This is a genomic window from Arthrobacter sp. 05T423 (genome assembly GCF_056396245.1).
Map to the genome: position 1 here is coordinate 1 of NZ_JBFTLC010000036.1, position 53071 is coordinate 53071.

Below are 53071 nucleotides of genomic sequence, written 5' to 3' on the forward strand. Positions count from 1 at the left end.
GAAGGAACCCGCCCAGGAAGCCATGGAAAACGTCAAGGCCACCGCCACCGACGCCGCCCAACACGTCAAGGAAGAAGGCCAAACCGCCGCCTCCGACGTCAAAGCAACCGCCACCGACGCCAAAGACCACGTCCAAAACACCTAACGGCGACAACACCTAAAAACTCGAAGCACCACGACGGCCGGCCCGCCCCAGCGCGGGCCGGCCCTCTGTTTCAGCCCAATTTTGGCCCGGCCTTGCTCTGGCCCGGCCGTCACCTGAAGCGTATTCTGGAGACACGCTTTTTTGGGGTGTGAACCGCAGTGATGGTACGCAAAGGCTTGGTATCCCGATCTCACACGGCCCTGGCAAGGTTGCTCGGGTTCGTAGTCCTCAGTTGCGTCTGCGGCGCGCTTGTTGCCGCCTACTTCGTCCCCCAGCTTGCCGCCGCAGGCGCTGCCGTGAACGGATCGCTCAACTTCTATAACGGCCTGCCGTCCGATCTCGCCGTGCGGCCGCCGGCGCAAACCACCAGGATCCTGACGTCGGACGGGAAACTGATCGCCTCGTTCTACGAGGAAAACCGCGTTCGGGTTCCGTTGAAAGAGATGTCGCCGTACATCAAGGACGCTGTGGTTGCGATCGAGGACAGCCGCTTCTACGAACACAGCGGCGTCGACCCCGTGGGTGTCCTGCGGGCACTGGTCAGCAACGTCTCTGGCGGGGACCGGCAGGGGGCATCCACGCTGACCCAGCAGTACGTCACCAACGTGGCGAACGAAGCAAAAGTTACCTCCGGCCGCGAGGACGAGGTGGTCCTCAGCGGGGAGAAGACCCTTGGCGACAAGGTGCGGGAAATGAAGCTCGCCATCGAGCTGGAGAAGAAATTCACCAAGGACCAGATCCTCGAGGGCTATCTCAACATCGTCTTCTTCAACCGCAGCGCCTACGGCATTGAAGCGGCGGCGCAGCACTTCTACAGCGTTCCGGCCAGCAAGCTCACCCTCCCCCAGGCCGCGCTGCTGGCGGGGCTCGTCAACAGCCCCACCCTCTACGACCCCGTGACGAACCCCGAGAACTCCCTGAAGCGTCGCAACCTGGTCCTGGACGCCATGCTGGCGCAAGGCAAAATCACCCAGAAGCAGCATGACACCGCCGCCGCCACCGGCGTGGGCCTGAAAATCCGTAGCTCGAGGCAAGGCTGCGCCGCAGCCACCCTCGCCCCCTATTTCTGCGACTACGTGTCCCACCTGATCCTCAACAACCGGGCCTACGGCGCCGACACGGATGCCCGCGAGCGGAAGCTGTTCCGGGGCGGGCTCACCATCGCCACCACCCTGGACAGCAGGCTTCAGGCGGCGGCCCAGGCCCAAGTGAATTCCACTGCCGGAGCCAACCCGGGCAGGTGGGGAGCTTCGCTGCTGACGGTCCAGCCCGGCACCGGCAAGATCCTCTCGATGGCGCAGAACACGGTGTTCCTCCCGGAGGGCGGCAGGTTCGACACCCAGCTGAACTTCAACGTGGACGCGAAGGACGCCAACGGCAACGACCTCAACGGCGCGGGCGGATTCCAGCCCGGATCTACCATGAAGCCGTTTACGTTCGCCGAGTGGCTGCACCAGGGACGAAAGATCACCGACGAGGTGGACGCCTCACGGCGCGAGTACCCGCTGGGATTCCGCTGGCGGGACTCTTGCGCCAAGGTGGTTGGCGCCTACAGCACCAAGCAGCGCGCTGCCGGCCTTGAAGCTGCTGACGACCTGCAGAACGCGTCGGAGGGCTACTACCGCAGGATGCCCGCAAACTACGGGCTGTACAACTCCATCAACACGGCCACCTTCGCCGAGGTTGCCCAACTGGACATCTGCGGGATCCAAAAAATGGTTGACACCATGGGCCTGCACAGCGGCCTGGACGGGTCCGAGATCAACATGCACCAGCTGGGCAACGTCCTCGGCGGAACGGCCGTGTCGCCGCTCAGCATGGCCACAGCCTTCGCCACCTTCGCTGCCGACGGCAGGTACTGCGCGCCGATTGCCATCCAGCGCGTTACCGACTTCACCGGGCGGGCCCTGTCCAGCCAGCAGCCTGCGTGCCGCACGGCCGTGGAGCCGGAGATTGCCCGCGGGGTGAACTCGGTCCTGCAGGACGTGCTGAAGAAGGGGTCAGGCGTCTACATCAACCCCAAAGTCCAGAGCAAGGTCCCCGTGGCGGCCAAGACCGGCACCAACAACAGCAACGGCGCCACGTGGGTGCTGGGCTACACCAGCGGCATTGCCACCGCATCGTTCTTCGGCGACGCCCTGGACGGCCAGAAACGGCCGGGCAGGAATATCACCATCAACGGCAAGCACTACGACCGGATCGACGGTTACATGATCGCCGGGCCGCAATGGGCCGACTACATGCTCAAGGTGGCCAAGCTATACGCGGCCAAGCCGTTCCCCAAGCCCCCGGCGTCCATGATCGGCAAAGGGGCCAAGTAAGGACCTAGTCGAAGTGTGTCTCCACGCCGGATCCCGAGAGCCTGCCCAGGAGTTCCAGGGCCACCTCCCGCAACTTCTGGTTCCGGTTGCTCGAGACTTTGGCCAGGATGTCCATCGCCTCTTTCTGCGAGCACCTGTTCTGCGCCATGATCACGCCGCAGGCAACGTCAATCGCGGTACGGCTCTGCATGGCGGCCTCCAGGTTCTGCGCCCGCGCCTGCGCCGCTCCGATGCGGACCGACAGCTGCATGGTACGGCTTGCCAGATCGCCAAACTCGACGGCCCTCTCGAACAGCTCCGCGCTGAACAGGCCCGGCGCGGGGCCGAAGAAGTTCAGCGCCGCGCTGGCGCCTTCCCCGATATCCAAGGGGACGCCCAGCGTGGAGTACACACCGTGGTCAGCGAGCTGCTTCTGGTATTCCGGCCAGCGTTCGTCCTTGTTGACGTCGTTGAGCAGTTCGGGGGCCATGGTGAACAGCGCCCGGATGCAAGGACCGTCGCCGACGCGCTGCTCAATGTGGTCCAGCTCGATGGCCCGGGCACTGCTGCCGGCAACAGTGGCGGTATGCCGGTGCCGCTTCAATGTCACGGCGCATTCAATGCCGGTACCTGCCAGACCTGTGAGGGTGGATGCGGCAAACCCAGCCAACCCGTCGAGGAAGCCGTCCACGCTTTCGGCCCCAATAAGGATGTCCTGCAGCTGCAGAACTGCCGAATCTTCGCTCGCTTCAGTCATTCCCTAATGCTAAACGGGAAACGGCCAGGTTGTTCGGGGAAATGAAAAAACGGAGGGTCACCGGCCGCTGTTCCCCTTAGGCCGACGCCTGTTGCTCGGCCTGGACCAGCTGCACCTGCACACCGGCCTCCCGGAACAGCGCAACCTGGCCCGGATCGGCGCCGGAGTCCGTCACCAGCGTCCACGGCAGGGCGAGCTTTGCCCAGGCGTGGAACGGGCGCTTCCCGAGCTTGCTGGAGTCGGCCAGGACGTAGACCGCATCACCCCGCCGGGCCATGAGCTCCTTGAGCCGGGTCTGTGCGTGGTCCGCCTCGCAGAGCCCGTCGTCGGAGGTGACGGCGTCCGCGCCCAGGAACACCCGGTCAAAGCTCATCCGCTCCAGGGCGGCCTCGGCGAGGGGACCCACGAAAGTCTGGCTCACCCCGCGCAGCCGGCCGCCGAGGCAGTCCACCTGGATGCCCGGCGAGTCGGCGAGCTCCTGCAGCGTATTGATGCCGGGCGTGGTGACGGCGAGGTTTTCCCGTCCGCGCAGGGCGTTCGCCAGCGCGCCCGCGGTGGAGCCGCCGTCGAGCAGGATGTTCTCGCCTTCCTTCACCACGGCAGCCGCCCAGGCCGCGATGGCGTGCTTTTGCTCGTACGCCTCGCCGGTGCGCTGCCGCAGGGACGGCTCGGGGTGGGCGCCCAGCGCCACCGCCCCGCCGTAGGTCCGGGCCAGCTTCCCCTGCTCGTTGAGGTGTGCAAGGTCGCGCCGGATGGTGGAGGCGGTGACCCGGAAATGCCGCGACAGTTCCTCCACAGACGCCAGCCCCGTGGTGACGGCGAGGTGGTAGATCTCTTCGCGCCTGGCTTTGGCGGTGGTCATCTGTGGCTCTCCTTTGCTGTCACCATCGTATGGGGCCGGCGGCTGCTCGCCCCACAGGTGATCGCCTCACAGCGAGGCGCCGCCGCAGATCACATAGTTCTGTCCGGTGATGGACTTGCCGTGCGGCCCGAGCAGGAAGCCGGCGAGCGCCGCAACGTCCTCCGGATCCACCAGCCGGCCGAGCGCCGGCAGCTTGGGCGGTGTGGCCGCCCGCCCGGGGTCCGCCAGCATGGGTGTGTCAGTAGGCCCCGGCGAGAGAACGTTCACCGTGATGCCGCGCGGGGCAAGCTCCTGCGCCCACGTCCTGCCCATCCCCATGAGCGCCGCTTTGGTGGCCGCGTACTGGCTCTTGCCCGCTGCACCGGTGGAGGTGCGGCTGCCGATCAGCAGCACCCGGCCGCCGTCGGGCATCCGCGGCACCACCTCATTGGCCAGCGCGCTGGCCGCCCCCACGTGGACCGCGAACATCCCGGCGAGCGCCTCCGGGTCCAGCTCACCCAGCCGTGCGGTGCGCTGGTACCCGGCAGCGTGGACCAAGGCGTCCGCGGGATCAATCCCTGCCGCTGTTTCCGCGAGCGACGCCGGGCTGGACAGGTCCGCGTGCAGCAACCGGAACCCCTTACCCAGCGAGGTCTCGCTGCGGCTCAGCCCGGTGACGTTCCAGCCGTCGGCCAGAAGCCGCTCCGCAATCGCCTTGCCAATGCCGGAGCTGCACCCCGTGACTATCGCGTGGAGAGGGCCGGTCACTGCTGGTCGCCGGCTTCGTTGTCCCCTCCGGGAGTGGTGCCGCCCTCGTACGCCCACTGCGGGTCCACGCGGACGTACTTGATGGCCTGCCGGAAGTACGTGTACGCGATGTTCAGCGCGCCGTCCGGGCCCTGGTGGATGGACGGGTAGGAGTACTCCCTGTTCAGGCCGTCGCGGGAGTTGTTGGAGAGGCAGTAGCCGTCCCCCACGTCGAGGTTCCGCCGGATGGGCCAGCTACGGCCCGAGTCCTCGGAGACGGCCAGCGTCATGGGCGAGCGCGGTGTCCCCCAGAAGGCGCGCCGCCCGCCGTCGTCCGTTCCGGCGCCGGCAGCCGGACCCGGTTCGGTGAGCTGGCCCTGTTCGGCGGCCAGACCGTCGTCGTCGATTTCGTCGTAGAGCGAGAGCCGCCGCTCGGTGTTCTCCTCCGCGCGGCTGTGGTTGTAGACCAGCGCCAGGCGGCCGTCGGCGAGCGCCGTGAACTGGATCGACGAGTTGTTGTTGGGCAGCTCGGTGGGGACCGGCTCGCTCCACGTGGTGCCGTCGTCGGTGGAGCGGGATTCGTAGATCGAGTCGGCCCAGCGGCTGCGGAACAGCGCCAGCAGCGATCCGTCGGCCATGGGCTGGATGTTCATGTGGACGCAGCCCAGGCTGCCGGGGAGGATGTGCTCGCTCCAGGTGGCTCCGCCGTCGTCGGAAATCATCACCGCACTGTCATCGCTGTTGCCCACCCACTTCTCCCCCGGCGTGGTGATGCAGCGGAAAATCGGGATGATGAGGCGGCCGGACGGCAGCAGCACCGGCAGTTGGCGGACGAACACGCCGCCTGTTTCGTTCGCGGGGAACAGCGTTTCCACCGGTCCCCACGTCCGTCCGCTGTCCGTGGAAGTACGACGGCGGACCTCGGCCGTGTCCTGGTTGCCCGCGGTCTGCGCGGTGTACAGGAGCCAAAGATCGCCGTGCTGGCCGGCAGAGCCGGGTGCGGTGAACAGGATCGGGTTCTGCTCGGAGCGGGTGGAGTCGTCCGACAGCTGCTCCGCCGGCGACCACTGACTGCTGCCCGGCTCCAGGGCGGAGAACCAGATGGAGATGTCCGGCACGCCCTCTTGGGTCCCGCCGAACCAGACGCAGCCGAGGCGGCCGTCCGGCAGGGTCAGGAGGTTGGCGGCGTGGCTCTGCACGGTGGGCGCGGGCAGGTAGGCGAAGTCTGCGCCGTCCGCGCGCTTCACGGCGCCGTCGGGCGTGATGGTGCTGTAGCCGGCATTGGTGGTCTGCATGCGTCAGCCCTCCGCCCTGGCCGCGGCCAGGTGCGCCTTGGCTGCCAGCTCCAGGTGGGTCAGGTCCGAGGCGACGGTGGTGAACGTGTAGCCCTGGCGCAGCCGCTGGGCCGCAATCTCCCCGGCGGCGGTGTGGATGCCGGCGGCGATCCCTGCCGAGGCGGCCGCGTCAGCGATGGTTTCCAGCGCAGCATTGAACTCGGCCTCGATGGCGGGGTCACCCGGGAAGGCGCCGCCGACGGCGATGGCCAGGTCCGAGGGCCCCACGTAGATGCCGTCCAGGCCGGGAGTCGCGCAGATCTCCTTGACGTTGGCCAGTCCGTCGGGCGTCTCGATCATGGCGAAGACAAGGGTGGCAGCGTTCGCGTCAGCCGGGACGGGCCCGATGCGCAGCGCCGAGCGCATCGGACCGTAGGACCGGCCGCCCATCGGCGGGTACTTGGCAGCAGCGACTGCGGCCGCTGCGTCCGCGGCCGTGTTGACGAGCGGAACGATGACCCCGACGGCACCTGCATCCAGGGCCTTGCCGATCGCCGTGAGGTTGTTGTCTTCTACGCGCACCATGCCGACGGCGGTGTGCCCGGCGTCGATGGCCATGAGGCCGTTCAGCACGCCCGAGTACCCGAGCAGCCCGTGCTGTGCGTCCAGGGCAACGTAGTCATACCCGAGCCGGCCGATGCGTTCCGTTGCCACGGGCGCGTCCAGCACCGCCCAGTAGCCGACCGCCTGCTCACGGGCGCGGATCTTGCGGGCGAATTCAATGGCCAGGTCCGATGTCATCTGTATCCTCTACCTTCAGTTCGTGGGGTGGTCTTGGCGTTGTGCGCCGGCCTTGTCCGGGGGCGGACGTCAGCGGTTGTAGGCCGGCATGGGCCCGCGGAGCCCGGAGCCGACGGCGTCGCACGCGGCGGTGACGTCCTCGGGCAGCGGCCCGTTGGCCACGGCGGCGATGTTGGCGCGCAGCTGCTCCACCTTGGAGCCGCCCAGGAGCATGGAGCCGACGCCGTTCCGGTAGGCGAGCCAGCGCAGCGACAGCTCGGCAAGGGTGATGCCTGCCCCGCCGGCGATGCCGGCCAGGGCGTTGACGGCGTCAAACAGCTGCTTGTCCCAGTAGCGCTGGGTGTACATGGCGGCAAGCTTGGAATCACCGAAGCGGCCCTCCGAAGGCTTGGCCTCGAAGCTGTGCTTGCCGGTGAGCAGGCCGCCCCCCAGCGGGTTGTAGACCATCGTGTGGACGTTGTGGGTGGCGGCGAATTCGAGGTACTCCTCCTCCACCCGCCGGGCCACCAGGTTGTAGAGCTGCTGCGCCACCACAGGCGTGGGCGCACCCACTTCGCGGGCAACGTGGATCACGTCGGCAATCTGCCAGGCCGCGAAGTTGGAGACACCCAGCGCCCCGATCTTCCCTTCGGCCGCCAGGTCGGCCACGGTGCGAAGGGTGTCCTGCAGCGGGGTGGCACGGTCCGGCTGGTGCAGGTAGAAGAGGTCGATGCTGTCCACACCGAGCCGGCGCAGGCTGCCCTCCACGCTGTTGCGCAGCCCTTCCGGGGACAGCGGCGTGTGCTGGCCGTGGTCCGCGTGCGGCATGCCGGCCTTGGAGGCGAGGATGACCTCATCCCGTCGCCCCTTGAGGAGGCGGGCCAGCATTTCCTCCGTCACGCCGCCCACGTAGGCGTTGGCGGTGTCGATGGTGGTGATCCCGGCGTCGAGCGCCTCTTCCACCATGCGTCCGGCGGTGGCCTCATCGGCGGTGTCGCCGAACGTCATGGTGCCCAGGACCAGCCGCGAGATGGGAAGCTTCAGTCCTTCCACCGGGGTGCCTTCTGGCTGCTTGCTCATGCGTTGATTCTCCGTGGTTGAGTATCGGTTGGATTCGGGCGGTTCAGGGGCGGCTAAAGGGCCTGGTCAGCCTTTCAGCGCCAGGGACCGGACGATGTGCCGCGGCTTAAGGCCGCGCATGGTGGACGGGTCGAGGGCGGCGCGGCGGAGCTTGCGGGTGTAGTCCTCCTGGGGCGCGGTCAGCACGGATGCAGTGCTGCCGGACTCGACGAGCTTGCCGCGCTGCATGACCATGACGTTATCGCTGATCTCCTGCACCACCCCGAGGTTGTGCGAGATGAACACGTAGGTGATGCCGGTTTCGTCCTGGATGGACTTCAGCAATCGCAGCACCTGGGCCTGGACGGACACGTCGAGTGCGCTTGTGGCTTCGTCACAGACCAGCAGTTCCGGCTTGGAGGCCAGCGCCCGGGCAATGCCGATGCGCTGCCGCTGGCCGCCGGAAAATTCCGCAGGGTGCCGGTCCAGGGACTTGGCCGGCAGGCCCACCTGGTCGATCAGTTTCGCGGCTTCCTTGTGCCGTTCGGCCTTGGACCGGACGCCCTGCAGCTTCAGTGGTTCGGCCACGATCTCCTGGGCGGTGAGGTGCGGATCAAGGGAGCCGTACGGATCCTGGAAGACCATCTGGAACTTGGAGCGCAGCGGCCGAAGCTTCGCTTCGCTGAGCGCGGCCAGGTCCGTGCCGTCCAGTTCGATCCGGCCGCTGGCAGGCGTCACCAGGCGCATCAGCGCCTTGGCGATGGTGGACTTTCCGCAGCCGGATTCACCGACGACGGCGATCGTCTTGCCCTTGTCCACCGAGAAAGAGACGTCGTCCACGGCGCGGAACGTTCCGCCCGGCACGTGATAGTCCACCACGAGGTTCTCGACGGAGAGGAACGGCTTACTCATGGCTGGCTCCGGTGTTGGTCAGGGCGGCCGCTGCCGCTGTGTCAGTTGGGGTGTTGCCGCCGGGAGTTTCGTCCCACGGCCCCAGGACCGGCACGGCGGCCAGCAGGTTGCGGGTGTACTCGGTAGCCGGCTGCTCCACGACCTGCTGGACGTCGCCGGACTCCACGAAGTAGCCGTCCTTCATCACGTGGATGCGGTCCGAGATCAGCCGGGCCACGCCGAGATCGTGCGTGATCATCAGGATGCCGATGCCGCGCTGCTCCTGGAGCTCCAGCAGGAGGTCCAGAATGCCGGCCTGCACCGTGACGTCCAGCGCCGAGGTGGGTTCGTCGGCCACCAGGAGCTGCGGTTCGCTGGCCAGGGCGATCGCGATCAGCACGCGCTGGAGCATGCCGCCGGAGAGCTGGTGCGGGTACTTCTTCAGCTGCACCTCCGGTGTGGGAATGTGCACCTGTTCCAGCAACCGGATGGCACGGGCCCGGACGGCGTCCTTCTCCTTGGAGGCGGCGCCGGCGATCCGGATGGCCTCGGACAGCTGGCTGCCGATGGAGTGCACGGGGCTCAGCGCGGTCATCGGGTCCTGCGGGATGAGCGCGACGGTCCGGCCACGGACCTTGTCGATGGACTTGGGAACGGCCACCACGTCCACTCCGTCGATGAGCACGGTACCGGAAAGCACCGCCAGGTCGTCCGGGAGCAGGCGCAGGATGCCCATCGCCGTCGTCGATTTGCCCGACCCGGACTCACCGATAATGGTGACCGTCTCACCGCGGTGGATGCTGAAGTTCACTGAATCCACGGCCCGGATGATGCCGGCGTCGGTGATCAGCTCCACCTGGAAGTCGCGGACCTCAAGCAGGGCCTGCCCGGTGTGGCCGGAGTCGGTGTGACCTGTGTTGGTTCGGCCAGGGCCGGGTTGTGCGTTCATGTCAGGCACCCTTCTTCTTGCGGCGGGGACGGTCGCGGAGGCCGTCGCCCAGCAGGTTCACGCCCACCACCATCAGCACGATCACCAGGCCGGGCAGGGTGACCATCCACCAGGAGGTGGTGATGTAGTCCTGGCCGTCGGAGATGATGCGCCCCCAGGTGGCGAACGGCCGCTGGGGGCCGGCGCCAAGGAAGCTGAGGGCACTCTCGAGCAGGACGGCCTGGGCCAGGAGCAGCAGCACCACGAGTGTTGCCTGCTTGATGACGTTCGGGATGATGTGCTGGATGAGGATCTGGATGCGGTGCAGGCCCAGGATGCGCGCCGCGGAGACGTAAGGTTTTTCCCGTTCCACGAGCACCATGGACCTGGTTAGCCTGGCCACTTCTGGCCATTGGGCAATGGCAATGACGAAGGTGATCACCGGGATGGACGGGCCGAAGAGGGCCACCACCAGGAGCAGCATCATGAGGAGCGGCAGGGACATCTGCGCTTCGAGGAGACGGGAGACCACCGTGTCCACCCAGCCGCCGAAGTAGCCGGCGGCGGCACCGAGAATGATGCCGATGGCGCCGGACACCACCACGGCCAGGACGCCGATGGTCAGGGAGACCTGGCCGCCGTGCAGGACGCGGGAGAGCAGGTCACGGCCCAGCTGGTCGGTGCCGAACAGGTGGCCGTCCACCAGCGGGGCGAGGCGGCGCGCCGAGAGGTCCTGGTGGTTGGCGTCCGGAAGCGGAAGCACCTGGGCCAGCAGGATGGGGATGATGACGAGCAGCGTGCAGACGGCGCCGATGCGCAGCTTCCACTTAGATGCGATGCGGCGGCGCGTGGCGCCGGCCTTCGCGACGAGTTCCTTGGAGACGGCGCTGGGTGAGGGCGTCCGGGACGGTTGTGCGGCAGATGCCGCCGGTGTTGCGGTGTCGCTGAGGCTCATGCTGCTGCCGCCTTTCCAAGACGAACGCGGGGATCAAGAAGCGGGTAGGCGAGGTCGATGACGAGCTGAACGGCTACTGCCAGCAGCGACGTCAGCAGGACGGTCGCCTGGATGAGCGGGTAGTCGCGGGTCTCGAGGGCCCGGACAATGAGGGAGCCGACGCCGGGCCAGGCGAACACCACTTCCACCACCACCACGCCGTTGAGCATGGCCGCGAAGCGGGTGCCCAGGGCTGTGAAGACCGGAATGGCTGAGTTTCCCATCGCGTAGCGCCAGGTCAGCGCAGGGTTCCCCACTCCCCGGGACCGCGCCACTGTCAGGTACGGGGCGGCGAAGTTGGACGTCATCTCCCGCCGCACCATCCGCGAGATGAGCGCGATCTGCAGGATGGCGATGGTGACAGTGGGGAGGACCAGTCCGCCCCAGGTGGCGAAGCCGGAGGCCGGGAACAGCGGAATCAGGACGGCGAAGCCGGTGAGGAGCATGATGCCGGTCCAGAAGTCCGGCATCGACTGCCCGGCGATGGTGAGGACGTTGACGCCTAGTTCCCGGTTGGTGTCCGGGCGGCGGGCCATCCACACACCCAGCGGGATGGCGATCACGGCGGTGAGGAGGATGGCGGCGGTGGCGAGGGTCAGCGTGTACGGCATCCGCTCCGCCACCACCTGCATGGCCGGCGCCTGGAACGAGTAGGAGGTGCCGAGGTTGCCGGTGAACAGCTGCTGCAGGAAGATCCAGTACTGCTCCAGCAAGGGACGGTCCAGGCCGAACTGTTCGCGGACCTTGGCCAGCTGCTCGGTGGTGGCCAGCGGACCCGCGTAGGACACCGCCGGATCGCCAGGGGCCAGGCGGATCAGGACAAAGACCGTGGAGACCGTCAGGAACACGGTCAGCAGGCCTTGGCCCAGCCGCTTGAGGATGTACGTGGTCATGGCTCAGGCCTCCAGCCGGACGTCAACAAGGGGGTAGGAGTTGGTGGGCGCCAGGGCCAGGCCCGCCACGCGCTTCTGGTGGGCCAGCACCGACTTGGGAACGAAGGCCCAGGCACACGGCCAGGTGTCCCAGATGGCCTTCTGTGCGGTGGCGAGCAGCTGCTCCCGGCGCGCCGGATCCACCTCGGAGGACGCGGCCTGGATCTTGGCCTGGACGTCCGGGACCACATAGCCCTGGTAGGTGTCGCGGGTCTTTTCCTTTTCCGCGGTGCCGGCGTACATGCCCTGCATCATGGTGATGGCCAGGCCGGTGGGGCTGCTGAAGCCGTTGCCCAGCAGGTCCCAGTCGCCCTGCTTGCCCTGGCGCCAGGCCAGGATGTTGCCGCCGGGCTCGAACTGCTGCAGCTGGGTTTTCACGCCGATGTTGCCGAACATCTCCACGAGCGCCTCCATCACGGAGGTGTCGGAGGCGAATTCGCCGGTTTCCCAGATGATCTTCAGGTTCAGGTTGGTGACGCCGAGGCTCTTCAGGGTGGCCTTGGCCTTCTCCGGGTCGAAGGTGTAGTTGCCGGTCTTGGCGAAGCCGGTGAGGCTGGACGGGACCACGCCCTCGGCTTCGCTGACCGAATCGACCAGCACGTCCTTGACCAGGGCCTCGCCGTCGACCGCCCAGCTGAGGGCCTGGCGGACGCGGACGTCGGACAGCGGGTGGCTGGATGGCTTGCGGAAGTTGTAGAAGATCTGGTTCAGGCGGAGGCTGGAGGCCTCTGCCAGCACGACGCCGGGAAGTCCGGCCAGCTGCTCGCGCGAGTCGGGCGTGATGGAATCGATGACGTCCACCTCGCCGCTGCGCAGCGCGATGACGCGGCTGGATTCCTCCGGCAGGAACCGGACCTCCACGTTGTCCACCTTGGGCGCGGGGCCCCAGTAGTTCTCGTTGCGCTTGAGGCTGTAGGTGCCGGCGCCGCGGTTGAACTTGGTGACGACGTACGGGCCGGTGCCCACGCCTTCCTGCAGTTCCTCCGGCTTGTTCTTGGCGGCCGGGCTGATCAGGATCATGCTCATGAGGGAGTCGAGGATGGGGATGGGGTTCTTTGATTCCATCCGGAACGTCCGATCGTCCACCGGAACCACGGTGGGGAATTCAGGGAAGAACCCGGCGACGAAGGAACCCTGCACCTGCTGGTACATCTTCAGTGCCGTGGCGATGTCCTCGATGGCCACCGGAGTGCCGTCCGAGTAGCGGACGCCCTCGCGCAGCCGCACGGTCCACGCGGTGGGTGAGGTCATTTCAAAACGGTCCGCGAGTACGAGGATCGGTTTGGTTTCCGGGCCGATGGCCGTCAGTCCCTGCCGCACTGCGCGCTGGACGGTGACGGCGGCGTCGAACTGGTTGAGCTTGTTGTCCAGGCTGACGAGGGACCTGTTGAGGGCCAGCGTCAGAGTGCTGGGTCCCGGCAGGCCCGTGGGGCCGGCACACCCGGCCAGGGAGCCTGTGCCCAGGAGAAATCCGGCGGCTGCGCCAAACTGCAGGAGGCGGCGCCGTGAGATCTCACTTCCTTGAGGAAGAACGGTCATCGTTGACCTCTCGGTTGAATGGGACGGCTGGCGGCCGGATGGCCTGCGCCGTGTTACATGCATCACTGTGCCACCTCTGCGCGAAATGCGCAACAGATATAGCGCAATTCGCGCAGTCATGCCATGATGGTGCTACCGACGACCCAACGAAAGGAGGAGACGTGGCTGCAATCCTCATCCAGGCCGATGACTTTTCCGGCGCAGCAGAAGTGGGGCAATGCTTTGCAACCCAGGGGCTGGACACGCGCCTCCTGCTGTCCGCGGATGCGAACACCGGGAGCGCCGCCGATGTCCTTGTGGTCGATACCCACTCACGGGCCCTGACCCCGGAGACCGCCGCGGCGGCTTCGGCAGCCGTCTTCGGCAGCCCCAGTGCAGACGCCGCAAGCGTCCTGTTCAAGAAAATCGATTCCCTCTGGCGGGGCAACATTGGCCCGGAGTTGGCGGCGTTGACCTCTCTGGGGCACCACGTTGTGGTGGCCGGCGCCCTCCCCCAGCTGACCCGCACAGTCGTAGGTGGCCGGCCCTTTGCCGACGGCGTCCCGCTGGACCGTACGGACCTCTGGCGGGCAGAGCCTGCCGCCCCGCCCGCGGGGGTTGCGCAGCTGCTGGGCCCTGGCTCTGCGGTGCAGCTTGCGGAGCTGCCTGTGGTGCGGTCGGGCGGCCTGGCGGCCTTCCTCGGTGAAGCACTGGCGGAAGCATCATCCGCCGGCACTCCGGCCACCGTGATCGTCGACGGTGAGACTCAGGCCGACCTGGATACCGTCGCGGAAGCGCTGCTGGACCTGGACTTCAGGGCCGGCGGACGGCGCATCGTGCTGGCCGGGACAGGCGGCATGGCCCTGCTGCTCGCCACGAAACTGGCCAGGACCTTTGCGCAGAACGCGCAAAGGCAGGCGCCATCCGTTCAGACGGTGGCGGGCGGCCCCCGGCCGGTGCTGGCCGCCGTCGGCTCCGCCTCGGGGAAGGCCACGGCGCAGCTGCGGAACCTGGAAGCCGGCGGTTTCACGGCCCTGCGGATAGCTCCCGACGAACTGAAGCGTCCTGAGGACTTCCGCCCCAGTCTCGCAGAAGCCCAGCAGCTGCTGGCGGCGGGCGCGCCGTCAGCCCTGGCTGTCAGGGCCGGCGTCGTCAATCCGCAGGAATCCGGCAGGATCGTGCGGAACCTCGCGCGGCTGGCTGCCGACGCGGCGACAGGTCCGGCGGCAACAGGTCCCGCAGCATCCGCAGACCTGATCCTCACCGGCGGTGAAACGGCCCGCGAGGTACTCGACGCGCTCGGCGTCCGCTCGCTGACCCCGCTGGCGTCCGTGCAGCACGGCGCCGTGGTCAGTCTGTCCGACGACGGGCGGCTGGTGGGCACCAAGCCCGGCAGCTTCGGCGACGACTACGCCCTCGTGCAGCTTTACTCCGCCATCAAAGACCTTCGGTCTTCCCACAGCACTGCCCATCCCTCCCACAAACCTGGAGCTCCAATGACATCAGCAGCGAACGCAACCGAACAGGACACCCGGCCCTTCATCGCCGTGACCATGGGCGACGGTGCGGGCGTGGGCCCCGAGGTGACCGTGGGCGCCCTCCTCGACCAGAACGCCTACCGCGACTGCCGCCCGGTGGTCATCGGCGACGTCCACCGGCTGCAGCTTGGCGCCAAGGCGCTGGGCGTCGAAGCGGACATCGTCGAAGTGGAGACCGTGGGCGACGCCGTCTTCGAAGCCGGCCGGATCAACGTGATCGACCCGAAGCTGCTCTCGGCCGATCTGCCGTGGGGCCGGGAGTCAGCCGAGGCCGGCAACGCGGCCTACCACTACATCCGGATTGCCTGCGAGCTGGGCATGGGCGGCCAGGTCCAGGGCATCTGCACGGCGCCCCTGAACAAGGCGGCGCTGCACAAGGCCGGTCACGTTTACCCGGGCCACACCGAACTGCTCGCGCACTTCATGGGCATCGAGGAAGTGTCCATGATGCTGTCCACGCCCAAGGTCAAGGTCATTCACGTCACCACCCATATCGGCCTCATCGACGCCATCAACAAGATCGAGCCCGGCCTGGTGGAGCGGACCGTGCGCCGCGGCCACGGTGCCATGCAGCGCGCCGGCATCACCAACCCGAAGATCGGCGTGTGCGCCATCAACCCGCATGCCGGCGAGAACGGCCTCTTCGGCTGCGGCGAGGAAGCCGAGAAGATCACCCCGGCCATCGAGAAGCTCCAGGCCGACGGCATCGACGCCCGCGGCCCGCTCCCGGCGGACACGGCCTTCTTCCTGGCAGGCCGTGGCGACTACGACCTCATCGTGGCGATGTACCACGACCAGGGGCACGGACCGATCAAGGTCCTCGGCATCGAGGCCGGTGTCAACATCACGGTGGGCCTGCCCGTCATCCGCACGTCCGTGGACCACGGCACCGCCTTCGACATCGCGGGCAAGGGCATCGTGGACGTCCGCAGCATGATCGAGGCGCTGCGCCAGGCGGCGGAGATGTCGCCCAGCCCCGCGGCAGCCCCAGCTCGGCAATAGCCTCAGCCAAGCCCGTCAGGAGATCTGCAGGCCGCCGTTGATGTCGTAGGTCGCGCCGGTGATATACCCGGCGTCCTCGCCCATCAGGAACACCATGAGGGCGGCGATGTCACGGACCGTGCCCACGCGGCCCATGAGGATGTCCCTGGACATGTCGGCCTTGCGCTCATCGGTCAGGGTGCCGCCCATGATGTCGGTGTCCACGGGCCCCGGGGCGATGCAGTTGACGGTGATGTTGTGCCGGCCCATCTCCCGCGCCAGCGCCCGGGTGAATCCGATGATGGCGGCTTTCGACGAGCTGTACGCCACCTTGGAGTAGGTGCCGCCGCCGCGCTGCGCGGAGATGGAGGACACGCTGACCACGCGGCCGAGCCTGCGCTCGATCATACCGCGGAGCACGCGCTGGGTGACCAGGAACGTGCCGGTCATGTTGATCCGGAACACCCGCTCCCAGGCCTCCAGCGTCTCGTCCATGAACTCCGTGGGCGAGCTGATGCCCGCAAGGTTGGCCAGTGCCGCGATCGGCGGCATATTGGCCTCCACCTCGTCAATGGCGGAGTTCACGGTGGCCTGGTCGGAGACGTCGGCACCCACGCCCCGAGCCAGCACGCCGTAGACGGAGGAGATGTCCTCCGCCGCGCGCCGAGCCGCGTCGCCGTCGATATCGAGGATGGCCACCGACCAGCCCCCGCTGGCGAGCATTTCCGCCGTCGCCCGCCCGATGCCCCGTGCAGAGGCGGCCCCGGTCAGCACCGCGGTGCGTTCGGCCGGGAACGTGTCGTGGTGCGTCATAGCTGTGATCTCCTCTAGTAATTGGTGTCGTCGAATTCGTCAGCCGCCACTGCTTCTTCACCGACGGCAGCGTGCGTGCCCGGCTTCACGTGCCCTTCCGGGCGACGGCGGGCGTACAGGTATGTTGCGACGGCGGTGACAGCCAGGCACGCGGCGAGGAACATCAGGCCGGAGCGGTTGTCGCCTGTGGCGTCATTCAGCACGCCCACGATGTACGGTGCCACGAAGCCGCCCAGGTTGCCGAGTGAGTTGACCATGGCGAGGCCGGCGGCCGCCGCAGCTCCCACCAATGCCGTGGACGGCATGGCCAGGAACGGGGCGATGGCGGAGTAGATGCCCATGGCCGCAAGGGTCAGGGCGATCATGGCCAGGATCGCGTTGACCTGCACCAGGCTGCCGGCGGCGACCAGCCCGACGGCGGCCATCACCATGCTGATGCTGGCGTGCAGCACGCGGTTGCCGGTGCGGTCTGACCGGCGGCCCCAGAAGTACACGAACACCGCGGCGATCGTGTAGGGGATGGCGACGATGAAGCCCACCTGGGTGGTGTTGAACTTGCCGAGCGCTGCGACGATGGTGGGCATCCACAGGCCCAGGCCGTAGATGCCGCAGACCAGGCCGAAGTACAGCGCCGAGTAGGCGACGGTCCGGGGATCCTTCAGGCCTGCCAGGAAGTGGTGCGGCTGGCCTTTTTGCTTGTGGGCGAGCTCCGCGTCCATGGTCCGGGTGAGCCATTCCCGTTCATCCGCGGCAAGCCAGTGCGCATGGCTTGGCTTGTCCGTCATGAGCGCAGGAGTGAGGAGACCGAGGATGATCGCCGGAATACCTTCGACGATGTACAGCCACTGCCACCCGTGCAGGCCGGCGACGCCTTCCGTCTGGAGCAGGAGGCCGGATACCGGGGCGCCGAGCGCGTTGGAGACGGGCTGGGCGAGGATGAAGATGCCCAGCACCAGAACGCGCTGCGGCGCAGGGAACCACAGGGTCAGGTAGAAGAGGATGGCCGGGAAGAACCCTGCCTCCGCCGCGCCGAGCAGGAAGCGGACGACGTAGAAGGTGGTCTCCCCGTTCACCAGCGCCATGGCCGTGGCGAAGATGCCCCAGGAGATGAGGATGCGGGCGATCCACCTCCGGGCACCGAACCTGTACATGCCGGCGTTGCTGGGGATCTCCAGCAACGCGTAGCCGATGAAGAACATGCCCGCTCCGAGGCCGTAGGCCGCTGCGCTCAGGCCGATGTCCGCGCTCATGGTCAGCTTGGCGAAACCCACGTTGTTGCGGTCCAGGTACGCCACGAAGTAGAGGAGCACGACGAGCGGCATGAGGTGGCCGCGGACTTTTCGAAGGGTCCGGTGGCCCAGTTCGTCCAGATGATTCGCAGGATTCGTAGCGCTCATGGTGCACCTCGCAGGGAAAGACGGGTCCGCCGGGGTTCCTCGACGGAACAATTAAGGTGTACCACTCCTAATTCCTGCTGCCCAGCCACTCCATCAGCCGGTTCAACGGCCAGGTGGTGATGATCCGTTCGGCCGGCACACCGTTGCGTTCGGCCCGCTCGGCGCCGTACTGCAGGAAGTCGAGCTGCCCCGGGGCATGGGCGTCGCTGTCGATGCTGAACAGGCAGCCCGCCTCGAGCGCCAGCTGTATCAGGTTGTCCGGCGGGTCCTGCCGCTCCGGCCGGGAATTGATTTCGACGGCGACATTGGCGTCCGCGCAGGCCGCAAAGACGCGCTCGGCATCGAATTCGGACTCGGGCCGGGTGCCGCGGGACCCCTGCAGCAGGCGGCCGGTGCAGTGGCCCAGCACATTGGTGTGTGGGTCACTGATGCCGCCAAGCATCCGTTCCGTCATGGTGCGCCGGTCCGAGCGGAGCTTGGAATGCACGCTCGCCACCACCACGTCCAGGCGGTCCAGCATCTCCGGCGTCTGGTCCAGTTCTCCGTTTTCCAGGATGTCCACCTCGATGCCGGACAACAGCCGGAAGTCCCCGCCGGTGCCGCCGTTCAGACCGGCCACCACGTCGAGCTGCTCGCTGAGCCGCTCGGCAGTCAGCCCGTTCGCGATCTTGAGGTTCGGCGAGTGGTCCGTCAGGGCGAGGTATTCGCGGCCCAGGGAGCGGGCGGCGCCGGTCATCAGCTCCGGGGGTGAACCGCCGTCGGACCAGTCGCTGTGGCTGTGCAGGTCGCCGCGGAGCAGCGGGCGCAGCCCGTCTCCCCCGGCGGCGAGGGGCTCGGCGCCGCCCTGCCGCAGCTTTTCCAGGTAGTCGGGCACGTCGCCGTCCACAGCCTGCCGGATAACGTTGAAGGTGGTGTCGCCGATCCCCTTCGTCCGTTTGAGCCGGCCGTCGCGGGCGCGCTCGGCCACCTCGTCCGGCGTCATTGCGCTGATGACGCCGGCTGCCTTCCGGAAGGCCTGGACCTTAAACGTCGGCGCGGCGGAGCGCTCGAGCCAGAAGGCGATCTCGTTGAGGGCGTCGGCGGCGTCCATTCAGTCCCTTCCGGGTATCGGTGGCGAGGGCCGCAGTTTTCAGTCCTGGTGCAGCTGGATGAAGTTGCCGCAGCCGTCGTCAAACACGGCGGAAATCCCGGACGGATCCTCGGCAGGTTCGCCGCGAAACGGGACGCCGGCGGCGGACAGCCGCTCGTACTCAGCCTTGACGTCCGGCGTGCCAAAGACGATGGCGGGTATCCCGGCGGCGTACAGCCCCTTGCTGTACGACGCCGCGATGGGATTGTCGCTGGGCTCCAGCAGCAGGCCCACGGTGCCGGCCGCTCCGGGGTCCTTGACGATGAAGAGGTTGTGCTCGGGCATGGCCATGAGTGTGTCGAAGCCGAGGGTCTCCGTGTAGAAGGAGTGCGCCGCGGCAGGGTCCTGGACGTGGATGCTGCACATTTTGAGTCGCATGGCGCCTACGCTACGCCGCCCGGCCGCCCCTGCAAACCAGCCCATTGACCGGCGCTTCTGCATAGGCTGCAATTTAAGTGCGGCCCGAATTGCCGGGCAGCGCCCGTCCTTGGGAGGTGCAGTCGTGCCCGCAGTTTCCGAAGCCGCCCCCTTGGGGTTGCTGCAACTGGTCCTATGGAGCGCAGTGCTGGTGGCCGCCGTCGCCTGCACGGTTTTTGTTGTGCGGCACCATTCAAGGACGTCCGACGGCGACAGTTCAGACGTGCTGTTCTGGGACCTTTTTGGCGGCGCGGTGGTGATCGCACCGGCCCTGCTCATTCCGGCCGTGGCCTCGCCGACGGCTGGCTTGGCCCTGGCCGCCGTCGCGGGAGTGAGCGGCATCGCCGCCTACCGCAGCACCCCTGCGGTGCTTTCCTGGTACGACGCCCGGCGGCGCCGGCGGGCGGACGGCCCGCGGTGCCGCGTGGCCGCCGTCGTGCATAATGAGGTCCTCGGCCGCTGGGCGCGCTACGAACTAGACCCGACGCTGGCCATCAGCTACCCGGACCTGGCCGACGTCGGACGGCCTGAAACCGCCGCCCTGGCGAAGGCGCTGCGGGAGGCTGAGACGCTGAAAGCCACTTGGGACCCCGGGTATCCGCACGCCGTGGACCGTCTCCGTCAGGCGCTGGACCTCGCAGAAACGGCCGCTGGAGTCCCGGCCAGCCTGCGGCCGGTGGGGTTCACAGCACAGCACAGCGGCGGTGAAGCCGCGGCCGTAGGATGAGCCCATGTCAACGTACTCAGTCACGCGCAGCACAGTCATCCCCGCCCCCGCCATGGACGTGTTTCCGCTGGTCAACAACTTCCGCGAGTGGCCGAAGTGGTCGCCATGGGAGACCGTGGACCCGGACATGCAGCGGACCTACTCCGACGCGGAATCCGGCGTCGGCGCGAAGTACGCCTGGAGCGGCAACCGCAAGGCCGGCGCCGGCAACATGGCGATCACCGAATCACGGGAACCGGAAGTCGTTCGGATCCGGCTGGAGTTCACCAAGCCGTTCCCAGCGGTGAACCCCACCACCTTCACCTTCGCTCCGGAAGGCGGCGGCACCCGCGTCACCTGGACCATGGCCGGCCAGCACAAGGGCATCGGCAAGGTCTTCGCGCTGTTCATGAATATGGACAAGATGGTGGGCGGCGACTTCGAAAAGGGCCTGGCATCGCTGGCTTCCATCGTCGGGACCGGCAAGGCCTAGTCGCCCTCGCACGCCGTGGGTTCTTCACCCGGCACTTGTTCGGCTGGTCTTTTTCTAGAAAGGTAATAAGTACCCTTAGCAGTTCCGGATATCGCAAAGGAGAACACCATGCAGATCGACAAGTCCCAGATCCTCGAATTCCTCCGGTCCCAAGGCGACAACGACAAGGCCGCCAAGGCCGATTCTGAGCTGCCGGACCAGGTGGACACCGACCAGCACGCCGGGCTGCTCTCCCAGCTCGGAATCAACCCCGCAGACCTCCTGGGCAAGCTTCCCGGCGGGTTGGGTGACAAGCTCGGCGGCCTTGGGCTGTAGCTCGGAGCGCAGTACCAGAAGGCGGGTTCCCCTGGGGGCCCGCCTTCTCTGCGCCCTTCTCAGTGTGCGCAGACGCTGGATTATCGTAAAAGCAGAGGAATTTCGTCTTTTGGACATCAACCAATGGAGGGTCAAGACGCATGAAGTCAGAAGCTGCGCCACGGCAGCGTCGCCTGCGTCAGGATTCAATCCGCAACCAGCAGGAACTCGTCGTGGCTGTCGGCGAACTCCTTCGTGAGGACCCGGACTCAGCAACAATGCCCGCCGTGGCTGAGCGCGCAGGCCTCTCATTGGCCACTGCCTACCGTTACTTTCCAACGCTCGATGAGCTTCACCGCAAGTTCATGCTCAGCGTCATCGACGAACTGCACGAGTCAACCAAGAGCCTGAAAAGCAGCGGGATTGCCCTTTTCAACGACACCATGGCGCAGTGGCTGAAGGTGGTGGCCGAATACGGCCCCGCCATGGTGCTTGTCCGTTCCCGCGAAGGGTTCCTGACGAGGTTGCAGGCGAGCGAATCCCACGCCCGCGCCCTTGAACGGGTGTGGGGGCCGCCGATCCGGCAGCTGCTCGATGAAGCCAACATTGACCGGAACCAGTTGCCTTACGCACTCTCCCTGTTCAACGCCATGTTCAACTCCCGGGAAATCCTGGACTTTCGCGCCGTGACAAGCATGCCGGATGAGCAGCTCGTGCAGCGGTGCAGCCGCCTCTACTGGAGCGCCCTTCAGGGACTGCGTGACCCCAAAGACTAGTCGGCCACCCTGGCACCCAAGCCCCTTCCAGCGCACCCGGCGCTAAATAACACCGTAGTCTTAGATAAGCGCCGACCATCCGGCGTCGTACTGGCGAAACAGACGATTGAGGATTGCGGCTTGGATGGAGTCTTAAAGGGATTCTTTGTGGTGGGCATGGTCCTGCTCGTCGGCTACATTTTGGCCAGGACGAATGCCCTCGGGCCGCACGGGACGAAAGTGCTGTCCAGCCTGACCTTCATGGTCGGGCTGCCGAGCCTGATGTTCTCCACGATCGCATCCCGGCACATTTCGGAGGTCCTCAGCCAGACAGGCCTCATCTCCGTCGTCACGGCACTGTGCGTGATGGCGCTCTTTGCCGTCAGCGGGGCAATCGGCCGGTGGGGCGTCCGGCGCACCACGGTCGGCGCGCTGGCCACGGGAATCGTCAATTCCACGAACCTCGGCGTTCCGTTGTCCCTGTACATTCTCGGCAGTGCCACGTTCGTCACCCCGATCATGCTGTTTCAGCTGGCGCTCGTGACCCCGGTGGCGCTCACCATCCTGGACCTGACCGATCCTGAGGGGAAAAGGGCGTCCGTGTGGAGCATCCTGTCAACTCCCCTGCGGAATCCCGTCACGGTGGCAGCCATTCTCGGCGTCATCGTCAGCGCGGCCGGGGTTGAACTTCCTGCCCTGGTGCTGGACCCCTTGAAGCTGGTGGCCCAGCTGACGGTCCCCCTGATGCTGATCATTTTCGGCATGTCGCTCCATGGCCTCTCGCCGCGCCAAGGCACGGTGGACCGCGTCCCCACCCTGTTCGCCGTCATCCTCAAGTCGGCCGTCCAGCCGGCACTCGCCTGGCTGCTGGCCGTGTTCGTCTTCCACCTCGACACCTTCAGCACCTTCGTTGTCACGGCCTGCGCGATCCTTCCGACCGGCCAGAACGTGGTTCTCTACGCCGTCCGGTACGGCGTGGGCCAGAACCTGGCGCAATCGACGGCGGTGGTTACCTCGGCCTTGGCAATCCCGCTCCTCTTGGGCGCGGCCTGGATGTTTGGCTGAGTCCTCTCCGCGCTACTGACGGCGGGCCCCTTCCCGGAATAAACTCGGCCATGGACTTCGTGAACACTGATGTGCCGTCGCTGGATCCCTTCCCGCGCTACGAAAGGATGCGGGAGTCCGCCCCCGTCTTCCACGACGAGGCATCCGGAAGCTGGCATGTCTTCAGGTACGACGACGTCCAGCGGGTCTTGTCCGAACACGGGACGTTTTCGTCGAGGATGGGAGGCGAGGATCCCTCCGAGACGGGCCAGCTGTTCGCGGCGAGCCTGATCACCGCCGATCCGCCGCGGCACCGGCAGTTGCGCTCCCTCGTGACCCAGGCGTTCACCCCGAAAGCAGTGGACGCCCTTGCGCCGCGCATCTCGACCCTGACCGGGGAACTGCTTGACGGGATTGCCTCCGAAGGATCGGCAGACCTCATCGACGAGTTGGCCTACCCACTGCCGGTGATCGTGATCGCCGAGCTGATGGGAGTCCCTGCCGAGGACCGCGACCGCTTCAAACACTGGTCCGATGTGATCGTCAGCCAGACGCAGTCCGGACCCCGGACCGTTGACCACAGCTCCACCAACCGGGAGATGACAGAGTACTTCCTGGCCCTCATCGAACACCGCAGGCGCCAGCCCGGCAATGACCTGATCAGCAACCTGCTGGTGGCCGAAATCGAGGGGCAGAAACTGAGCGTGGCCGAGCTGCTGGGCTTCTGCAGCCTGCTGCTCGTGGCCGGAAATGAGACCACCACCAACCTGATCGGGAACGCCGTCCTCAGTTTCACCGAGACGCCGGGAACAATTGGACGGCTCCGCACCGAGCCGTCCCTGCTCCCGCAGGCGATAGAGGAAGTGCTGCGCTACCGATCTCCCGTCCAGTCGATGTACCGGGTGACAGCTGCTGGCACAACGTTGGGCGACGTCCAGGTTTCTGCAGGCGCCCCGCTGGTGGCCTGGATCGGTTCGGCCAACCGCGACGGGCGGCAATTCCGTGATCCTGAACAGTTCGACATCGGCCGGACACCAAACCGCCATCTCGCCTTCGGCCACGGCATCCACTTCTGCCTCGGTGCTCCGCTTGCCAGGCTCGAGGCCAGGATCGCACTGCAGGCCGTTCTGGAACGCCTCCCCGGCATTAAGCTCACCCCGGGCTCGCACCTCGAACGGATGGACAGCACCATCGTTTACGGAGTCAAGGAGCTGCCCGTCAGCTGGACAACCCCTTGACCGGGCCGGGATTGGAACGGATGCTGGTTCCTTCGTTTACCGCCCCGCCGAGGAAGGCCGATGATGTCCGCTACTCGATCTGTTCTGTCCAAATTCCGATGGCTTCCGATCCTGGCCGCCACCACCGTCGTGCTGATGCTTCAGTCCGTCCCGGCAGAGGCAGCCGCGGCGGGAGTCGGCAATGATGTTTCATGGCCCCAGTGCGGGAAGGCACTGCCGAAGGGACCGGCTTTCGGGATAGTGGGGGTCAACGACGGCCTCGCGAACACCACGAACCCGTGCCTGGCCACAGAGCTTAGCTGGGCGGGGTCCTCGTCGGGCACCACAGGACAGCCCAAGGTGCAGCTATACGTCAACACCGCCAACCCCGGACTGGCCGGCAGCTGGTGGCCCACCAGCAACACCTACGCCGGAACCAAGGTCTTCAACCCCTACGGTGACTGCAAGGCGAACGACGTCGGCCCGGCCTGCTCCTACATGTACGGCTGGGCCAAGGCCTACGACGACGCGTACATCCGCGGCATCAGCAACCCGTCCGGCTACACCTGGTGGCTGGACGCGGAAACCGGGAACTCCTGGTCCGGTGACAAGCTGGCCAACCGGGCAGATCTGGAAGGAATGGTCGCCTTCTTCGGCAGCATCAACGCGAAGACAGGCATCTACTCCACTGCCACCCAGTGGTCGCAGATCACCGGCACCGTCCCGGCAACCAGCCCGCTGTACACGCTCCCCAGCTGGCTGGCCGGGGCCAGGACACTGACGGCGGCCACCCGCAACTGCTCCGGTACTCCGCTGACCGGCGGCGGCAAGGTCTTACTCACCCAATACGTCTCCGGCGGCTCCGACTACGACTACTCCTGCATCTAACGCCCGCCAGCTATCCCACAAACTGCAACGCGGGGTCACTTAGCGCCGCATCCGGACCCCCGGAAGGGCGCTAAGTGACCCCGCGTTGCAGTTCGGGAATTACAGTTCCACGGTGCCGCTTTCGCCGACGCTCATGCGGCTGTGCGTAACCTTCGCCTTGACCCACTGCAGGACCGTCGCGGCGGTGCCGCCCGGGCTGCTCCAGTACTCGGCGGAGTCGGAGTCCACGCGCAGCAGGACCACCTCGGGGGTGTCCGGACCGTCCGGGAACCAGGCCTCGACCGACTGGTTCCACAGTTCGTGGATCTTGGCCCGGTCGCGCACCACTTCAGCGGTGCCCGCCACGGACACCCACTCGGTCCGCTTGCCGAAGGACACATTGACCCTGGCGTCGGCGGAGACGTGGGCCACCTGGGAGGTTCCCTCGCCGGTGAAGAACCACATGTCGCCGTCGTCCTTCACGTCCTGGACTGCCAGCGGCCGGCTGACCAGCGCGCCTTCCTCATTGATGGTGGTGAACATTCCGATATGGGAATCGTTGATGATGTCCGTGATCTTGCTGATGTTTTCTGTGCCCGTCATGCTGTCACCTCGTTCTGCTCGAGTACGTTCTCACTACGTTCAGTTGAACCGGGTCATTGCCCTGGCCTCCACCCTATTGGTAAGCGTGCTTACGTTCCAGTCAAAGCAGCAGGGCGCTGAAGCCCACGAGGAAGACCGCCGGCAGGTGCACGCCCACCTCGGACACGGTGGGTCCGAGGTGGGCGTGTACGGGGATGCGCGGCCGGTCTATTAGCCGACGGCGGCCGTTGCGTCCGCCAGTTCAGGCTCGCCGGCTGTTGTGCCCGACTTGGCAGCTTCCGTGATGCGGGCCGCCGTGGACTGGCCCATGCGGACCGCCCCGTCCACATGCTGGTAGCCTTCGGCGGCGAGGTCGGAGGAGCACCAGTAGATGGGGCCGACGGCCGCGTGCTGGTCCTTGCCGTAGCGGTGCAGGCCGCCGAGGTCGTAGCTGGCGGCGTAGGCGCCGCGCGTCCATTCCTCGGAGGCCCAGTCGGATTCGTAGTACACCTCGGGCTCCAGCGCCTTGTCCCCCAGGAAGCCGGCGATGGATTCCAGGATGGCGCGGCGGCGGTCGTCGGCATGCAGTTCGAAGACGGCGTCGGCCTTTTCATCGGACACGAAGCCCACGAGCGTACCGCGGGTGTCGCCGTGGTTGGTGTTGTCGTACACCTCCTGGACCAGCGAGCCGGCGCCGAACCCGGTGCCGGAGAGCCCGTCCTCGCGCCAGAAGGGGGTGCTGTAGACGGCGTGCACCTTGATGACCAGGCCCAGCGACTGGTGCTGGTGCATCTGGTGCTGGCGGCGCGGCAGCGGCGGAGTGAAGGAGACCCTGGAGTACAGGTTGGGCGGCACGGCCATGATCACGAATCGCGCGTTGACAGTGGCCCGGTCTGACACGACAGTGACGCGGTGGCCACTGCCGCCGTCGGCCTCCCAGTGGATGGTGCGCACCGGGCTGTTAAGAACGACGTCGGCCCCCAGTTCCGCTGCCTGCAGCAGTGACACCTGCTGCATCCCGCCGATAACCCGCTTGTCCAGGATGAAATCCTCATCCGTCAGGTGGCTGAAGGACCCGGCGGAGGCAGCCATCAGCACGGCCTGCAGGGCGGAGAAGGCGTGGGCCGGCTTGGTGAGCATGCCGCCGGCGATGAACAGCCCGATGTTGTTGCAGGCTTCCTCATCCGGGGAGTTCTGGCGGAGCCAGTGGTGGAAGGAGATGGTGTCCAGCTCCCGCGCCGTGGGGTGTGCCCAGGGTTCGGTGGGGCCGATCTCGGCCGCCAGTTTGTCCAGCAGTGCGGTGAGCCTGTCCATTTCAGCGGCCGTGGTGGCGCTGACCGGGAAAGTCTCACCGGAGTAGCGGACCGGAGTGCCGTCTGCTCCGATGTAGACGGACTCCCCTTCGCGGTAGCGGGAGTACGTTTCCAGGCCGAGTTCGTCCAGCAGGGCGAGCAGTGCGGTCTGGTCCGGCGATACCCACTGGCCGCCGATCTCGAGCATGGCACCGTCCACGGTGTCAGTCCACGTCCGGCCGCCCACTCGGTCACGGGCCTCCAGCACAGCGACCGTCAGACCGGCCTTTTTCAGTTCCCGTGCAGCAGTGAGGCCGGAGGGGCCGGCACCAACGATTACTACGTCGCGGTCAAGATTCAGCATGATGTCCTTTCTCTGTGGCCCCGCAAAGTGATGCGGACCACTAAATGAATGCCGTTCATTTATAAGAACTATAGAGCCTTTGGCAAGGGAGCGGAAGAGGCTGGTGGAATAATGCGGAAGGACGTTCCCCCGGAGAAAGGTCAGCCATGCCGGCAACACCAGCCGTAGCGACAGCCGGTTCAGCGGCAGCTGGACAGGGCAGCCGGCGGCGTGCCGGACGCCCCGTGGGAGGTGTGCTGGACAAGGCCGGCATCACGGAAGCCGCGCTGCGGCTGATCGAGAAGAAGGGCTACGACGGCCTGACCATGGCCGCACTGGCCCGCTCCCTGAACGTGGCGCCGTCGGCCCTGTATAACCACGTGAAATCCAAGCGGGACGTGCTCCTGCTGGTGGAGGACCACCTAGCATCCCTCGTGGATGTCTCCGCCTTCGGCCCGGGGCCGTGGGAGGATGCCGTGAGGAAGTGGGCGTGGAGCTACCGCGATGTGTTCTCCCAGCACACTCCGCTGATACCGGTCATTGCCGTGCTGCCCGTGACCGATGCGCCGCAGACCCTGGCCATGTATGAAACTGTCAGTGCCGGCTTTCGCGACGCCGGCTTTCCCGAGGAGAGGATCGTTTCTTCGATCGTGGCGCTGGAGTCCTTCATTTTCGGGTCAGCCTATGACGTCACGGCTCCGGCGGACATCTTCGACCCGGGAACCATGGCCGAGGCCACGCCGAGCTTCACGGGCGCCGTCCGTAGCCTCGCCGAGCAAGGGCACGAACGGCCGGCCGACGTCGCCTTCAGCCTTGGCCTGGAGGCGCTGATCAGCGGGCTGGGCGGACTGCGGCGCTGATCCCATTCCTCACGCCGCCCATTCCTCATGCCGCCCATTCCTCATGCCGCCCGGGGCGACTAAAATTCCTTAATACGCAACGTTGCGAGCTCAAGGACGGCGCCATGACCGTAATCGACCCGGAATCGCTGATCTTTGAGTACAGGCTCCGGTACCGGGGCACGCCGGGGCTCGAACATGAACCCTCGGACTATCCCATGCGCTGGGAAGTCGCAGTGAGCTGCCCCATTCCCACCCCCGTCGGAGACGAGGAACGGCGGCTCGGCAGCGCCGTCGTCCAGGTTGTTCCCAAGGCCGGCATGATCAACCTCTTCCTCACCACCGGCACAGCCGACCAGGAGATGGCCAAGGCCGTCGAAATGCTTACCATGGACCGCCCGGACCTGATCAGGGAGTACCTGCAGGACGGCGGCGACCTGATGATCGTCTCCTCACTCGAGATTTTTCCGGAGTACCGCGGCGGCAAGACGGGCTACTCGGTGCTGAACGCCATCGTCGAAACCGTGGGCCGGTCCGTGAACCTGGTGGTGGTCCACGCCGCTCCAGCGGATGGCGAAGGGTCCCCGCGGGAGGACTCCGACGAATATGGAGAGGCCAGAACGGCGTTGCGGGAGTACTGGAAGGACTTCGGATTCCAGGACGCCACGAGCGACTACCTCGTGTTCTTCCACAAGAAAATCCTGGCCTGACCAACCGCCTCCCTTGGGCATCTTGGCTGCCTCACCTCCGGCCGCACTATATGCTCGTGTCCGGATGGCGTCCGCGGGGGGATGCGGCCGTCGCCATAGGCAAAGGTCTCCGCCGTGTCTGTTCTGAAAGTCCTGGTTGCTGCCCTTCTTACTCTGGCCGTTCCGGCCGGCGCCGTGGCCGCGGTGCCGCCTGCCAGTGCGTCCGCGCAGGTTTACAACCCCTGTGCCAGGCTCAGCGCCGGGCAGACCAAGTTTTCCGGTTTCGGGGCGAACAGGGTCACGTTCGCCACGGCCACCACCCGCAACACCAGCCTGCTCACCATCACCGGCTGCGTCCGTTCCGGCGGCCGCTACGTCCAGGAGTGGCAGGACTGGGGCTATGGCGGACAGTACGGCTTCGCGGCGCAAAACCGTGAATGGGAAGACACCTACCGGTCGCCCACCGGCTCGTTCAGCTTCACGGAGGCCCTGGGGCGCAGCAACCCCGGCACAACTTTGAAGTATCACAAGGTTAATTACTGGTCCCGCTGGGGCGGCGAATGGAACCGGAACTACAACCAGTACTTTGAAGGCGCCGGCGGCGGAGCCGACGAGAACCTGTGGACCTTCATGAACCAGGGTTATTACGAGCAGGCCGCCGTCATCAACTACAACCGGGCGCCGGACTCCCCGACCGTTCACGGCGCCTCCTTCGCCATCTTCTTCCACGCGGGCCGCACCCCCAGTGCCGGTTGCGTCTCCACGAGCCTGGCCACCGTGACGCGCCTGCTCCGGACCAACCGGCCGGGAGACCGCATCATCATGGGCGCAGCGGATGACGTGTTCACCCCGTACTCGAGCAACCCGTTCGGGGCCATCACCGCCAAGTACGCCAGGACCGGCGGACCGGCCAGCTGGCTGGGCAACCCGGCCTCCCCAGAGGTGACAGGCCTCCGCAGCGGCGGGGCGTACCAGGTGTTCCGCGGCGGGTCGATTTACTGGTCCGCGGCCGGTGGTGCGCACACGGTCGGCGGGGCGATCCGCAGCAAATGGGCTGCGGACGGCGCGCAGAACGGGAGGCTCGGCTACCCTACGGCGGACGAGGGACGCGGCCTCAAGGACGGCGGTGCCTACCAAGGCTTCCAGGGCGGCCGGATCCACTGGTCCCGGGCGACGGGGGCGCACATCACCCGCGGCGGGATCCTCTCCGCCTGGGCAGCGTCAGGCTACGAACGGGGCGTGCTCGGCTACCCCACAAGCAATGAGTACGCCTTCAGTGGCGGCGCGGCGCAGAACTTCCAGGGCGGCACCATCACGTGGACGGCCCAGGCTGGCGCCCGGGTCGTCGCCGGGGCCATCGGCGCCAAGTTCAGGGCCGCCCCTACGCTTGGCCATGCCACCACAAGTGAACTGTCCACCGGACTCGGCGGCCGATATCAGGGCTTCCGGAATGGCTACATCACCTGGCACCGCACAACCGGCGCCCACGTCTCCACGGCAGCATTGCGGGCTGCCTGGGTGGCCGCAGGCAGCGAAACCGGTCCCTTGGGCTTCCCGGCCGGCGACGCCCGTCCGGCTCCTTCGAGAGGCACGGCGTCAGGCACCACAGCAGGAGGCACTGTTCAGGACTACCAGCACGGACAGATCACCGTGGCAGCGGACGGAACCGTGACGGTCACACTGGACCCGCCGCCGTCGTCTGCTGCCCCCTCTGTAGCACCAACGACGGCGCCCCCAACAACCGGCGGCTGAGCCCGTCAGGCCGAGGGCAGGCCGCTGTCCAGGCGGGAGGCAGTGAACCAGTCGTCCAGCTCGGCGGCAGGCACGGGGCGAAGGATATGGAATCCCTGCGCCTGGTCACAGCCGTAACGGCCCAGCTGCTCCAGGGCCCCGCCGTCTTCTACCCCTTCGGCGACGACCGTCAGGCCAAGGCTGTGCGCGAGATTGATGGTTGAGGCCACCAGCGCCGCCCCCCGCGGGTCCTCAGTCATCGAGACGATAAAGGAGCGGTCAAGCTTCAGCTCGTTGATGGGCAGATCCCGAAGGTAGGCGAGAGAGCTGTAGCCCGTGCCGAAGTCATCGATGGCCACCCGAATGCCGCGGGCTTGCAGACCGGAGAGGATGTCCCTGGCGCGTATGCGATCGGGCATCATGAAATCCTCGGTGATTTCGACCATAAGCGCCGACTCCGCCAGGCCCCGTTCCTTGATCATGGCCGCGATCCGGTCCGGCAGCTCTGCGTCGATCAGGGAACTGGCCGACAGGTTGGCTGCGACGGTCATCGGCCGGCCTTGCGCATGCCACGTGGATGCCTGGTCCAGCGCCAGCGTGAGTACCCGGTCATTCAGGGCGTTCATGAGACCGCCCTCCTCCGCCAGGAGAAGAAACGAGCCGGGGGCCAGCAGTCCGTGCCGCGGATGGTTCCAGCGGACCAGGGCCTCCACGCCCTTCGCTTCCCCCGTGAGCGCATCCACTTTGGGCTGGTAGTGCAGAACGAGTTCGTCCTCGGTCAAGGCGGCGCGCAGCTCCTGGAGCATCCGCAGCCGCTCCTCGCCGGTGCTGTGGTCTTCACTGGCGTATACATGACTGCCGCTGCGCGAGGTTTTCGCCCGGTACATGGCCGTGTCCGCCTTGCGCAGCAGCGTCTTCAGATCCTCCCCCTGTTCGGGGAACAGCGCGATGCCCACGCTGACACCGACCTGAAGAGCAATGCCCCTCAGCGTCAGGGGCTCACTCAAGGCGGCCCGCAGCCGGTCCGCGAGCTGCACGGCCTCATTCTCGCCCGCATCACGGAGGAGGATGCCGAACTCATCCCCGCCCAGCCGGGCGATCAGGTCATTGGGTCCCAGGCACCGGCGAAGCCGTTCGCTGACCTGGACCAGCAGCCGGTCCCCGACGTCATGGCCCAGGCTGTCATTGATTTCCTTGAACCTGTCGGCATCAAGCAACAGGAAGGCACACAATGCGCCCTGCTGAGCCTCGAGCACCCCGGGAGCGTCTGCGTAGAGCGCGCGCCGGTTCGGCAGCCCCGTCAGTTCATCGGTCCTTGACTGCCTGCGCACCTCGGCGAGGGTGACCAGTTGGCGGAAGGCAAGCTGGGTGCGGATGCCCGCAGACAACAGGGTAGCCGCGGCCAGCCCGACGGCGAGTTCCGGCACCTCCACCCCGGTGCCCACGATCAGGACCCCGAGTCCGGCGGCGGTGGCAACCATCGGCACCGCCGGTGTCCACGCCCCCTCGCTGGCGCCGTCGCCCGTCGCCCCCTGCCGGGTGAATTCGTCCGCCCATGCGGCCATGAGGCACATGCCCGCTGTCCAGCCGGCATCCAGGGGTGTGCCCAGATAGTAGGTGTCATTTTCGAGCCTGAAGGCGTAGGCAACATCGGCCGCGGCGAACACCATGAGCCCCAGCATCAGGATCACACCGCTGCGGCCGGTGGCCAGGCCCGGCACTGCCGCCATACCGGCGGTCACGGCCAGGACAATAAGATCCAGGAGAGGGTAGGCAAGCGCAACGGACGTGGCGAACGAGGGGAACCCGCCGGCAGCCGACAGCAGCGGACTGAGCAGAACCACCAGTACTGAGGCGGCACCGAGTGAGCCGACGACGGCGTCCAGCAGCACGGAGCGGGCCAGCCGCTGGCGCAATGGGAGCAGATACACGAACAATCCGCTGAGAACCAGCGGATAAAACAGCAGGTAGCCAAAATCCGCAGGCGACGGGAAAGGCAGCGAACTGGCCCCTGCCAGCGAGGAGACATAGAACGTGCTCCCTGCCGCAAACGCAGTCAACGCCATCGCCACCAGGGCGAGTGCCCGATGGTCCTTGGCACGGTAGGCCGCCAGCCACGCCACGGCAGCGGGCGCCCACGACGCCGGCATGCCCAGCCAAAGGTCCACCAGGGGATTGAACCCCTCGCCGTGCACCATCAGACCCGCCAAGTACAGGCCCAGGGACACCCACATGAGCCACAGCAGCCAGGGCCGCGGTCCCGCCCGTCCGCCAGAGCGAAGCGATCCTCGGATCACGCCTGTTTTCATCCGCCCCCCAGCATCAGATGGCCCAGCAACGCCCCTACGGGTCCAAGGCAACCCCATGTGACTCGTATCGTATGTCACATCCGGACCGCATCCGATAGCCGCCTCGTGATTGTGACCGCCTCATGACTGCTGGATTCGCCAAAAAGCCCCGCACGCCAGTTCACTGGGGGTGCGGGGCTTCCGTTCCGGTATCCGGCTAAAGGTCGTTGGCCTTCTCGCCGTCGTCTTCCGGCTCGCCCTCCTTCAGGAGCAGCGCCGTGCCCTGATAGGCGCCCAGCTCCAGGAAGAAGCTGTGCAGGTCGTCAACCTGGCCCACGGCTTCGCCGCTGAAGAGATCGTGGACGCTGCTGCCGGGAACGAGGTGCGCGGACTGGATGCTGCCCGCGATGTCCTGGCCGGAGAAGTTAAGCACGGTGGCCTGCAGGTCCCCGTCCGCCAGCCGGTTGACCAGAACGAGCAGCCCGCGCTGGGACACTTCAGGCACATCCAGCAGGGTGCTGGTGGCTATCCCGCTCTGTTCCCGCACAGCAAGGATTTTCTGCAGGCGCCGGGCGAACGAAGCCGGGTCCTTGAGCTGTTCGGGCACCGGCCCGTAGAGGCTGCGGGCACGCGGCATGCCGGCGGAGGAGGCCTGCGCCTCGGGGCTGGTGCCCATGAGGTCGTGTGCGCCTCGGTTGATCCAGCGGGTGTCTCCTTGCGCGGTAAGCTCCCGCACTTTCTGGCGGTCAAGGGTGACTATGCCGGTGAGGTCCCAGCCGGACAGGGCAAAGACACCGGGCTGCAGGGCGTTGTACATGGACAGGAGGATATGGACGTCCAGGATCTGGGCCCGCTGTTCGTCGGTGAGGTTCTCGGGGTCCTGGATGCCGAGGGCGGCCATGATGACGCTCGCCGTCGTGCAGGCGATGCCGTTGGTGGTGAACAACGCGTTGTACGGCGCATTCGGGCCCGTCAGCCGGTCCCGGAGGGTTTGCTGAACGTGCTCGGCCAGTTCGGCACCGGTGAGCTCCTGGCCGTTGAGTTCGAAGACGTCGTCCCTGTGGCCGGCGGCGAAATGGACCAGTTCATAGGTCAGTTCGTCGTGGTTCTGGAGGGCGTGGACCAATGACGCCTGGTCGACGCCGATTTCCATGGCGAGCCGCAACGTCAGGCGCAGGAATTCCGTATCGGCAGTCACCAGCGCGTAGTGGTACGCCGGCCTGGTCACGAAGTCGTAGGAAAGATCCGGGCCCGCCTCCGACGTGGCCTTGATGTCGTCAATAGTCAGGTTGAGTTCCTGGAAGGAGAACCCGCCCACCTTGCGGATCATGGACCCGATCAGCTGGTTTGCCGCCTCGGACAGCGGGTGCCCCTCGGACCAGCCCGGCTGCTCTTCGGCGCTCTTCTCCACGCCCAGGAACCCGTTCGCATCCAGCCGGAGTGCGCCCGTGCCAAGGTCGAGCAGGGAGTGCAGGGCATCCCCGACCACCAGGCGCATGCCCGCGAACGTCGGGTCCAGCCAGTTGATGGACGGCTGGCCGGCCTTGAAGTAATGGAGGTAGACCCAGCGCCTGGTTTTTCCGGCCGTGTCCACAATCGGCCGCGTGGCGCTCCAGTTGGTCTCCTTGACCCCGGGCTCATAGAAGATCACCCGCTGCAGCCGGCCGATGATGTATCCGGCCCTTTGCAGCGCCTGCTCCGCGTCCGGGCTGATGTTCACCGAGTCTTCGCCTTCGGGAACGTCCGGCAGCAGGTGCCAGTCCTCCTCCGGGATATCGATCATGTGATAGATGCCGGGATAGTCCCGGAAGTTCATCTCGGCCAGGCGGAAGTCGGCCCCCTTGCCCGTGTGGCCGGGAACGATATCGTCGATCACCGTGCCCTCGTGGTCGGCGGCGACCTCGCACATCTTGCGGAATTCGTCCTCAGTGCCGAACACCGGGTCGATCGCCATGCTGATGCGGTCGAAGTGCCCGTCCACGCTGGGCGTCTGGGACCAGCCGCGGATGCCGCCGGCGAGCTTGACCGGGCCGGTGTGCAGGCCCCTGATCCCGATCTCCCGGAACGCGTCCCACAGCTCCGGGTCACCCAGGGCGGCGAGGAAGGACTGGCCGGGGCGTGTGATGAAGGAGAGCGGGTAGGCGGTAAACCAGACGGGGGCGCGTTCCACGGCAGCCCGCGGGTTCGGATGGGCATACGAGTTCTGCCACATGCTGGCCTGGCCGGAGAGCTGCCGCGCCATCACGTTCGCGTCCCCCAGCATTGCCTGGTTCCGCAGCCACTCGACGTAGGCCGCGTTGCGCCCATCAAATTCCAGTGATGGGCGGTCGGCAAAGAACTGTCGACGGCGGGCGATGGGCCTCAGCGCCTTGGGACGGGCCGGATAGAACTGCTCATCGTAGGTAATGTCGGCTGCTTCGGCCACCTCCGGAGTTTCGGCCGTTTCCGTCACGTCCGGCACTTCGGCTGCTGAATCAGCCGAATCCGCCGCCGGGTCAGCCGGAGCGGTTTCCCCGGCCGGGCCCGCTGCTGTGCCGGCCCCGAATCCGTTGGTCTCGCCGTTTAACTCGTCGGCTGCTGAAACGCTCTGGTTGAAGCTTGCTTCCCGCACAGACTGCTCCTTTATCGGTGGTTCCTGCGTGGCACCTCCCCCCCGGGGTGTTCTTCAAGTCTTTCCGTACCCCGGCACCGGGAGAGTATTCGCGCTTGTCCGCTTCGCCCACCCTATGCCGACTGCGGCAGGAAACAACAGTTCCCACATGCGCAGCGCGGAGGTGATGCACGCCTCCCGCAAACGGATAGGAACTTACGTTAGGCTTCGTCCACGTCACCGACTGGGGTGCGAGCTAGCGGATCAGCGCCGCTGGCGGTCGCGGCACACGGTCACCTCGTCCGCCCGCGACAGCTTGCACCAGTTGGGGACGGGCTCGGGCGGGTTGAGGCGGGCCGGGATCCTGTTCGGGTACCGGCCCGCCTCTTACCAAGCGGTGCTTCGGGGACTAAAACTGGCCGCCGTCGGCCTTCACGGCCAAAACGGGACGGTCCGCCTGCATGAGGATGCGCTGGGCCTGACTGCCCAGGATGAACTTGCCCACCTGGGTACGGTGCCGCAGCCCGATGACGATCAGGGAGGCGTTTTCCTCCCGGGCAACGTCGAGGAACTCATCCGCCAGATCATGCTGGTAGGGCGGCTGGATCACCTTGGCCGTTACGCCTGCCTCAGCTGCCTGCTTGGAGGCCTTGGCCAGGACGTCGTCCGGTGCCACGGACTTGTCCACCAGAACGCCTTCACGGGCGGAGTTGACGATCACCAGATCCTGGTTGCGGAGGCGGGCCTCCGCAATGCCTGCCGCGAGGGCGGCCTCCCCCGCGGGGGTGGGGACGAATCCAACAATGATGCTCATACATTCTCCTTGATTGCTGTGGCGGCGGTTCCCGCAGGGACAGTGGCCTTGCGCTTGGCCAGCGCGGAGCGGATGCCCGGGAGCGCGGCCACGACGACGAACACGATGAGGAGCGTGGCGGAGATGGGCCGGCTGAAGAAGCCCAGCGGGTCGCCGCCGAACACCAGCAGCGCGCGGCGCAGGGAGCTTTCCAGCAGGGAACCCAGGACGAACGCCAGCACCAGCGGGCCCGGCTCGAAGCCGAACTTCTTCATCAGGTAGCCCACGATGCCGAAGACCACCACGAGCGTGACATCAAACATGCTGTTGTTGATCGTGTACGCGCCGAGCAGCGTGATCAGCGCCGTGATGGGCGCCAGGATGGCGGCGCGGACGCGGAGGATCTTCACGAAGATCCCCACCAGCGGCAGGCTCATGATCAGCAGCAGGATGTTGCCGATGTACATGGAGTTCACCACGCCCCAGAACAGTCCCGGGTCCTGCTCCACGAGCTGGGGCCCGGGGGTGACGCCCTGGATGAGCAGCGCGCCGAACATCAGCGCCATGGTGGCGTTGGCCGGGATGCCAAGGGTCAGCAGGGGAATGAACGAGGACGTCGCCGCGGCGTTGTTGGCGGTTTCCGGTCCGGCCACGCCCTCCGGCGCACCCTTGCCGAAGCGCTCGGGCTGCTTGGCCCGCTTCTTCTCCATGGCGTAGGAGGCCATCGACGCAATGGTGGCGCCGCCGCCGGGCAGGATGCCCAGGAAGAAGCCGAGGACCGAGCCGCGTGCGATTGCACCGGACGCCTGCTTGAGGTCACCCCGGGAGGGCCAGACGTTTGCGACGGCGGAGGGCGCCTTCGCGGCGCGGTGGCGCTCCTCGAGGTTGTACATGATCTCGCCGAGGCCGAAGATGCCCATCGCGATCGGCACGAAGTCGATGCCGTCCGCCAGCTCCAGGCTGCCGAAGGTGAACCGGTTCTCACCGGTGAAGATGTCGCGGCCAACCGTCGCCAGAAGCAAGCCGAGGGCGGCCGCAATGAGTGCCTTTGTCTTTGAGCCGCTGCTGATGGTGGCCACCAGAAGGATGCCCAGCAGCGCCAGGGCGGTGTACTCTGCGGGACCGAAGTCCAGGGCGAAGCTCGCCACGATCGGAGCCAGGAAGGTCAGGCCAACAATCGACGCGGTCCCGCCGATGAATGAACCGATCGATGCCAGGCCGAGGGCCGTGCCGGCCCGTCCCTGTTTCGCCATCTGGTAGCCGTCGAACACGGTGACCACCGAGGATGCCTCGCCGGGAAGACGGAGGAGCACCGAGGTGATGGTGCCGCCGTACTGCGCGCCATAGAAGATGCCGGCCAGCATGATGATGGCAGTGACGGGCTCAACGTTGTAGGTGAGCGGGAGCAGGATGGCGATGGTAGCCGCGGGCCCCAGACCGGGCAATACGCCGATCAGCATGCCGATGACGACGCCGATCAGGCAGTACAGGAGGTTCATTGGCTCCAGGACGACTGCAAATCCGTTGATCACGGGATTCAGGAAATCCACGGTGGTCTCCTAGAAGAGGTGGGGGATGGAAGTGTTGAGCGCCGTCACGAAGATGCCATAGAAAGCTGTCACCACGATGGCGCTGACCAGGAGCGTGGAGCGCCAGGTTTCGCCGCCGAGGAAGCGCATCCAGATGATGCACAGCACCAGGGCCGGCAGTTCGAAGCCGGCCACCGGCATGAGGGCCACCATGGCGGCCAGGGTGACCAGACCTGTCAGCGGGGCCACGGACATGCGGGTGAATTTTTCCGCATCCCTGTTGTGCCGGCCGATGATCAGCTGGAACAGCCCAAGGGCCGCCATGACGCAGCTGATGATGAACGGCCACAGTCCGGGCTGCGGGGCGGACGGTGTGCCCAGGCCCATGGCGACTGACAGGACCACGGCGCCCGCTCCGACGCCGATGACCACCAGCGAGGACCCCGCGTTGGCCAGCGCGCCGGCGGCAGGCGGTTTTTCATCCTCCCACTGGGCTGCCAGCTGCTCGGGAGTCAGGTCGTCGGGCTCGCCGGATACCGGCGATGCTGCCTGCACTGGAATCACTTGTTCCCGGCCAGGCTGATGTCGTACTTCTCCACCAGCGCCTTGTACTTGGCTGCGTAGTCTTTCCACTGGGTGACTACTTCCGCACCGGAGATTTCCTTCGGGGTCAGCATGTTCTTCTTGTTGAACTCCTTGTAGGCGTCCGACTTCAGGGTGTCCTGGACGGCGGCAAGGAGCTTGTCCTTGACCTCCTGCGGGGTCCCCTTGGGAGCGGCGACGGCGCGGTACTGCGCGACCGGAACGTCGTAGCCGGATTCCTTCGCAGTGGGGGTGTCCGGCAGGAAGGAGTTGCGCTCCTCTGAGAACACCAGCAGCGGGGAGACCTTGCCCGCCTGGATCTGCGGCATGGCCTCGCCGAGCTGGATGGTGGTGACTTCCACCTGGTTGCCGAGAACGGCGGTGAGGGCGGGCTTTCCGCTGTCGAACGGAACGTCGGTTCCCTTCACGTTGGCCTGCTTGAAGAGGACGGTCTGGGCAAGCTGGCTGCCGGTGCCGACGCCGGTGGTGCCGTAGGTGATGTTGCGGCCAGCTGCGGTCAGGTCCTTGATGGACTTGAAGCCGGACTTTTCGCTGGCAACCAGCACGTAGTCGTCCTGGGACAGGCCGGTGATGATGTCAAAGTCATCGAGGTTGACGGCCTCGTCCTGGGACACGGCCAGCGGGGTGATAGTGATCAGGGAAGCGGTGAGCAGGAGCAGGTTCTGGCCGTCGGCCGGCTTGCCCGCCACCTCCTTGCTGGCGAGGGCGCCGTTGGCGCCGGGCTTGTTCACCACGGGCATCGGGGCGCCGAGGGTCTTGGCCGCACCTTCGGAGACGGCGCGGGCGATGAGGTCGGTGCTGCCGCCGGGTGCCTGGCCCACGGTCAGGGTGACGGGGCCGTTGGGGTACTTCGATGAATCGCTGCTGCCGCCGGCAACGTTGCCGCACGCGGTCATGGCCAGCAGGGTGATGGCCGACGCCGCTCCGAGAACGGCGCGGCGGGTGGGGAAGTGCATCATTGGAACTCCTCGTTTGCACTGCGGGCTGCCTCAGCCCGTTGGTGTGTGAACCCGGTCACTGCCGGTTCGCTAGGTCGAGTGTAGGGAGGCGCTATGATGCATGTCTAAGCCCAAATATGCATCGAGTAATACCGGGAGGGCATCACGTTTACCTTCGACCAGCTAACCGGGTTCATCGCCGTCGCCGAGGAACTGCACTTCGGCCGGGCCGCTGAACGCCTCAACATGACCCAGCCGCCGCTCAGCCGCCAGATCCAAAAGCTGGAAAAGACCGTGGGGGCCGAGCTCCTCGAGCGGGACAACCGCCGGGTTGAGCTGACTGCCGCCGGACGCGCCTTCCTTGACGAGGCCCGCCGGCTCATGGCGCTGGCCAATCGCGCGCCCGTGACCGCACGGCGCATCGCCTCCGGCCGGCAGGGCCATCTCCGGATCGGCTTCACGGCCGCGAGCGGCTTCAGCATCCTCGGCCCGCTGCTGGAGGAGATCGGCGCGATCGTGCCCGACGTGGACATCGACCTCCAGGAGCTGGTGACGGGTGAGCAGATCCAGGGCCTGCTCACCGGCGAACTGGATCTGGGCCTGGCCCGGCCGCCGTTCGACACTGAAGTCTTCGACTCCCACCTGCTCTACCGCGAGTCGATGGTGCTGGCGGTTCCCGCATCACACCCCCTCGCGGACCTCAAACGGGACATCCAGAACGAGGACCTCAAGGACGAGCCGCTCATCATGCACTCCCCCACGCAAGCCAGGTACTTCTACGACCTCGTGGTCCGCCTGCATGCGGTCCGGCACGAAAACGTGGTGCACACCGTCAGCCAGATCCTCACCATGGTCTCGCTCGTGGCGGCCAAGCGTGGCGTGGCCTTCGTGCCGCACTCGGCAACAGCCCTGGGAATCCGCGGTGTTTCATTCCTGCGACTGGCCAGCGGGGAAGAAGAACCAGTCGAGCTGCATGCCATCTGGAACCGGGACGCCAAGAACCCGGCGTTGGTGCGCCTGCTGCGCGATCTGGAGTTTGCGGCCAACTGACCGCTTGTCGCCTTCATCGGGTCAATGCGCGGAGGGTATCAATGGATACAAAAATGCACTTAGACAGGCATGGACGCCAGTCCCTACTCTGAAAAGGAAGCACACCACCTCCGCCGCTCCGGCACCAACTCCAAGGACAACCCCGTGGCTAAATTTTCACCCCAGGAACTCGCCAACACCCTCAAGGACGGGCTGCTGTCCTTCCCCGTAACCTCCTTCGATGCAGAGCTGCAGTTCGACGAGGAGAACTACCGCAAGCACCTGACGTGGCAGGCCAGCTACCCCGTTGCCGGTCTCTTTGCCGCCGGCGGTACCGGTGAGGGCTTTTCCCTCACCCCGGCCGAGTCGGCCCGCGTGGTCCGTGCCGCCGTCGAGGAAGTCGGCAGCACCGTCCCCGTTCTGGCGTCTGCCGGCGGTTCCACCGCCCAGGCCATTGAAAATGCGGAGGCAGCCGAGGCAGCGGGCGCCGAGGGCATCCTGCTCCTGCCGCCGTACCTGACGGAAGCTGACCAGGGCGGCCTGATCGAGCACGTCAGCGCCGTCTGCAGCGCCACGTCCCTGGGCGTCATCATCTACAACCGCGCCAACGCCATCTACAAGGACACCACCGTGGCCGCCCTGGCCGAACGGCACGAGAACCTGATCGGCTTCAAGGACGGCGTGGGCGACCTCGAGCACGACGCCCGCGTCTACGCCAAGCTCGGCGACCGCCTGTTCTACCTGGGCGGCCTGCCCACCGCAGAGACCTTCGCGCTGCCGCTCCTGCAGCTGGGAATGAGCACCTACTCCAGCGCGATGTACAACTTCGTTCCGCGGTTCGCGCTCGACTTCTACCAGGACGTGCGTAACCAGGACCGCGTGGCCGTCAACCAGAAGCTCAACGACTTCGTCATCCCCTACCTGGACATCCGCGACCGCGTGAAGGGCTACGCCGTCTCCATCGTCAAGGGCGGCCTCGACGCCATCGGCCGTTCCGCCGGCGGCGTCCGTCCGCCGCTGCAGAACATGGCGGAAATGGACCTGTCCGACCTCAAGGCACTCATCGCCAAGGTTTCCTAGCCCTAATTTCCTGATCGCCGGCCCGCCAGCCATCTCCCACCTACCCAGGAGGAACAAACCGTGGCCCTCACCGGACACTCCCTGATCGCCGGACAGACCGTCGCCGGCGAAGGCAACACCGCCTTTGCCTTCAACCCGGCCACCAACGAACAGCTCGAGCCCGCCTACACCCTGCTCACCGAGGAGCAACTCAAGGCCGCCACGTCCGCGGCCGCCGAGGCCTTCGAGTCGTTCAGCTCCCTTGACCCCGAAACCCACGCTGCGTTCCTGGATTCGATTGCGGACAACATCGAAGCCATCGGCGACGAACTGACCGCGCGTGCCGGGCAGGAGACCGGGCTGCCGGCCGCGCGCCTGCAGGGAGAACGCGCCCGTACCACCGGACAGCTGCGGCTCTTCGCCAACGTGGTCCGCCAGGGCGACTTCCGCGGCGTGCGGATCGACCCGGCCCTCCCGGACCGCACACCGCTGCCGCGTGCCGACATCCGCCAGCGCCAGATTCCCCTGGGTCCCGTCGCCGTCTTCGGGGCCAGCAACTTCCCGCTGGCGTTCTCGACGGCGGGCGGGGACACCGCGTCGGCCCTCGCCGCCGGCTGTCCCGTGGTCTTCAAGGCCCACAACGCCCACCCTGGCACCAGCGAACTCGTAGGCCAGGCCATCGCCAAGGCGGTCAAAGACCTCGGCCTGCCCCCGGGCGTCTTCTCCCTGATCTACGGCCCGGGCAGCAGCATCGGCCAGGCCCTCGTGGCGGACCCGGCCATCAAGGCCGTCGGCTTCACCGGCTCGCAGAGCGCCGGCATCGCGCTGATGCGCACCGCCGCCGCCCGGCCGGAGCCCATCCCCGTGTACGCGGAGATGTCCTCACTCAACCCGGTCTTCGTCTTCCCCGGCGCCCTCAACGGCTCCGGCGAACAGATTGACGCACTTGCGCAGCAGTACGTCGCCGCCGTTACCGGCAGCTCAGGCCAGCTCTGCACCTCCCCCGGCCTGCTGTTCGCCCCCGCCGGTGAGGCAGGGGACAAACTGGCTGCCGCCGTCGGCCGTGCTGTGTCCGCCTGCGCCGGACAGACGATGCTGACCGCAGGCATCGCCGGCTCCTGGAACTCCGGCACCGAGGCGCTGGGCGCCGCCCAGAACGTGACCGTCGTCGGGACCGGAACCCCCGGGCCCACCGAGAACGCCCCGGCACCGGCCATCTATGGCACGGAAATCCGCGACTTCGTCAGCAACGAGGTGCTGCACGCGGAAATCTTCGGCTCAGCTTCCCTGGTGATCCGCTACTCCTCCGCCGCGGAACTCATCGAGGCGACCAACCGGATCGAGGGGCAGCTCACCGCTTCGCTGCAGCTCACCAAAGAGGACTACCCGACGGCGGCGCAGCTGATCCCCGCACTGGAGCAGAAGGTCGGGCGCATTATCGTGAACGGCTGGCCCACCGGCGTCGAAGTTGGGCACGCCATGGTCCACGGTGGACCCTTCCCCGCCACTTCGGACTCGCGCACCACCTCCGTGGGTACGCTGGCCATCAACCGGTTCCTCCGCCCTGTCGCCTACCAGAACCTGCCCCAGGAACTGCTGCCCGCAGCGCTCAAGGACGCCAACCCGTGGCAGCTGAACCGCCAGATTGACGGCACGGTTGTCACTGCTGACGCCGCTGATGCCCCTGAACAGAAAGAGGAGGTCAACGCATGACCGGCCAGCCGTCAATTGCCCGCGTCGAAGTAGTCCCGGTTGCCGGCCACGACAGCATGCTGATGAACCTCAGCGGCGCGCACGGACCGTTCTTCACCCGGAACGTGGTCATCGTGACCGACTCCGATGGCCGGACCGGCCTCGGCGAGGTCCCGGGCGGCGAGAAGATCCGGACCACCATCGAGGAAGCCGGCGCGCTGATCGCGGGCAGGCCGGTGGCCCGCTACCGCTCGCTGCTGCGCGAAATCGCCGCAGAGTTCGAGGACCGCGACGCCGGCGGCCGGGGCCTGCAGACCTTCGACCTGCGCACCACCGTCCACGCTGTCACCGCCGTCGAGTCCGCGCTGCTGGACCTGCACGGCCAGTTCCTTGGCGTCCCCGTGGCCGAACTGCTGGGCGACGGCCAGCAGCGCACGTCCGTGCCGATGCTCGGATACCTGTTCTTCGTCGGTGACCACAAACGGACGGATCTTCCGTACCTCGTGGAGGACGCGCCGTCGGTCCGCTGGGAGGAACTGCGCCGCCAGGAGGCAATGACCCCCGAGGCCGTCGTCGCGCTGGCCGAAGCGGCGCAGGAGCGCTACGGCTTCAGCGACTTCAAGCTCAAGGGCGGCGTACTGTCCGGCGACGACGAAGTGGACGTGGTCACCGCACTGGCCAAGCGCTTCCCCGAGGCCCGCGTCACGCTGGACCCGAACGGCGGCTGGCTCCTCGAGGAAGCCATCCGGCTGGGCAAGCGGATGCAGGGCGTCGTGGCCTACGCCGAGGACCCCTGCGGCGCTGAAGGCCGCTTCTCCGGGCGCGAGGTCATGGCCGAGTTCCGCCGGGCCACCGGGCTGAAGACCGCCACCAACATGATCGCCACCGACTGGCGCGAAATGGCCCACGCCATCCGCAGCAACGCCGTCGACATCCCGCTGGCGGACCCGCATTTCTGGACCATGCACGGTTCAGTCCGCGTGGCGCAGCTGTGCAACGAGTTCGGCCTGACCTGGGGCTCGCACTCGAACAACCACTTCGACATCTCGCTGGCCATGTTCACGCACACCGGCGCGGCAGCCCCCGGCGAGATCACCGCGCTGGACACGCACTGGATCTGGCAGGACGGCCAGGGCCTCACCAAGAACCCGCTGCAGATCAGGGGCGGCGCCATCGAGGTCCCCGCTGCACCGGGACTCGGCATCGAACTGGACCGCGACGCGCTGGACAAGGCGCACCAGCTGTACCTGGAACACGGACTGGACGCCCGCGACGACAGCATCGGCATGCAGTACTACGTGGACGGCTGGTCCTTCGACCCGAAGCGGCCCTGCCTGGTTAGGTAGGTTGTTAAGCTTCCGCACGGCCGCCCTCCCTCCGCGCAGGAGACGGCCGTGCGGAACTCCAACATACAGATACATAGAAGGGCAGAGTGTGGGCGGCGTCGTCTCCGGAATACTCATCGTTTCTGCAGTCATCGCCGTCGGTTACCTCGCCGCCAGGTTCCGCATTTTGGGCCCCGAGGTACAGGGTGCGCTGACCCGCACGGCCTTCTACATCACCAACCCTGCCCTGCTCTACACCGTGGTTGCCGGCTCCGACATCCGGGCCGCACTCGGAACCGACGCCCCGCTGGCGCTGCTTTCAGCAGCGGCGGTGGGGCTTCTTTACTGGCTGCTGAGCTTCCTGTTCTTCCGCCGCCCTGCCGCGGAGACCGCCGTCGGCGCAATGGCCAGCAGCTACGCCAACGCCAACAACATCGGAATTCCGGTCTCGCTGTACGCCGTCGGAACGGCCCAGCATGTGGCGCCGGTTCTTCTGGTGCAGCTCCTGGTCATGGCCCCGTTCTACCTCACGCTTCTGGGGCTGTTCTCGGGTACCCGGATTTCGTGGCGGAAGGTGCTGCTCCAGCCCTTATCGAACCCGATGATCATCGCCTCGGCGCTCGGCGTCGTGGTTGCACTGACGGGGTGGCAGGAGCCGGACCTGCTGCAGAAACCCATCGACATGCTGGCAGGCGGTGCTGTCCCCATGGTGCTTCTTGCCTTTGGCCTGTCGCTGGCCGGGAGGGCGCCGCTGCAGAAGGACGACGGCCGGACGGAGACCCTGGTGGCAACGTTCCTAAAGATCGCCGGCATGCCTTTGGTTGTGTGGTTGCTCGCCCGCTTTGTCTTTGGCCTGTCGGGGCAGCATCTGCTGGCGAGCGTGATCATGGGGACGCTGCCCACCGCTCAGAACGTCTTCCTCTTCGCCTCCCCCTACGGCCGGGGCATGACGGTGGCCCGCGACGTGATCCTCTGCACCACCGTCCTGTGCGTTGGGACGCTGGTTGTGGTTGCTTGGGCTGCGGGGTAGGTGCTGGCGCGTTGACGGCGCCGGCACTGCGCGCATCGCACGCCTGCCCCCTCCCGCGCTGATAACCAATTTTTCGTCAACCTGAAGGAGTGCGGGGGCGCAGGTTAGGTCTAGGCGAGTGTGCGGGCCATGGGTGTTGCAGGTTCTCTAGATGACGTCGGGCGCGCTTGAAAGAATGTAATCCGCGGCAGGCGGCCCAGTCATCGACACAAGGTTGGCGGGTGCGGGAGCGCGAGCTTCGGAAGGTCCGTAGGCTGCTACGACCAGATAGGCCCGCGCGCGGCCCGAGAAAAGGGGCCGCGCGCGGGTGTGGTTCAGGGATCGGTTCGCTTCAATCAGCGCCGACGTGATCGACTTTGCCGGCGAAAGCCGCTGCCGAAGAAGTCTCCAAGTCCTGTTCCTTGATGAGTGAGGTAGCGCGTGTCTCTGGCAGGCTCAGGACCGTGACGACGCCCACCAGGCCTACGGCCACGAGGAAGAATCCGGGAACCAGGTTGTTGTGGGTTGCCTCCAGGAGCCAGGTGAGCACGTAGGGCGCGGTGCCTGCGAACAGTGCCGCAGTGATGGCATAGGCAATGGAAAGCCCTGACTGGCGGGTGCGTGTTGGGAAAAGCTCGACGACGGTGACGGCATGCGTTCCGAGGACGATGGAGAGGATCAGAGCGAGACCGAGGGTTGAGGTGAAGACGGCCCAGTCCTCTCCGCGTCCCATCAGCATGAACAGCGGAACTGAGAGCACCGTCTGTGCAATGGCTGCGGTCATGAGCACCGGCTTACGCCCGAGTCGGTCGGATGCGATGCCGGCCAGGGGTACGACGATCAGACCCAGTGCGGAGGCGAGGGCGGAGAAGAGCGCGGCGCGCCCGGCATCGAAGCCGACGTAGACCTCCTGGTAGGTGAGCAGGTAAACGAGCACTACGTAGAAGGTGACGTTCATGAAGATTTCCATGCCGCAGGTCTGGATAAATTCCTTGCGGTTGCGCTTGAACACTTCCCTGACGGGCGCGTGGGAAACCGTCTCGAGTTTCTGGAGTTCCAGGAACTCGGGGGTGTCCTCAATTTTCCGCCGGATGTACAGGCCGATGAAGCCCAGGGGGACGGTGATGAGGAATGGGATGCGCCATGCCCAGGCGACGATGTCATCGGTCGTGAAGACCGTGTTCAGCAGGAAGACGACCAGGGAGGCGAGCAGGAAGCCGAGGAGGCTGCCGAATTCCAGCCAGCTCACTCCGAAGCCGCGTCGTTTGGCGGGGGAGAACTCTCCGAGGAAGGCGGCGGCACTGCCGAATTCCCCGCCGGCGGCCAGGCCCTGCACGATTCGGGTGGCGATCAGGAGGATGGGAGCCAATATGCCGATGGTGTCGTAGCCCGGCAGCAGGCCCAGGACGAGGGTTGCGAGGGCCATTGCGAGGATGACCACTGACAGCGTCTGCTTGCGGCCGAGCCTGTCGCCCAGGCGGCCAAAGATGACGGCGCCGAGGGGACGGAAGAAGAAGGAGACCGCGAAGACGCCGAAGGTGGCCATCAGCCCCGCTGTCGTGTTCTCTTCGGGGAAGAATACGGAGGCGAGCGTTCCGGCGAGGTAGGCGTAGACGGCCCAGTCAAACCAGTGCACGAGCACGCCGATGGAACCGGCGACCACGCTCTTGCGCAGGCTTTTTTGATCGACGAGGTCGCTGGGGAACGGCGGCGCTGATGGTGTGGTGGACATGGTATTTCTCCTAGGGTGCTGCGGACTGGAGGGTCGCGGCGCCATTGCCGGATCCTAATCGAAGGCGGGCTACGTCGAGGGCGGTCCAGGCCAGGGCCTGGGCACCGTCGCGCAGGGTTTGTTCGGCGACCGGACCGACGCAGGCTTCTGCGAAGGCCGGCTGATGGTTGCTCGCTGTGCCGCCCACTCCGATGTAGGGGTGGATGGCGTTGACGGCCTGCGAGACATTGCCCATGTCCGTGGACGCACGGTTCATGGTGGCGGCCAGCGGGTCCACATCGAAGCTGCGGCCGAGGCTTTCGGCATTTTTTCGGTAGAGGGCCAATGCGTCTTCATCGTTGCGCATTTCGGCGTACCGCTTGCTCTCCGGCGTGACCGTAAGGCGGCTGCCGGTTGCGAGTGCGCCGGCTTCGAAGCACTTCATGACGCGTTCTTCGAGCTCAAGCAGTTGGGCTGTGGTCTCGGCCCGGATGTACCAGCGTCCTTCGGTGCGTCCGGGGATGGCGTTGGGGGCCTGCCCGCCGTTGGTCTGGACGCCGTGGACGCGAACGCCCGGGGGCAGCTGCTGGCGGAGCAGTGCGATGGCGAGTTGGGCGACGAGGAAGGCGTCATTGGCGTTGACACCCCTCTCGGGGTAGGCCGCTGCGTGAGCGGCTTTGCCCTCGTACTGTACGTGCCAGTGGGTGACAGCGAAGGGGCGGGCCTCGGCGACGTCGACCGGCGCCGGATGGGCCATGAGGGTGAAGTCGATGCCCTCGAAGGCGCCTCGTTCCAGCAGCTCGATCTTGCCGCCGCCGCCTTCCTCGGCGGGGGTGCCGATGACTTCCACGCAGACGCCCGCTTCTTCTGCTGTTTCTGCGAGGGCGATGGCGGCTCCGGCGGACATCGCGGAGATGAGGTTGTGGCCGCAGGCGTGGCCAAGGCCCGGGAGGGCGTCGTATTCCGCCAGGAAAGCCACCCTGAAATTTTGTGCTTCTGCCGGTTCGTAGACGGCACGGAAAGCTGTTTCCAGGCCGAGGTAGGGCTGGGTTACGGTGAAGCCGTGGCGGGCAAGCAGTGCCGCGACCGCGGCCGATGAGCGGTGTTCCTGCCAGCCGGTCTCGGGGTCGTCGTGCAGCTGGTTGGAGAGCGCGACGAGCTCGGCCTCCACTTTCACGAGGCGGGTGGCAGCGCGGGTTTTGGGCGCGTCACTCATCGCCGGGCACTCCGTAGGACGGCGCGGCGCCTGGATTGGTGCCACGGGAGGTGTAGTCATCGCGCTGTGGAAGCCAGACGTCCAGGAGCCGGCCGAGTTCGCCAATCGGGTCTTCTGACCAGTCGACACGCAGATCCGTAACCCGCCATCCGGCATCGGCCACGACGGCGAGTCCGGCCGAATGAACGGGGCCCTCCTCGCCACCGGCCGCCACCGCTGCCTGGAGTGCAGCGAAGAGCCGCTCCTCGATCCGTCCGCTGGTCGAGAGTGCTGTGTCCACCAGCGCGTCGAGCACTTCAGTCCCGGCGAGCATGTTGCCGCCGGCGATGGCGTCCTGGCGGACGGCTGAGCCGTAGACGCCCAAGGCGCGGTTTCCGGAGAACACGGCGCCGCGGCCTTCGTTGTCGAGCACGAGCAGCTGGCGGAAATCGATAGTGTGCTGGTCCGCCGTTGCGACCACAGCGTCCAACGCCTGTTGGGCGGCGGCGCCGGAGCGCAGCTGATCGAGGAGTTGCACTCCCAGGCGTGGGTCCGTCACGTTCTGGGAATTCGCGCCGCCGATCCCGTCGTCCAGGTTGAGGCAGCGTGCCGCGACTGCCGGTGAGGACGATGAGATTGCCGCGCCGAATTCCCCGGTTGCGGTATCCCTGAGGAGCAGTGAGAAGGTCATGACGGGGAGATCTCGCTGAGTACTGCTGTGGCATCGATTTCGACCAGCCATTCCGGGCGTGCCAGCGCCTGGACGACGATGCCGGTCGACACGGGGAAGACGCCCTTGAGCCAGGTGCCCATGGTCCGGTAGACATCCTCGCGGTAGCGGGGGTCGATGATATACACGGTCACCTTCACGATGTCCTCAAGCCGGCTCCCCGCCTCTTCAAGGAGCATCCTGATGTTCTCCATTGCCTGGTTGGTCTGGGCGACAACGTCGCCGATCCCGATAGATTCCCGGGTCTCCAGGTCCTGCCCGATCTGGCCTCGCAGGTAGACGACACCGTTGGCGACGACTGCCTGGCACAGGTCGTTGTCGAGCTTCTGCTCCGGGTACGTTTCCTTGGTGTTGAAGGGCCGGATCCTTGTGTGCGGGGGCATTGACGTCCTCGTTTCTGGAAGTGGTTCATGTCACAGACTTCTTCAGTACCAATTCTTGGACCCTCTCCGAGTTCTGTAAAATAGTGATAACAGGGGTTATTGAATCTGAAAATCCGATGCAGTGTTCCATTGCTCGCTTTGATACTGAATTCCAAGCACATCTGTTTTGCCGATGAAGTGGAGCGGCAAAAGGTATTGGACGCAACCGGTCCGTGGCGCTTTTGCTGGTGGTGACACAAACCACAACGAAGCGAGCGGAGTTTTCATGTCAACTCAAAGAACCGAGGCCACCGAAGTCCTCGTCGTCGGTGCCGGGCAGGCCGGAATTGCCATGAGCCAGCACCTGAGCGAGAGGGGAGTACCCCACGTTGTGCTCGAGCGCAGCCGGGTCGCCGAGCGCTGGCGCTCCGAACGATGGGACTCCCTCGTCGCCAACGGGCCCGTCTGGCATGACCGGTTCCCCGGCCTTGAGTTTGACGGACTGTCCCCGGATGACTTCGCCAGGAAGGAGCAGGTGGCGGACTACTTCGAGGCATATGCCGCAAAGTTCAATGCTCCGGTCCGTTGCGGCGTCGACGTCCTCTCGGTGCGCAAGGAGGAAGGGACAGGCGGCTTCCGGGTGGAGACCGCAGAAGGACCGCTCGAGGCACGCTTTGTCGTTGCGGCCACGGGCGCGTTTCAGAAGCCCGTCATTCCGCCGGTCGTGCCCGAGAGCGCCGGCCTGCATCAGATCCACTCGAGTTCCTACCGCAACCCGCAGCAGCTGCCCGCCGGCGGCGCCCTGGTGGTGGGGGCAGGGTCCTCGGGTGTGCAGATCGCTGCCGAACTGAAGAAGTCGGGGCGGCAGGTGCACCTGGCCGTCGGGCCCCACGACAGGCCGCCGCGGAGCTACCGGGGCCGCGACTTCGTCTGGTGGCTTGGGGTGCTGAACAAGTGGGAGGCCTCGGCGCCGCCGGCCGGCGCCGAGCACGTCACCATCGCCGTAAGCGGAGCCAACGGCGGTGAGACCGTCGACTTCCGAGAATTGGCTGCTGATGGCATCACGCTCGTCGGGCGCGCAACCTCCTTTGAGGAGGGCACCATGCACTTCGCGCCCGATCTGGGTGTGAACATTGCCAACGGCGACGCCAACTACCTGTCCATGCTGGACGAAGCTGACGCCTATGCCGCAAGGAACGGACTCGACCTGCCCGAGGAACCGCAGGCCCGGGTACTCGGACCTGACCCGCAATGCGTTACTGACCCAGTCCTGGAGCTCGACCTGGCAGCGGCAGGGGTCACCTCGATCGTGTGGGCCACCGGGTTCGGCTTCGACTACAGCTGGCTGCAGGTTGATGCCTTCGACGCAACCGGCAGGCCGAAGCAGCAGCGCGGCGTTTCCTGCGAGCCGGGCGTGTACTTCCTGGGCCTGCCATGGCAGGCCCGCCGCGGTTCGAGCTTCATCTGGGGGGTCTGGCATGACGCGAAGTACCTTGCCGACCAGATCGAGATCCAGCGCAACTACCTCACCTACAGCCCCGACAGGGTCAGGGCCGGCGCCTGAGCGTTCCGGCAGTCCTCCCTGGAACAGACAGGAGCAGCAGAGTGAAGGATGAACCCCTCACGGAACAAACGCGCACCGAGACCGACTCCCTCGGAACTGCCGAGGTTCCCGTGTCGGCCTACTGGGGCGTACACACCGCGCGGGCCCTCGAGAACTTCCCCATAGCGGAGCGGCCCATCTCGATATACCCCGAGTTCGTCCGTGCCCTGGCCTGCGTGAAGCAGGCCGCGGCGCGGGCGAACCTGGAGATCGGCGTACTCGACGGGCCGCGGGCCGCCCTGATCGACCGGGCCTGCGGGGAGATCCTGCAGGGGAGGCACCACGACCAATTCGTCGTTGGTGTCGTCCAAGGTGGGGCCGGGACGTCGACGAACATGAACGCCAACGAGGTCATCACCAACCGTGCACTTGCGTTCGCCGGTCGCCCGAGGGGGGACTACGCCCACATCAATCCCAATGACCATACGAACCGGAGCCAGTCCACCAACGACACCTACCCGACGGCCATCAAGATCGCGCTGGCCTTCTCACTGCGCGGTCTGCTGGCCGAACTGGAACTTCTCGCCGAGTCCTTCTCCGAAAAGGGGCGGGAGTTCGCCCACGTCCTGAAAGTGGGCCGCACCCAGCTCCAGGACGCCGTGCCGATGACCCTGGGCCAGGAGTTCCAAGCCTTCGCCGTAACGCTCCGGGAGGATGCGGAACGGCTTTCGGAGGCCGTGACGCTGCTGCGAGAAGTGAACATGGGCGCTACAGCGATCGGTACCGGCATCAACACGCCGGCCGGCTATACGGCGGCCGTCATCCGGCACCTGCGGGCGATCACGGGCCTCGATCTCGTGACTGCCCGCGATCTGATTGAATCAACCAATGACACAGGGGCGTTCGTAACATTCTCTGCCGCGCTGAAGCGCAGCGCGCTGTAGCTGTCCACGATCTCCAACGACCTGCGGCTCCTCTCCTCCGGCCCGCAGGCCGGATTCGGCGAAATAAACCTCCCGCCGCGGCAAGCCGGATCATCCATCATGCCGGGCAAGGTCAACCCGGTCATCCCCGAGGCGGTATCACAGGTGGCCTACTCCATCGCCGGAGCTGACGTGACCGTGTCAATGGCCGTAGAGGCAGGCCAGCTCCAGCTCAACGCCTTCGAGCCGATCATCGCGCACGCGCTGTTCCAATCGATCACCTGGCTTGAGCGTGCCTGCCACACGCTTCGCGTCAATTGCGTAGACGGGATCACCGCCAACTCCGGGCGGCTCGAGGGGATGGTTTCGCGGTCCGTCACGGTCATCACGGCTCTGGCGCCTGTGATCGGCTACGCCGAGGCGGCAAAGCTCGCCAGAGTGGCCTTGGCTACCGATGCGAATGTGCGTGGCCTCGTGCTTGCACAGGGGCTGATGAGCGAGCTCGACCTCGAGCTGATCCTGCAGCCCCAGCGACTGGCGGGAATCGTTCCTGCCCCGAACGCGCGGAGGTCAGACCGTCTTGGGAACCGCAGCCCTTAGCACGGTAGCGCCCGGGTCAAGGTGCTATGGTCGCGCTGTGGATGTGACCTTGACCCAGTTGCGTTACTTCGCCGAGGCTGCGGCGCAGTTGTCGATGACCCGGGCCGCCGACAGGCTCATGGTCGCCCAATCCGCTGTCTCGACCGCGGTCGCCCAGCTGGAGCGGGCGACCGGCTCGCAGTTCTTCATCCGCCAGCGCTCTAAGGGCCTAGTGCTCACCTCAGCCGGCGAGCGTTTCCTGAAGGACGTAACCTCCGTCCTCGCCCACCTCGAGGAGTCCCTGGATCACGCCCGGGGGGAGCAATCGGCGGTGACCGGACGCCTGAGGCTGGTCTGCTTTTCGACCCTTGCGCCGTTCCTGGTACCAGGGGTCCTGGCCCGGCTTGCCGAAGAGCACCCGGGGCTGGAGCTTTCGGTCTTCGAGGCGGACGCCGCCGGTTGCGTGGAGGCACTGACCAGTGGACGCGCGGATCTGGCGCTGTGCTACGACTACGGGCTGCCCAGCGATATCGCCGTCACCGCGGTGCACTCCGCCCGGCCCTACGTCGCGCTCCCGGTGGAGCACCGCCTGGCTGGGCTGGCAGAAGTGGACCTCTCCGATCTGCGTGACGAGCCGTTCATCCTACTTGACCTGCCGCACACCCGCGAGCTCATGCTCGGAATCCTGGAAGGGGCAGGGCTTGAACCGCACGTCCGGTTCCGCTCCGGTAGTTTCGAGCTGCGGAGCCGCTCCGCGGCGTTGTGGAATTGAGAAAACGGCCTTGTGGTTGGGTTGGGTAGCGGCGGATGATGGCGGTGCCGCGGTCGACGCCGCTGTGTCTTAGTGCTTAGAGCCTGTTTTCGAGCGTGGTGTGGAGGG

Annotated in this window: 46 protein-coding genes and 2 pseudogenes; 21 read left to right on the forward strand and 27 right to left on the reverse strand. The window is 66.4% G+C overall.

Annotated elements, in window-relative coordinates; genetic code table 11:
* Together AC1DFE_RS20335 and AC1DFE_RS20340 are read left to right on the forward strand one after the other, a co-directional pair.
* Window positions 1-145, forward strand: a pseudogene (locus AC1DFE_RS20335) (DUF3618 domain-containing protein); the annotation flags it as partial.
* A 161-nt stretch (window positions 146-306) separates the two neighbouring features.
* Window positions 307-2466, forward strand: a complete 2160-nt coding sequence (locus tag AC1DFE_RS20340; protein ID WP_476907717.1) for a transglycosylase domain-containing protein — start codon at window positions 307-309, stop codon at window positions 2464-2466.
* 4 nt (window positions 2467-2470) lie between these two features.
* Here AC1DFE_RS20340 and AC1DFE_RS20345 read toward each other — a convergent pair whose 3' ends face one another.
* The 11 genes from AC1DFE_RS20345 to AC1DFE_RS20395 form a co-directional block, all read right to left on the reverse strand.
* Window positions 2471-3202 carry a GAF and ANTAR domain-containing protein gene (locus tag AC1DFE_RS20345; protein WP_476907674.1) on the reverse strand — a complete coding sequence of 244 codons (732 nt, stop codon included), beginning with the start codon at window positions 3200-3202 and terminating at the stop codon, window positions 2471-2473.
* 76 nt (window positions 3203-3278) lie between these two features.
* Window positions 3279-4064, reverse strand: coding sequence for a DeoR/GlpR family DNA-binding transcription regulator (locus AC1DFE_RS20350; RefSeq protein ID WP_476907675.1), 786 nt, complete (start codon window positions 4062-4064; stop codon window positions 3279-3281).
* A 66-nt stretch (window positions 4065-4130) separates the two neighbouring features.
* Window positions 4131-4811, reverse strand: coding sequence for an SDR family NAD(P)-dependent oxidoreductase (locus AC1DFE_RS20355; RefSeq protein ID WP_476907676.1), 681 nt, complete (start codon window positions 4809-4811; stop codon window positions 4131-4133).
* On the reverse strand, window positions 4808-6085 hold the full coding sequence (locus AC1DFE_RS20360; RefSeq protein WP_476907677.1) for a sialidase family protein: 1278 nt from the start codon (window positions 6083-6085) through the stop codon (window positions 4808-4810). The genes AC1DFE_RS20355 and AC1DFE_RS20360 overlap by 4 nt, the downstream gene beginning before the upstream one ends.
* A gap of 3 nt (window positions 6086-6088) precedes the next feature.
* On the reverse strand, window positions 6089-6865 hold the full coding sequence (locus tag AC1DFE_RS20365; RefSeq protein WP_476907678.1) for an HpcH/HpaI aldolase family protein: 777 nt from the start codon (window positions 6863-6865) through the stop codon (window positions 6089-6091).
* 69 nt (window positions 6866-6934) lie between these two features.
* Window positions 6935-7924 (reverse strand): aldo/keto reductase, encoded by a 990-nt coding sequence (locus AC1DFE_RS20370; protein ID WP_476907679.1) that lies wholly within the window; start codon window positions 7922-7924, stop codon window positions 6935-6937.
* A gap of 66 nt (window positions 7925-7990) precedes the next feature.
* The gene (locus AC1DFE_RS20375; RefSeq protein WP_476907680.1) at window positions 7991-8815 is read right to left on the reverse strand and encodes an ATP-binding cassette domain-containing protein; all 825 of its coding nucleotides are present in this window, start codon (window positions 8813-8815) and stop codon (window positions 7991-7993) included.
* Window positions 8808-9743: an ABC transporter ATP-binding protein gene (locus AC1DFE_RS20380; RefSeq protein ID WP_476907681.1), complete on the reverse strand. Its 936-nt coding sequence runs from the start codon at window positions 9741-9743 to the stop codon at window positions 8808-8810. Before AC1DFE_RS20380 ends, AC1DFE_RS20375 begins: the two co-directional genes overlap by 8 nt.
* A 1-nt stretch (window position 9744) precedes the next feature.
* Complete coding sequence (locus AC1DFE_RS20385; protein WP_476907682.1) at window positions 9745-10677, reverse strand: ABC transporter permease; 933 nt, start codon at window positions 10675-10677, stop codon at window positions 9745-9747.
* Entirely contained in the window at window positions 10674-11609 is a 936-nt protein-coding gene (locus AC1DFE_RS20390; RefSeq protein ID WP_476907683.1) for an ABC transporter permease, read from the reverse strand. The genes AC1DFE_RS20385 and AC1DFE_RS20390 overlap by 4 nt, the downstream gene beginning before the upstream one ends.
* A gap of 3 nt (window positions 11610-11612) precedes the next feature.
* The gene (locus tag AC1DFE_RS20395) at window positions 11613-13187 is read right to left on the reverse strand and encodes an ABC transporter substrate-binding protein (protein ID WP_476907684.1); all 1575 of its coding nucleotides are present in this window, start codon (window positions 13185-13187) and stop codon (window positions 11613-11615) included.
* A gap of 161 nt (window positions 13188-13348) precedes the next feature.
* Here AC1DFE_RS20395 and pdxA point away from each other — a divergent pair, with 161 nt between their 5' ends.
* Window positions 13349-15706, forward strand: a complete 2358-nt coding sequence (gene pdxA / locus AC1DFE_RS20400) for a 4-hydroxythreonine-4-phosphate dehydrogenase PdxA (protein ID WP_476907685.1) — start codon at window positions 13349-13351, stop codon at window positions 15704-15706.
* 15 nt (window positions 15707-15721) lie between these two features.
* Here pdxA and AC1DFE_RS20405 read toward each other — a convergent pair whose 3' ends face one another.
* The 4 genes from AC1DFE_RS20405 to AC1DFE_RS20420 all read right to left on the reverse strand — a co-directional run bounded on the left by AC1DFE_RS20405 (window position 15722) and on the right by AC1DFE_RS20420 (window position 19402).
* Window positions 15722-16498: an SDR family NAD(P)-dependent oxidoreductase gene (locus AC1DFE_RS20405; RefSeq protein ID WP_476907686.1), complete on the reverse strand. Its 777-nt coding sequence runs from the start codon at window positions 16496-16498 to the stop codon at window positions 15722-15724.
* Between the two features lie 14 nt (window positions 16499-16512).
* Window positions 16513-17895 carry an MFS transporter gene (locus AC1DFE_RS20410; RefSeq protein WP_476907687.1) on the reverse strand — a complete coding sequence of 461 codons (1383 nt, stop codon included), beginning with the start codon at window positions 17893-17895 and terminating at the stop codon, window positions 16513-16515.
* Between the two features lie 67 nt (window positions 17896-17962).
* Complete coding sequence (locus AC1DFE_RS20415; protein WP_476907688.1) at window positions 17963-18985, reverse strand: PHP domain-containing protein; 1023 nt, start codon at window positions 18983-18985, stop codon at window positions 17963-17965.
* A 39-nt stretch (window positions 18986-19024) separates the two neighbouring features.
* Window positions 19025-19402, reverse strand: coding sequence for a VOC family protein (locus tag AC1DFE_RS20420; RefSeq protein WP_476907689.1), 378 nt, complete (start codon window positions 19400-19402; stop codon window positions 19025-19027).
* 124 nt (window positions 19403-19526) lie between these two features.
* Between AC1DFE_RS20420 and AC1DFE_RS20425 the strand changes: the two genes are divergently transcribed.
* From AC1DFE_RS20425 to AC1DFE_RS20455, 7 genes are all read left to right on the forward strand, one after another.
* Entirely contained in the window at window positions 19527-20168 is a 642-nt protein-coding gene (locus AC1DFE_RS20425; RefSeq protein WP_476907690.1) for a hypothetical protein, read from the forward strand.
* Window positions 20169-20172: 4 nt separating this feature from the next.
* Window positions 20173-20640 carry an SRPBCC family protein gene (locus AC1DFE_RS20430; protein ID WP_476907691.1) on the forward strand — a complete coding sequence of 156 codons (468 nt, stop codon included), beginning with the start codon at window positions 20173-20175 and terminating at the stop codon, window positions 20638-20640.
* Window positions 20641-20748: 108 nt separating this feature from the next.
* Window positions 20749-20955 carry a hypothetical protein gene (locus AC1DFE_RS20435; protein WP_476907692.1) on the forward strand — a complete coding sequence of 69 codons (207 nt, stop codon included), beginning with the start codon at window positions 20749-20751 and terminating at the stop codon, window positions 20953-20955.
* A 140-nt stretch (window positions 20956-21095) separates the two neighbouring features.
* Window positions 21096-21710: a TetR/AcrR family transcriptional regulator gene (locus tag AC1DFE_RS20440; protein WP_476907693.1), complete on the forward strand. Its 615-nt coding sequence runs from the start codon at window positions 21096-21098 to the stop codon at window positions 21708-21710.
* Window positions 21711-21830: 120 nt separating this feature from the next.
* Window positions 21831-22754 carry an AEC family transporter gene (locus AC1DFE_RS20445; protein WP_476907694.1) on the forward strand — a complete coding sequence of 308 codons (924 nt, stop codon included), beginning with the start codon at window positions 21831-21833 and terminating at the stop codon, window positions 22752-22754.
* Window positions 22755-22804: 50 nt separating this feature from the next.
* Window positions 22805-23971, forward strand: a complete 1167-nt coding sequence (locus AC1DFE_RS20450; RefSeq protein WP_476907695.1) for a cytochrome P450 — start codon at window positions 22805-22807, stop codon at window positions 23969-23971.
* A 60-nt stretch (window positions 23972-24031) separates the two neighbouring features.
* The gene (locus AC1DFE_RS20455) at window positions 24032-24838 is read left to right on the forward strand and encodes a glycoside hydrolase family 25 domain-containing protein (RefSeq protein ID WP_476907696.1); all 807 of its coding nucleotides are present in this window, start codon (window positions 24032-24034) and stop codon (window positions 24836-24838) included.
* A gap of 99 nt (window positions 24839-24937) precedes the next feature.
* On the opposite strand, the gene AC1DFE_RS20460 is transcribed toward AC1DFE_RS20455, so the two are convergent.
* Entirely contained in the window at window positions 24938-25420 is a 483-nt protein-coding gene (locus AC1DFE_RS20460; protein ID WP_476907697.1) for a pyridoxamine 5'-phosphate oxidase family protein, read from the reverse strand.
* 210 nt (window positions 25421-25630) lie between these two features.
* Window positions 25631-27055, reverse strand: coding sequence for a flavin monoamine oxidase family protein (locus tag AC1DFE_RS20465; RefSeq protein ID WP_476907698.1), 1425 nt, complete (start codon window positions 27053-27055; stop codon window positions 25631-25633).
* A 146-nt stretch (window positions 27056-27201) separates the two neighbouring features.
* On the opposite strand from AC1DFE_RS20465, the gene AC1DFE_RS20470 reads away from it, so the two are divergent.
* The 3 genes from AC1DFE_RS20470 to AC1DFE_RS20480 all read left to right on the forward strand — a co-directional run bounded on the left by AC1DFE_RS20470 (window position 27202) and on the right by AC1DFE_RS20480 (window position 30314).
* Window positions 27202-27894 (forward strand): TetR/AcrR family transcriptional regulator, encoded by a 693-nt coding sequence (locus tag AC1DFE_RS20470; protein WP_476907699.1) that lies wholly within the window; start codon window positions 27202-27204, stop codon window positions 27892-27894.
* A 104-nt stretch (window positions 27895-27998) separates the two neighbouring features.
* Window positions 27999-28583 carry a hypothetical protein gene (locus AC1DFE_RS20475; RefSeq protein WP_476907700.1) on the forward strand — a complete coding sequence of 195 codons (585 nt, stop codon included), beginning with the start codon at window positions 27999-28001 and terminating at the stop codon, window positions 28581-28583.
* A gap of 114 nt (window positions 28584-28697) precedes the next feature.
* A complete protein-coding gene (locus AC1DFE_RS20480) occupies window positions 28698-30314 on the forward strand; it encodes a hypothetical protein (protein ID WP_476907701.1) in 1617 nt (538 codons plus the stop codon).
* A gap of 5 nt (window positions 30315-30319) precedes the next feature.
* On the opposite strand, the gene AC1DFE_RS20485 is transcribed toward AC1DFE_RS20480, so the two are convergent.
* The 6 genes from AC1DFE_RS20485 to AC1DFE_RS20510 form a co-directional block, all read right to left on the reverse strand.
* Complete coding sequence (locus AC1DFE_RS20485) at window positions 30320-32590, reverse strand: putative bifunctional diguanylate cyclase/phosphodiesterase (protein WP_476907702.1); 2271 nt, start codon at window positions 32588-32590, stop codon at window positions 30320-30322.
* Between the two features lie 208 nt (window positions 32591-32798).
* On the reverse strand, window positions 32799-35042 hold the full coding sequence (treS, locus tag AC1DFE_RS20490; RefSeq protein ID WP_476907718.1) for a maltose alpha-D-glucosyltransferase: 2244 nt from the start codon (window positions 35040-35042) through the stop codon (window positions 32799-32801).
* Window positions 35043-35580: 538 nt separating this feature from the next.
* Window positions 35581-35985 carry a universal stress protein gene (locus tag AC1DFE_RS20495; protein ID WP_476907703.1) on the reverse strand — a complete coding sequence of 135 codons (405 nt, stop codon included), beginning with the start codon at window positions 35983-35985 and terminating at the stop codon, window positions 35581-35583.
* Entirely contained in the window at window positions 35982-37514 is a 1533-nt protein-coding gene (locus AC1DFE_RS20500; protein ID WP_476907704.1) for a tripartite tricarboxylate transporter permease, read from the reverse strand. Before AC1DFE_RS20500 ends, AC1DFE_RS20495 begins: the two co-directional genes overlap by 4 nt.
* Before the next feature lie 9 nt (window positions 37515-37523).
* Window positions 37524-38048: a tripartite tricarboxylate transporter TctB family protein gene (locus AC1DFE_RS20505; protein WP_476907705.1), complete on the reverse strand. Its 525-nt coding sequence runs from the start codon at window positions 38046-38048 to the stop codon at window positions 37524-37526.
* A 5-nt stretch (window positions 38049-38053) separates the two neighbouring features.
* The gene (locus AC1DFE_RS20510; RefSeq protein WP_476907706.1) at window positions 38054-39055 is read right to left on the reverse strand and encodes a Bug family tripartite tricarboxylate transporter substrate binding protein; all 1002 of its coding nucleotides are present in this window, start codon (window positions 39053-39055) and stop codon (window positions 38054-38056) included.
* Window positions 39056-39196: 141 nt separating this feature from the next.
* On the opposite strand from AC1DFE_RS20510, the gene AC1DFE_RS20515 reads away from it, so the two are divergent.
* From AC1DFE_RS20515 to AC1DFE_RS20535, 5 genes are all read left to right on the forward strand, one after another.
* On the forward strand, window positions 39197-40084 hold the full coding sequence (locus AC1DFE_RS20515; protein WP_476907719.1) for a LysR family transcriptional regulator: 888 nt from the start codon (window positions 39197-39199) through the stop codon (window positions 40082-40084).
* A 144-nt stretch (window positions 40085-40228) separates the two neighbouring features.
* Window positions 40229-41143 carry a 5-dehydro-4-deoxyglucarate dehydratase gene (kdgD, locus tag AC1DFE_RS20520; RefSeq protein WP_476907707.1) on the forward strand — a complete coding sequence of 305 codons (915 nt, stop codon included), beginning with the start codon at window positions 40229-40231 and terminating at the stop codon, window positions 41141-41143.
* A gap of 60 nt (window positions 41144-41203) precedes the next feature.
* Window positions 41204-42835 (forward strand): aldehyde dehydrogenase (NADP(+)), encoded by a 1632-nt coding sequence (locus tag AC1DFE_RS20525; protein ID WP_476907708.1) that lies wholly within the window; start codon window positions 41204-41206, stop codon window positions 42833-42835.
* Entirely contained in the window at window positions 42832-44160 is a 1329-nt protein-coding gene (locus tag AC1DFE_RS20530) for an enolase C-terminal domain-like protein (protein ID WP_476907709.1), read from the forward strand. Before AC1DFE_RS20525 ends, AC1DFE_RS20530 begins: the two co-directional genes overlap by 4 nt.
* A gap of 88 nt (window positions 44161-44248) precedes the next feature.
* Window positions 44249-45169, forward strand: coding sequence for an AEC family transporter (locus tag AC1DFE_RS20535; protein ID WP_476907710.1), 921 nt, complete (start codon window positions 44249-44251; stop codon window positions 45167-45169).
* Window positions 45170-45500: 331 nt separating this feature from the next.
* Here the strand turns inward: AC1DFE_RS20535 and AC1DFE_RS20540 are convergent, their stop codons facing one another.
* Genes AC1DFE_RS20540 through AC1DFE_RS20555 form a run of 4 tightly spaced genes read right to left on the reverse strand, consistent with a single transcriptional unit; the run spans window position 45501 to window position 49167 of the window.
* Entirely contained in the window at window positions 45501-46880 is a 1380-nt protein-coding gene (locus AC1DFE_RS20540) for an MFS transporter (protein ID WP_476907711.1), read from the reverse strand.
* Window positions 46881-46890: 10 nt separating this feature from the next.
* The gene (locus AC1DFE_RS20545) at window positions 46891-48075 is read right to left on the reverse strand and encodes a M20 family metallopeptidase (protein ID WP_476907712.1); all 1185 of its coding nucleotides are present in this window, start codon (window positions 48073-48075) and stop codon (window positions 46891-46893) included.
* Window positions 48068-48745, reverse strand: coding sequence for a DUF1028 domain-containing protein (locus AC1DFE_RS20550; RefSeq protein WP_476907713.1), 678 nt, complete (start codon window positions 48743-48745; stop codon window positions 48068-48070). Before AC1DFE_RS20550 ends, AC1DFE_RS20545 begins: the two co-directional genes overlap by 8 nt.
* On the reverse strand, window positions 48742-49167 hold the full coding sequence (locus AC1DFE_RS20555) for a RidA family protein (RefSeq protein ID WP_476907714.1): 426 nt from the start codon (window positions 49165-49167) through the stop codon (window positions 48742-48744). Before AC1DFE_RS20555 ends, AC1DFE_RS20550 begins: the two co-directional genes overlap by 4 nt.
* Before the next feature lie 265 nt (window positions 49168-49432).
* Between AC1DFE_RS20555 and AC1DFE_RS20560 the strand changes: the two genes are divergently transcribed.
* The 3 genes and pseudogenes from AC1DFE_RS20560 (at window position 49433) to AC1DFE_RS20570 (ending at window position 52963) form a co-directional block, all read left to right on the forward strand.
* A complete protein-coding gene (locus tag AC1DFE_RS20560; RefSeq protein ID WP_476907715.1) occupies window positions 49433-50710 on the forward strand; it encodes a flavin-containing monooxygenase in 1278 nt (425 codons plus the stop codon).
* Between the two features lie 41 nt (window positions 50711-50751).
* Window positions 50752-52212 (forward strand): annotated as a pseudogene (locus tag AC1DFE_RS20565) (aspartate ammonia-lyase).
* A gap of 49 nt (window positions 52213-52261) precedes the next feature.
* On the forward strand, window positions 52262-52963 hold the full coding sequence (locus AC1DFE_RS20570; RefSeq protein ID WP_476907716.1) for a LysR substrate-binding domain-containing protein: 702 nt from the start codon (window positions 52262-52264) through the stop codon (window positions 52961-52963).
* Window positions 52964-53071 lie beyond the last annotated feature (108 nt).

What these genes read in the sequence shown, in the direction of transcription:
- AC1DFE_RS20415 (WP_476907688.1), bottom strand. Translation starts at nt 18,985, where the DNA reads ATGGACGCCGCCGACGCCCTCAACGAGATCGCCTTCTGGCTCGAGCGC.
- AC1DFE_RS20365 (WP_476907678.1), bottom strand. Translation starts at nt 6,865, where the DNA reads ATGACATCGGACCTGGCCATTGAATTCGCCCGCAAGATCCGCGCCCGT.
- AC1DFE_RS20370 (WP_476907679.1), bottom strand. Translation starts at nt 7,924, where the DNA reads ATGAGCAAGCAGCCAGAAGGCACCCCGGTGGAAGGACTGAAGCTTCCC.
- AC1DFE_RS20405 (WP_476907686.1), bottom strand. Translation starts at nt 16,498, where the DNA reads ATGACGCACCACGACACGTTCCCGGCCGAACGCACCGCGGTGCTGACC.
- AC1DFE_RS20360 (WP_476907677.1), bottom strand. Translation starts at nt 6,085, where the DNA reads ATGCAGACCACCAATGCCGGCTACAGCACCATCACGCCCGACGGCGCC.
- AC1DFE_RS20510 (WP_476907706.1), bottom strand. Translation starts at nt 39,055, where the DNA reads ATGATGCACTTCCCCACCCGCCGCGCCGTTCTCGGAGCGGCGTCGGCC.
- AC1DFE_RS20540 (WP_476907711.1), bottom strand. Translation starts at nt 46,880, where the DNA reads ATGTCCACCACACCATCAGCGCCGCCGTTCCCCAGCGACCTCGTCGAT.
- AC1DFE_RS20545 (WP_476907712.1), bottom strand. Translation starts at nt 48,075, where the DNA reads ATGAGTGACGCGCCCAAAACCCGCGCTGCCACCCGCCTCGTGAAAGTG.
- AC1DFE_RS20455 (WP_476907696.1), top strand. Translation starts at nt 24,032, where the DNA reads ATGATGTCCGCTACTCGATCTGTTCTGTCCAAATTCCGATGGCTTCCG.
- AC1DFE_RS20375 (WP_476907680.1), bottom strand. Translation starts at nt 8,815, where the DNA reads ATGAGTAAGCCGTTCCTCTCCGTCGAGAACCTCGTGGTGGACTATCAC.
- AC1DFE_RS20340 (WP_476907717.1), top strand. Translation starts at nt 307, where the DNA reads ATGGTACGCAAAGGCTTGGTATCCCGATCTCACACGGCCCTGGCAAGG.
- AC1DFE_RS20560 (WP_476907715.1), top strand. Translation starts at nt 49,433, where the DNA reads ATGTCAACTCAAAGAACCGAGGCCACCGAAGTCCTCGTCGTCGGTGCC.
- AC1DFE_RS20410 (WP_476907687.1), bottom strand. Translation starts at nt 17,895, where the DNA reads ATGAGCGCTACGAATCCTGCGAATCATCTGGACGAACTGGGCCACCGG.
- AC1DFE_RS20380 (WP_476907681.1), bottom strand. Translation starts at nt 9,743, where the DNA reads ATGAACGCACAACCCGGCCCTGGCCGAACCAACACAGGTCACACCGAC.
- AC1DFE_RS20470 (WP_476907699.1), top strand. Translation starts at nt 27,202, where the DNA reads ATGCCGGCAACACCAGCCGTAGCGACAGCCGGTTCAGCGGCAGCTGGA.
- AC1DFE_RS20440 (WP_476907693.1), top strand. Translation starts at nt 21,096, where the DNA reads ATGAAGTCAGAAGCTGCGCCACGGCAGCGTCGCCTGCGTCAGGATTCA.
- AC1DFE_RS20550 (WP_476907713.1), bottom strand. Translation starts at nt 48,745, where the DNA reads ATGACCTTCTCACTGCTCCTCAGGGATACCGCAACCGGGGAATTCGGC.
- AC1DFE_RS20450 (WP_476907695.1), top strand. Translation starts at nt 22,805, where the DNA reads ATGGACTTCGTGAACACTGATGTGCCGTCGCTGGATCCCTTCCCGCGC.
- AC1DFE_RS20385 (WP_476907682.1), bottom strand. Translation starts at nt 10,677, where the DNA reads ATGAGCCTCAGCGACACCGCAACACCGGCGGCATCTGCCGCACAACCG.
- AC1DFE_RS20555 (WP_476907714.1), bottom strand. Translation starts at nt 49,167, where the DNA reads ATGCCCCCGCACACAAGGATCCGGCCCTTCAACACCAAGGAAACGTAC.
- AC1DFE_RS20435 (WP_476907692.1), top strand. Translation starts at nt 20,749, where the DNA reads ATGCAGATCGACAAGTCCCAGATCCTCGAATTCCTCCGGTCCCAAGGC.
- AC1DFE_RS20345 (WP_476907674.1), bottom strand. Translation starts at nt 3,202, where the DNA reads ATGACTGAAGCGAGCGAAGATTCGGCAGTTCTGCAGCTGCAGGACATC.
- AC1DFE_RS20465 (WP_476907698.1), bottom strand. Translation starts at nt 27,055, where the DNA reads ATGCTGAATCTTGACCGCGACGTAGTAATCGTTGGTGCCGGCCCCTCC.
- AC1DFE_RS20390 (WP_476907683.1), bottom strand. Translation starts at nt 11,609, where the DNA reads ATGACCACGTACATCCTCAAGCGGCTGGGCCAAGGCCTGCTGACCGTG.
- AC1DFE_RS20460 (WP_476907697.1), bottom strand. Translation starts at nt 25,420, where the DNA reads ATGACGGGCACAGAAAACATCAGCAAGATCACGGACATCATCAACGAT.
- AC1DFE_RS20475 (WP_476907700.1), top strand. Translation starts at nt 27,999, where the DNA reads ATGACCGTAATCGACCCGGAATCGCTGATCTTTGAGTACAGGCTCCGG.
- AC1DFE_RS20395 (WP_476907684.1), bottom strand. Translation starts at nt 13,187, where the DNA reads ATGACCGTTCTTCCTCAAGGAAGTGAGATCTCACGGCGCCGCCTCCTG.
- AC1DFE_RS20420 (WP_476907689.1), bottom strand. Translation starts at nt 19,402, where the DNA reads ATGCGACTCAAAATGTGCAGCATCCACGTCCAGGACCCTGCCGCGGCG.
- AC1DFE_RS20350 (WP_476907675.1), bottom strand. Translation starts at nt 4,064, where the DNA reads ATGACCACCGCCAAAGCCAGGCGCGAAGAGATCTACCACCTCGCCGTC.
- AC1DFE_RS20430 (WP_476907691.1), top strand. Translation starts at nt 20,173, where the DNA reads ATGTCAACGTACTCAGTCACGCGCAGCACAGTCATCCCCGCCCCCGCC.
- AC1DFE_RS20495 (WP_476907703.1), bottom strand. Translation starts at nt 35,985, where the DNA reads ATGAGCATCATTGTTGGATTCGTCCCCACCCCCGCGGGGGAGGCCGCC.
- AC1DFE_RS20530 (WP_476907709.1), top strand. Translation starts at nt 42,832, where the DNA reads ATGACCGGCCAGCCGTCAATTGCCCGCGTCGAAGTAGTCCCGGTTGCC.